Origin of the sequence: Segatella intestinalis, assembly GCF_029348455.1 — a bacterium.
GTDB lineage: Bacteria > Bacteroidota > Bacteroidia > Bacteroidales > Bacteroidaceae > Prevotella.
The window spans coordinates 57672-115342 of the sequence record NZ_JARJVV010000006.1; the positions used below are offsets into that span (position 1 = coordinate 57672).

Sequence of the window (57671 nt, forward strand, 5' to 3'; positions counted from 1 at the left end):
ATAGCTACTTTTGGTTTTGAAAATATAGAGATAAGGGAAGAGGCAAAAGCTAATGATCAAAAAGATATTATTTTAGGTACAGTGTTTGTACTTCGTTTGGTACTATCCCTTGTTACCATAGTTTTAATTTCTGTAGTCGCTTACATCAACGAGACAGATTTATACACCTTTGGAATCATCATGGTATATGCTATCACAGTCATACTCACACCATTTGACGTAATACGTAATTATTTTACCTCTCTCATTCAAAACGAATATATAGTAAAAGTAGGCATTTTCCGCACAATTCTATCAGGGACAATTAAGATTGTATTGTTGCTTGTACATGCCTCTCTTGTATGGTTTGTCATCTCCTTGGTATTTGATGCCTGCATCTTGGCACAAGGCTATTGCTATGTCTATAAAAAAAAAATTGGCAGCATGCGTTCTTGGCATTTTGACAAAGTTTGGGCACGCTATCTCTTACGTCAATCGTTTCCTTTACTGCTGTCAGGAGTAGCGGCAACGATATTCTTACAAATAGATCAAATCATGATTGGCAATATGATTGACAAAACATCGGTAGGCTATTTTTCTGTAGCATCCAAGTTTGTTGAAGTATTACTTTATGTACCTACCATCCTCATACAAACTGTCAGTCCGCTACTCGTTAAAGAGCGAAAGTGCGATCTCGACGCGTATCATAAAAAATCACAAATGTTTATGAACGTCACTGTGTGGTCGTGCGTATTATGCGCCATCTTTACATCCTTATGCTCCAAATACATTGTATTATGGACCTTTGGTTTAAAATATGCTGCCTCGATAGCAATCTTACAGATTTTATCATTTAAGATAATAGGTGTAGCTCTTAATATCGTTTCGGGGCAAATATTGATTATAGATGAGAAACAAAAATATTTTGTGTTGCGTAGTCTTAGCGGTTGTGTAGTATGTGTAGTACTAAACCTACTTGTCATAACACGCTTTGGTGTGTGTGGCGTTGCCTTTGTAGCCGTAGCCACACAGTTTGCAGCAGGTTTTTTCATACATCTATTCATTCCTACATACCGATACATGTTTTTCATACAAATGCGTTCTTTGCTTGTAGGTTGGAAAGACTTTTATAAAATAAAAATACTTTTAAGCCGTTAATAGTAAAAACGATTATGCTTAAAATAAGAAAGCATATCTATTTTAAAACTTTAAATTATATTTTTTGCATGAAGAAGTTATTGATTAAATTATTTAAGTATATCCCTTGTTCTGATTGGATTTACCATAAGTATCTTATATTTAAAGGACGTCAGCGTAAGATACGTCTTGGAAACAAAAATGCAGACAAGACCTTCTATGTAATAGGTTGGAACGATGAGGGAGGCGGACTTTTCTGGATTGTAAACAAAGTTTGCATGCATATAGCCTATGCTTTGGATCATGGATACATTCCAGTTGTTGATTTGAAAAACTACATCACCCAATACACATTAAAGAATGAGAACAAAAATGTTTGGGAGATATTCTTTGAACAACCTGCGGGGTATAGATTGGAAGATATTGAAAACAGTAAAAATGTGATAATCAACCGCATGACTCCAGCACCTGCAAAGAAGTATCTTATGGGGCAAACAGAGTTTTATGACAACACAGAAAGAATCGCCTATTTCCGTAACATCTTTAAGAAGTTTATCCATCCCAACAATAAGACATTAGATTATATTCGAAGCAAAGAGAAACAACTTTTTAAAGATAAAGGACGTGTACTTGGTATCTTATGCCGTGGTACCGACTATGTGGTGGCAAAACCAAAGAACCATCCTATTCAACCTGATATGAGAGAAATTATAAAGGATGCCCAAAAAGTAATGAAGGAAAAACGATGCAATTATGTATTTGTTGCAACAGAAGATAAAGACATACTCAATGTGTTAAAAGCGGAATTTGGCGATAAATTGTTATTTCTTGACCAGCGTAGGTATAGCAGTAAAGATATGCAATCAAACCAGCTACTCGCACAAATCAAAGAGAAAGATAAGGAACGCAATCCCATAAAAGATGCCTTAGATTATTATGCAGCCATATATCTGCTTACCCGTTGCTGCTGTTTCATTGGAGGCCGTACAGGAGGAACTAAGGGAGTGTTACTCATGAACAACGGCTTCGAATACCAAAAAATCTATGATTTAGGATTATACAAATAATAAAAATAACTTCGTAGCGTTTTTACTTATAAAGTATGATCAATAATTGAAAATGAAATAGTGATAATATGAAAATAGGTTTACTTGCATATCATGCAGTCTGCAATTTCGGGGCGATGCTTCAACTCCTTTCTACATATATGTTTCTTAAAAATCATGGACATGAACCAGTAATAATAAATTGGGTGGCGAAGGATTTAGAGAATTATTATGCCCAAAACACACCAATATCACAAATTGAAAATCAGTTGAAACTTCGTCTTCAACTATGGAAAGAAACCGCTCTGTGTCGTACAATAAAGGATGTTGCAAACATAATCTCTAACGAACAGATTGATGCTGTTATAATTGGAAGCGACGCTGTGGCACAGCACCATCCGCTGTTTGAACGAATCGTCTTCCCGTGTCGTAATATTATAGCCATTAATTCTGTGACCTCCGACGTTCTATTTCCAAACCCTTTTTGGGGTATATGGACTGACTATCTTGACAAGCCAGTCCCTGTAGCATTAATGTCTGCGGCAAGCCAAGATTCAAAATATAAATATATTTCTAAAAAACTTCGTAAGCAAATGAAAGAGCGTATCATGGCATTTAGTTATGTATCTGTGCGTGATGTGGACACCCAAAAGATGTTCTCTTTCATTACTGAAGGACAATGTTGTCCATCTGTTACACCAGACCCAGTATTTGCGTTCAATCAAAACGCAGCATCATTAGTACCTTCTAAAGAGGAACTGATGAAGAAATATGGTCTATCTGGCAAGTATATGCTCATAAGTTTCAAGAACGAAAAGCGCTGCAATGTATCCCAAACTTGGTTGAACAAATTTCAAGACATAGCAAAACATCATGGCATACAGTGTGTATCATTACCATTCTCGACAAGTCTATCTGCAGGAGAGTTGGAAAGTGAAATTGCACTCCCACTAAATCCTATTGACTGGTATGCTCTACTCAAATATTCTTGTGGTTATATTGGCAACAACATGCATCCTATCGTTGTGTGCATTCACAATACAGTGCCTTTTTTTAGCTTTGACAATTATGGAACTAAACATGCAAACGGCTTGTTTTGCGACTCTTCAACAAGCAAAATCCGTCACATATTAAAAGTTGCCAACCTACTCGACTGTCGAATAGCGAGCAATTCACTGTTTCGTCGCACGCCAAGTCCAGAACATGTATTTAATAAGTTACAGACGTTTGACAAAGCAAAATGCAAAAATTTTGCTCAAGGTTATCTCAATAAATATAATGAAATGATGACTAAAATTCTCGAACGTTTAAGAGGCGCATTGTAGGGTGCTATTAAATAATCAAAAGAATAACAATATGAAAGTTGCTTATATTTCAACACCGCATTTTGCCGACTGTGACATTCCTCTGATTGGTGAATTACAGAAAAAAATAGATTTATTCTATTTTCTTAAAGTATCAGAGTCAACAAAGCGACTCACACTTATAAAGATTGATTCCATTAAAAAAAAAGGAGGTGTATATCCTGCTTCTGATTTTCCAGAACTCACCTACTTGTCTGACGATATAGATTTATCGAAGACATATATAGTAAACCTTCCTGGCAAGCACGACTGGTCTATTTGCAACCTCCTTGCCATATTCAAGATGGTGTGTGACATTTTACATCTAAAGATTAACATAGTACATCTCACTTGGCCACCACGCTATGGCGAGTTCTTCACATATTTCTTGCGTAAGCGTATCGTTATAACCATGCATGACCCCCTACCTCATTCAAGCGAGGACACATGGCTCAATCGTTTCCATCGCGATGTGTGTTTCCGGCTACTTAACGATTTTATTTTGTTGAACGAGACGCAGAAAGAAGAATTTATTAAGACATACCATATGGGGGCAAAACGTGTGGCTTTATCGCATCTTAGCGCATATACAAACCTGCAAAATATTAAACCACAAAAGCCCGATGTAAGTAACTATATCTTATTCTTTGGCGGAATTAGTTCACATAAGGGCATCGAATATCTGTGTGAAGCAATGGATAAAGTTTGCAAGAAGCATCCCGATGTGAAGTTGGTTGTCGCAGGTAAAGGTAAGATTTATTTTGACTTAAACCAGTATGCCATCTATAATACTGGTCATTTAGTTCTTCTCAACCGATACCTTGACGATAACGAACTTGTTGGTCTGATACGTAACTCTTTGTTTGTGGTATGTCCTTATATCGATGCAACACAAAGTGGAGTGGTTATGTCAGCGTTTGCTTTAAACAAGCCTGTTGTTGCTACCAAAGTGGGTGCTCTACCTACCATGGTTAAGAATGGACAATATGGAACTATCGTTCCTCCAAAAGATGTCGCCACCTTGGCTTCTGCAATAAATACATTGATAGAAAATCCACAAAAAATAGAGGCAATGATGGCAAATATTGAGCACGACTATTCTGAGGGAAAATACTCATGGAAAGCCATCGCACAAGGCATAACTGATATTTATGCAAAAAAACTGTCAGACTCTAACAACCGAAATAATTAACAATTATAAAAGAACGAACAAATGAAAAAAGTCTCAATAATAATTGTAACCTACAACTCAGAGAAGGACATATACGAGTGCATTAATTCAATCATAGAAAATTCCGACATTCCACTGACGGAAATAGAATTGGTTGTTGTAGACAATAATAGCACAGGTTGCGACACAATGTTTGGGAAACTTAAAACATTGTGGGGAGAAGATATTATACTGATAAAAAACAGCAGCAACGGTGGCTACGGTCAAGGCAACAACTTGGGTATAAGACAATGTACCGCACCATTGGTGCTTATCATGAATCCCGACGTAAGACTTATATGCCCCGTATTTAAAAAAGCCATAAACCTCTTTTCTAAGGACAAGAATATGTGCATGCTCGGCATGAAACAGTGGCTCACTCTTGAAGAACCAAGCACCAATTCATTTACATGCACCTATAGAATGAACGGCTATCTCTCTACCATACTCTCTGCCTTGTGTACACGTCTTGATTTCTACATAGCAAAATATATGCATTTTTCAGGATCGTGTTTCTTTATAAACAAGGCCATGTTTGAAGCGGTCGGTCTTTTCGATGAAAACGTGTTCCTCTATGGTGAGGAAGATGACATTCATTATCGTCTATTGCATCGTTTCAAAGATTGTAAGATGAAATATGACAAGAGTCTAAAATACCTACACCTTACAAAAGAGCGTAAGCCCGACATAAGATATGAGAAGACACTTATCGATGTGGCAGTAATTCAAAACCAAAAGAAAGGTTACAATGAGCATAAAACTCTTAAAAATCGTCTACGTTGCATCAACTTACAGATTTTAAGAGAACGCCTGCGCATTATGCTTGGCAAGAAAGACCCAACTCTCCTTGATATGCTTGAAAAACTAAAGTTATATATTAAGGAGAAATTGGAACAGTAAGCAGCCAAACTGCCAAAGACAAAAAAAACAAAGATTATAGCCATTTATTTAACAAACAATATTTCAAGCGTATGAAAGACAAATTGGAAATATTATTATCATGTATGTATCAGACTGACGATATTATAAAACGATCAAACATTAAATGTAATGCCACAGTTGTTAATCAATGCGATAAAGATGAAAAACGCATAATTTCAAATGAAGGGATTGGCGGAACTTGTAAAATTAACTGGATTGACTCAACCAAGCGCGGACTATCACGAAGTCGAAACATGGCACTGTACTCTGCCTCATGCGACTATTGCCTGATCTCTGACGACGATGAGGTATTTGTGGATGGTGTTGACAAGATTATAGAGAAAGCTTTTAAAGACAACCCCAAAAGTGATGTTTTAATCTTCAAACTTAATAACTGGGAAACAAAATGTCCATCACATACAAAGAATGTAGGATACATTCAGGCCATGCGCACAGCTAGCTATCAGATAGCTTTTAGGCGTACAAAAATAAAAGAGAAGAACATATCTTTTGATGAAGAGATGGGTTCAGGAACTGGCCATGGAGCTGGAGAAGAATGTAAGTTCTTGTTCACTTGTCTACGCAAAGGGCTGCGACTTACTTTTGTACCAGAGACGATAGCCACACTACAGGTTGGCTCCGATTCACAATGGTTTTCTGGTTATGACTGCAAATATTTCTTTTGGCACGGATGGGCAACAAAGCGCATTCTTGGCACACCGCTGGCTATGGTTTATGCTTTATATACAGCTGTTACAAAGTATCGTGTTTATAGCGAGAACTTGTCTGCCATGTCTGCGACAAGACAGATGCTTAAAGGTATCTTCTATAAAAATAAGAAACAAGTTGTTTTTACTAAAAGCCTATTTTGAATAACAAAAAACATCAAACTCTTGGCTAAAGGTTAAAAACAAAGTCAAATTTTCTAAAAAACAGAATAAAATTTGGAAGTTATTACTATTTTTACTACTTTTGCATAAAGTTTAGCAAAAACTAAACAGCGTATCAAAAGTAAACATTTATATGGCTGAAAAATATGAAACAAGACCATTCGAATATGTAAACAACAAAGATTGCAGATTCTACGAAGCGTCAGTCAACGGGAAATATCTATATCAAGAATTTCTCCTAGGGTTGAAAGATAAGAAAAATGACCTTCGAAAATTGAATTCTATTTATGCTTATATGGATCAGTTTGGCGCATTACTCCTCCCTAAAACTAAATTTAGGTATATCGGAGACAAACAACATCCTGATTTATACGAGTTCAAGAAAAATGACATCAGAGTCTACGTCATCATGAGGAAGCCAAACGTATTTGTTGTTTTGGGTGGCTATAAAGGAGAACAAAACTCCGATATTAAAAGAATTAAGAAATTATTCAATGACTTTTAAAAGGTAATAATCATGGATAGAAAAGATGTATTGAATAGCCCAGAGTATTGGACTTCTAAAACTCAAATCGAGCTTTACAATCAAGCCCAAAAATTCATGGAAGCAACAGGTAAAGACAGGGCACACCTTGCAGAGTATTTGGGTGTGTCAAAAGGCTACGTGTCCCAACTACTCAATGGTGATTACGACCACCGCATGTCGAAGTTCTTCGAATTGGCATTAGCGTTTGGTGTTATACCTCAGATAGAATTTATTCCAATAGAACAATACATAAAGGAGGACGAACAACAGCACCATTTTCAAAAGGTTAAAGTTGACACCCCAAAGGTGGAAAAATGGGACAGCAAGCCAACACAAGAAACAATACATGTAACATGTACCTTATCAGATTTTTCCACACAATTAAATATACCTAAAAAAGTAGCATAATTATGATTAAATTTAGAATGTTTGGTATACATATAGACCAATTCGCAATTTTGTCTAAATCTGCACCATTAGAAGATCTTGGATTAGGAGTAAATCTTAATTATAAATATGCCAATAAAGGTAGAATAATATCATGCTCTACAGAGTTCAACTTTTTAAACTCAGCCCAAGAAAAAATAATGATTTTAGCTATCACATGCGAATTTGAAATAGAAGAGAATGACTACAAAAATATTCATACAAACGAAAAGACAATTATTCCAAAAGAGTTATTAGAATACTTTGCTGTACATACAATCGGAACAGCAAGAGGAATTCTCTTTTGCAAAACAGAAAGTACTCCATACAATAATATCATCATTCCACCTCTCAACGTATCTGAGATGATTAAAGATGACATGGTAATATTTTAAGGTAAAAGCGTTAGAGATTCTATTTTATCTCTAACGCTTTTACTTATAGATTAGACATTATAAAATAAAAATAAAATTAAAAATACATCTTTTAGTAGACATTCTGATTTAGCAAAAGTTTCTTATAAAGAATACAATATTTTTCAAACTGCCTACGTTATTTTGTTAATAGAAGAACAATAAAATATGCAAAATCTCTGCCATAGTTGTATCTTTTAATCAATTCACACATAAAATGATAATCAATCCCACCAAGGGTTACCATCAAAGAAGAAACTTACATGGGATATTGATTTTCAAAAATTTAAAACATATTTAGAATGAATTACGAAGTAGCCATAGCTATACCTACCCTCAACGAAGAACGTTTTATTTCGCGTTGCCTTGATTCTATTATTAAGCAAACATTTAAGTTCGAAAAAATGGATGTAATGATAATAGATGGAGGTAGTAACGATAAAACAAAAGATATTGTTGCCAAATATCAAAAATCACATCAGAATATTCGATTCATAGAAAACAAGAAAAAAATTCAATCAGTAGCATTTAATATAGGATTTAAAAAATCTACTGCACCATATATAATAAGATTAGATGCTCATGCTGAATATGATTCTAAATATATCTCTCTTTGCATTGAAAATCTTAAGCAAGATGAAAAACGCGGTAATGTAGGTGGCAGATGTAATATTTTACCATTCAATCAATCCTTATGGGCTCAAACCAATGCCATTCTGAATCATTCACGTTTTGGCATTGGAGGAGCAGCCTTCCGAGTTAGTAACGAAGCTCACAACACAGATTCTGTACCTTTCGGAGCTTTTCCTAGGAAAATCATCGAGGAAATAGGCGGTATGCGAGAAGACTTGCCAAGGGGTGAAGACAATGAATACAACTCCCGCATAAGAAAAGCTGGATATAAAATATTCTTTGATCCCAATATTATTAGTAGCTATTTTGCACGACCTACATTGGGAGCATCATGCAAACAAATGTATGCAAATGGAAACTCTATAGGATATCTATACTACATTGATAGGGAAGCTATTGGAATAAGACATCTCGTCCCTTTACTTTTCGTAGTAAGTGGTCTGTTTAGTATCATTATTTCGGTACTATGGAGTCCATTCTGCTATGTTTTTTGTGGTGGCCTTGCCCTATATATCATTGCTGATGCTATTGCTTCCATCATGGGTGCAAAGGATAATGTAAAATGTACATTACCTTTATTTATTCTTTTTTTCTGTGTACATGTTTCCTATGGTATGGGAACAATAGCAGGTCTCATTAAAGGCTTGAAAACTAAAGGATAGACCATGTGCAATGATTAAATATCAAACATTTTAGGCTCAAAATACAATAAAACAACTTTAAGAAACGTTTACTATATAGTAAACAACTTGCTATACACACAAAAAATATTATTATGAAAGTACCATTTTCACCACCATACATTGACGATAACGTCATTAACGAAGTAGTTGATTCTCTTAAATCAGGATGGATTACAACAGGCCCTAAAGTGAAAGCTTTAGAGGAAGAAATAGGTAAAATATCTGGCGTAAACAATGTACTATGCGTTAACTCTTGGACTTCTGGTGCAATTCTCATGCTCCGTTGGTTAGGTTTACAGCCTGGAGACGAAGTGATTGTTCCTGCATATACATATTCTGCCACTGCCATGGCTGTATTATGGGCTGGTGGTAAACCTGTCATGGTTGATTCTAATGAGGATTTCAACATTTCTGTTGAGGGCATCAAAAGGGCTATTACAGAAAAAACAAAAGCTATTATTCCTGTCGATATTGCAGGATTCCCATGTGACTATGATGCTATCATGGAATTGGTAAAATCGAAAGAAGCAAAAGCTTTGTTCCATGCAACTTCAGAAGTACAAGAGAAATTAGGCAGAATACTCGTCTTGAGTGATTCAGCCCACTCTATTGGTGCACATTATGGCGATAAGCGTACTGGTTCAGAAACTGATGTTGCTATTTTCTCTTTGCATGCAGTAAAGAATGTTACAACAGCAGAAGGTGGAGCCATCTGCCTTAACTTGCCAGAACCATTCAACAATGAAGAACTTTACAAAGAACTTCGCCTGAGAACTCTCAACTGCCAAACGAAAGATGCTTTCACGAAAACAAAAGCAGGCGGTTGGAGATATGATATTGTAGGACAAGGTATGAAGATTAATTTGGCAGATGTTAATGCTGCAATTGGTTTAGCACAGATTAGACAGTATGAGAATCTCCTACAAGAAAGAAAGAGAGTATTCAATACGTATGCCAATGCATTTGCCAATACGGACTGGGCGATTACACCACCTGCCACAATTGGCATCAAGGAGAGTTCATATCATGTATATGCCCTTCGTATCAAGGATATTACAGAAGCACAAAGAGATGCTATCATACAAGAAATCTCTAAAAATGAGGTAGCTGTTAATGTTCATTTCATTCCTATGCCAATGCTTACTCTCTTTAAGGATATGGGTTATGACATTAAAGACTATCCTCAAGCATATAAGAATTATTCACACGAAATCTCCTTACCTGTGTATCCACAACTTACAGAAGATCAAGTCAAGTTTGTAGCAAATACAGTCATCAAGGCATACGAGACCGTAATGAAGTAAAAACATATAAATATAGGACACCTTATATTATGATTCGATTCTTCGATATAGTTTTCTCTATGATAGGACTCATTTTGCTGTCACCACTATTTATGATTTTTTATCTGATGATTAGATTGGAAAGCAAGGGAGGTGGATTCTATACACAAGAAAGGATGGGAAAAGATGGTCTACCATTCAGACTTTACAAATTCAGGTCAATGCGAACAGGTTCAGACAAGAAAGGTCTCATTACTATTGGCGAAAAGGACAATCGTATAACTCGTACAGGTTATTTTCTTAGGAAATATAAATTGGACGAACTTCCTCAACTTTGGAACGTGTTTATAGGAGATATGAGTTTGGTTGGACCAAGACCAGAGGTAAAAAAATACACAGATCTCTATACGGATGAACAAAGGCAAGTTCTCAAGGTAAGACCTGGCATCACAGACTGGGCATCTATAAAATACGTAGACGAGAATAAAATATTGGGCGAAGCTAAAGACCCAGATGAAGCCTATGTAACCTTGATTATGCCGAATAAGATTAAACTTAACATGGTATATATAAATCATCAAACACTTGGAGAATACTTCAAGATTATATTTACCACCTTTAAAGAAATAGTAAGATAGGAAAAGATATGAAAAATTTCAGGAAGTTAACAGACTGGTATTTTTCCAAAAAATCACTACCCTATTGGTGTATTTTTTGGATAGATTGTGCTGTGATATATTTATCATACCTTTTTATATACCAGCAAATAAATAGCGGAGCACAAGCATTAGGAATTTTTGGACAACTCTCTGCTGTCTTTGCGATTTTCACGATGTTCCATGCCATAGGTTTTAGAATGTTCCATACATACGATGGCATTCTGAGATATTCTTCTTTTGTTGATTTGCAGAAAGTATTCTATGCAGTAACTGTCGGTGCAGTTTTATCTATACTGACTAAGAACATGCTGCTGAATACTCAATTATTTCCAAAAGTTGAGATTCAGTACCGCAACATTATCTTAGGTTCACTTATTTCTATACTCATCTTGTGGGCCATCAGAGTCATTACCAAAACTGTCTTTGATGTATCATTAGCCGATTATAACATTAAAAATGCTTTTATTTATGGCGTAAAGGAAGGTGGCATCGGTCTTGCGAAACAAATTAAGAATGATAAGCCTATGAAGTTCAAACTCATGGGATTTATTTCTGATGATGTAGAAATCAAGCACCACCACCTGATGGGAGCTAAGGTGTATGCACTCGACAAAAATACTATCAAGGTAATGAGAGACAATAAAATCACTACCCTGCTGGTATCTCCAGGTGCCATCAATAATTTACGTGCAGACAAGGAGTTCCAGGATGCTATACTTGCTGAAGGTATTCGTATTTATATGCCTACTACACAGGAATGGAATACAGAGCAACAGCAACAACTCAAAGAAGTTAGCATTGAGGATCTTTTACCACGAGATGAAATCAGCATCGATATGGAAAGCGTGGGTGCTATGCTTCATGGCAAACGCATATTGATTACAGGTTCTGCTGGAAGTATCGGAAGCGAAATGGTAAGACAAATCGCTAAGTACAGTCCTGCGGAATTAATTCTGATAGATAGTGCAGAGACCCCGCAGCACGACATACGCTTAATGATGGCGAAGCAATTCCCTGATATTAAAGCTGAAACCATCGTCACCACTATCTGTAGCAAGTCCAGAATGGAACATATCTTCAAGACTTACCTGCCTGACTATGTTTTCCATGCTGCTGCATATAAACATGTTCCTATGATGGAGAACAATCCATGTGAGAGCATTCAAAATAATGTTTATGGTACCAAAATCCTGGCAGATTTGGCTGTCAAGTATGGCGTAAAGAAATTTGTAATGATATCTACCGATAAGGCCGTGAATCCTACCAATGTAATGGGATGCTCAAAACGTATCTGTGAAATTTATGTTCAAAGCCTCAACAAAGCCGTGAAAGAAGGTGTCATCAAAGGTGAAACCCAGTTTGTTACCACACGATTTGGCAATGTTTTGGGTTCTAATGGTTCTGTCATTCCGCTGTTTAAGAAACAGATTAAGAATGGTGGTCCTGTTACAGTCACCGACCCTAATATCATCCGTTATTTCATGCTGATTCCTGAAGCTTGCGAACTCGTTTTGGAAGCAGGTACTAAGGGTAATGGTGGTGAGATTTTTGTCTTTGACATGGGTAAACCAGTCAAGATTGCTGACTTGGCACAGAGAATGATTAACCTCAGTGGAGCTAAGAATGTAGAAATCAAGTTTACAGGTCTGAGAGCGGGCGAAAAACTTTATGAAGAAGTTCTCAACGATAAAGAATCATCCATGCCCTCTTTCAACGACAAGATTAGAATTGCCAAGGTACGAGAGTACGACTATGCAAAGGTGAGTTTAAAGATTGACGAACTTATTGAAAAGAGTAAGTTGTACGACGAAATGCTTACCGTCATGAAAATGAAAGAAATCGTTCCTGAATACAAAAGCAATAATTCTATATACGAAAAACTGGACAAATAAAAAGTTTGTTTAGTATCACATTTACCTAAAGAAGTTAAATGATTAATAAACAATATAAGGACAGGATGAATAAGATAGAGCAAGGTTGCAAACGCTCCGTCGACTTTGTCATTGCAGCCTGTTGCCTTGTAGTCTTCTCTCCTTTAGCATTGGCCTGTGCTTTAGCAATCCGCAAGGAAGATGGTCTTCCTGTCATCTACAAGCAGGAAAGGATAGGCCTGCATGGCAAGCCTTTCTACATCTATAAGTTCCGATCGATGAGGATTGATGCAGAGAAGGACGGGCCCGACTTATTGGAAATAAAGGGCGACCCGAGACTTACGAAAGTGGGACGTTTCCTAAGGGCTCATCACCTCGACGAGCTTCCTCAGCTGTGGAATGTGTTCAAAGGGGATATGTCGTTCATCGGTCCGAGACCAGAAAGGAAGTTCTATATCGACCAGATCATGGAGCACGATTCACGATACCAGTATCTCTATCAGATTCGACCAGGCGTCACTTCCTATGCCACCCTCTATAATGGCTATACGGATACGATGGAGAAGATGCTGCGACGTCTGGAACTCGACCTTTACTATCTGGAGCATCGTTCTTGGTGGTTTGACGCCAAGATATTGCTAAAGACTTTCTGCAATATCGCTTTCGGAAAGAAGTTCTAAGAAAAGAAACCTTTAAGAAAAGAAGCTTGTAAGGAAAGATATTAATCATGAAGGGCAAGCTACGGATCTGCAGCCTGCCCATCATATTTTTTTGTATCTCTGTTTATTCGAAATATAAATTCAAATAAAAACAAAATTTCGCCTCAAGCAAATATCACAAGGCTACAACTATTTTTCTTACCTTTGCCAATCTTACCATAAAAGAAGAATCCTTTTTGGTTGATTGCAGACTATATCTCATTTGCATTTTTAACAAAGGCTCAGCATTTACTCCAAGAGCTGCCTCAAAGAGCAAAGCCGTCTTTTCTGTTACAGGACGGCGAGCATTCAATATTTTATTCAAGGCAGAATATGCTATACCCATCTCATCCTCCTGCTGACGTTGAGAAATACCACGATATTCTATTTCATCCTTCAGAATTTCACCAGGATGTGTAGGGAAAACTGAAATTATATCATTAGCCCGCATTTTCAAATCTGTTTTTTTGTCATTACTCATAGCTCTATTATTTATAATGATTTGACAACTCCTTAAATTACATATTGTTGCGATTGTTTGACCTTCTTCTATTACCTCTTGAAATTCTATTCGGTACTGTTCATAGACTCTTACTGAGGATAATCCTGTTTTATCACCAGATAGCCTTTCATAATTAAGAGAGTTCACTACTGTCCCGAAAAAGTGGACTAATCGCTCTTTGAAATAATTGAAATACAGTCTTTTTCAAGAGTTTCCAAGGGTGCGACGATTTGAATTTGTAATTTTGCAGTTATCAATGATACTGCACAATGAACAAAGACGAATACGTTTTCGCCCTATTGATAGAATTTCTCGACAATAACAAGTTTCGCCATTTGGTTGACAAGTATGATGGAAACCGTTATGTGAAGCATTTCACTTGTTGGAATCAATTGCTTGCAATGATGTTTGGTCAACTGAGTAATCGAGAGAGTTTACGAGATCTGATTGTTGCTTTTGAAGCACATCGAGCAAAACAATACCATCTTGGATTGGGGCGTAAGCCTATTGCGAAAACGACATTTGCTTCTGCCTATCAAAAACGTGACTACCGTATCTTTGAAGACTTTGCTTTCTATATGATGGAGCAAGTCAGAAAGAAACGGGTAACGGATATCTTCAAGTTGAAAGGCAATGTGTATGCCTTCGACTCAACGACCATTCCTTTGTGTTTGTCGGTCTTCTGGTGGGCAAAGTTCCGTAAGAAGAAGGGAGGAGTGAAAGCACATGTGCTATATGACCTCGAATCTCAGGTTTCAGCTTTCTTTCACATCTCTACAGCATCCGTTTGCGACTCAAAAGCAATGAAGGAAATTCCTTATGAATCAGGTTCTTACTATGTGTTTGACCGTGGATACAATGCATTCTAGGAACTTTTCAAAATACATCTGCATGAATCGTTCTTTGTTGTGCGAGCCAAGAAAAATCTGCAATACAAATGCTGTAAATGGAAGCGCAGGTTGTAAAAAAATATATTGACAGATGCAGAGTTTGAATTCACGGAATACAATTCATAACGGAAGTATCCGGAGATACTCAGACTCGTCAAATTCTATGATGAAGAACAAGGAAGGGAGTTTGCCTTCCTGACAAATGCTTTTCATCTAACAGCTCCTGAAATCGCCAACCTTTACAAGAATAGATGGCAGATAGAGCTGTTCTTCAAATGGCTAAAGCAGCACCTCAAGATCAAGAAGTTTTGGGGTACTACAGCGAATGCTGCGAGAATCCAAATCTCATCGGCAATCATAGCCTATTGCCCTGTTGCTATCGTACAACATGATTTGCAACTTAAGCGATCAACTTATGAAGCTCTTCAGATTCTAAGCATATCTCTTATGGATAAGACACCACTCGTTGATTTCTTCGAAAGGACTGATTTCAATAATACCAAAAAACTCGATTGTCCCCTCTTTCTGGGGCTATTTGATTAATATTTAATTAGTCCCGATTTTAACGGGACACTAATGCCACTATCTCGTTAACTTGTAATTTCAATTCCATAAAGGTACGATTAAAACTGTTGAGTACTGTCTGATTGTTCAGCGTAAACTGATTTCAATTCCATAAAGGTACGATTAGAACGCTACGTTGCTACTGGTAAGTTGCTTAATGCCCTATTTCAATTCCATAAAGGTACGATTAGAACAGCAAGGTAGGTTCATGCTGCACTTGCTCATAAACATTTCAATTCCATAAAGGTACGATTAGAACGGAAATTGTTCCTACTATCGCAGATGGTAAGTTAGCTATTTCAATTCCATAAAGGTACGATTAGAACGTGTGTAGGCTGGTGTATGTCGGTGTGCTGGGTTCCTAATTTCAATTCCATAAAGGTACGATTAGAACAAGGGAAATCAGATAAACGAGAAACCATCGTTCTCGGATTTCAATTCCATAAAGGTACGATTAGAACATTAGATTCTTTTAAATCTTATATTAATTATCATATTTCAATTCCATAAAGGTACGATTAGAACGTCGTGAACTCTATTTACATCCGCTGTGGTTACAATTTCAATTCCATAAAGGTACGATTAGAACGATTTTAAGATAGGTGAACAGACTTTGCAACAAAATTTCAATTCCATAAAGGTACGATTAGAACTTCCCAAACCGAGATATTTAAGCCTGCTTCCATCATTTCAATTCCATAAAGGTACGATTAGAACATCCTAAAGAACTTGCTATTAGGCAGACTTTTGCTCATTTCAATTCCATAAAGGTACGATTAGAACATTAGTGCTTATCTTGACCCGAAGAATGATTCTTTATTTCAATTCCATAAAGGTACGATTAGAACTCGCTAAATCTTTTAATTCCATTTCTTTGTTTTTTAAATTTCAATTCCATAAAGGTACGATTAGAACATCGTGGGCAAGAGCGAGGATGCTGCCTGCCGACTCTATTTCAATTCCATAAAGGTACGATTAGAACCGACAAACTTGCTTATACATTCATGACCATGCAAGCAATTTCAATTCCATAAAGGTACGATTAGAACTGATGACCAGGAGCGACCATAACAGGTGCGCCCCATTTCAATTCCATAAAGGTACGATTAGAACTTGGTAGAAAAATTAGACAAAACAGAGAAAAGCTCAATTTCAATTCCATAAAGGTACGATTAGAACCCTTAAACTCAAGATTAGTAAAAGAAGAAACACATTTCAATTCCATAAAGGTACGATTAGAACTTATTGGCCTACCTTTGTTTGCATTCTATAAGGCTATTTCAATTCCATAAAGGTACGATTAGAACGAGCCGCGTTTGTAGTGCAATACGGCGAGTGAACATTTCAATTCCATAAAGGTACGATTAGAACAAATCAGAATCGACAAACTGACTATTAATATCCAATTTCAATTCCATAAAGGTACGATTAGAACAGTAATATCGATTATTTGACTCCTTCCTCTTCAAATTTCAATTCCATAAAGGTACGATTAGAACTTTCCACGAAATGTCCAGCTAACTTGTTCATGTTATTTCAATTCCATAAAGGTACGATTAGAACTTGAGTGTTTTCGTTCTGTCGGTTCTGACACGACTATTTCAATTCCATAAAGGTACGATTAGAACGTTATGTTGCTGTTGGTAAACTTTTAAATTCTCTATTTCAATTCCATAAAGGTACGATTAGAACTGATTATTTTACTGGTGTTTTACCTCGAGCTCAGTAATTTCAATTCCATAAAGGTACGATTAGAACTGCTTTTCTCAGAAAAAAGCAGTAATTTTGCAATATTTCAATTCCATAAAGGTACGATTAGAACTGGAGTATAGTAATCTTCCTATTGATTATTTGACATTTCAATTCCATAAAGGTACGATTAGAACATGATTTACGTTCAGCTGGCCTTAATGCTAAGTTATTTCAATTCCATAAAGGTACGATTAGAACCGTGACCTCATCCTCAACGGCTCAGGACTTGCAAATTTCAATTCCATAAAGGTACGATTAGAACGCGAAGTCAACCAAAACGGCATGATATCTACGGAATTTCAATTCCATAAAGGTACGATTAGAACTCCGTTTCTCTCTGAAATCTATGATGGCGAAACCTGATTTCAATTCCATAAAGGTACGATTAGAACAATGGTGGCGGTCGCTAATGTTTAACTTGGGAGTTTATTTCAATTCCATAAAGGTACGATTAGAACGAAGGCATCCATGACCAGTTTGGGCATGAGAAAAAGATTTCAATTCCATAAAGGTACGATTAGAACGAAACACTCCAGTCCCAGGCACGTCTGCAACCGTCAAATTTCAATTCCATAAAGGTACGATTAGAACCTCGTCTTCTGCTATCAGTTCCTACGATTTGCCATGATTTCAATTCCATAAAGGTACGATTAGAACATGAATTCATGAAAACAATCGACAATTATCTAAAATTTCAATTCCATAAAGGTACGATTAGAACTCATTAAGATTAATGCTGTAATCAATTTATGGCTATTTCAATTCCATAAAGGTACGATTAGAACTTACAATCAAGCTCAGGTTTTTAAGGCTTTGGCCGATTTCAATTCCATAAAGGTACGATTAGAACTCAGATAGGTGAGCTTTTGCCCATTTTTTATCAGATTTCAATTCCATAAAGGTACGATTAGAACTCAGGTCTTTATAAGAGCCAAACGACCTACTATGATATTTCAATTCCATAAAGGTACGATTAGAACTCATTTTGCAATTTTGATACATGCTTTGTCGACGATTTCAATTCCATAAAGGTACGATTAGAACACTATCACGGTTCTTCGTGGCGGCATGATACCTTTTAATTTCAATTCCATAAAGGTACGATTAGAACTATTGATATTAATCCCCAGGTAAATCAATCTCTTGAATTTCAATTCCATAAAGGTACGATTAGAACCGATTATCTCACGGGCGTTCTACCTCGTGCTCAGTAATTTCAATTCCATAAAGGTACGATTAGAACGATGCTATCTTAATAGGTGGTGGTCTTTCTGCCCTATTTCAATTCCATAAAGGTACGATTAGAACTTTTAAAATTCTGTTGTATATTATTACAGCTATTGCATTTCAATTCCATAAAGGTACGATTAGAACAGCGTGATTGGCAACAACGAATGCAAGATATGTAATTTCAATTCCATAAAGGTACGATTAGAACTTAATATTAAATCGGCTAAACTTGTCGGTAAGTCATTTCAATTCCATAAAGGTACGATTAGAACTGTCTCTTGAGCACGTGCACTAATCATAGCAGCGGATTTCAATTCCATAAAGGTACGATTAGAACCACCTCATTTACATTGACATCATTATCTTTATAATTATTTCAATTCCATAAAGGTACGATTAGAACTCAGCCTGGTGAGCTTTTGCCTATATTTTCTCAGATTTCAATTCCATAAAGGTACGATTAGAACGAAACTTCACAACGATACTGCGTTTGCATACCAAATTTCAATTCCATAAAGGTACGATTAGAACGTTCGTCAACAATTTACGCAAGAACGCATTGCACTTATTTCAATTCCATAAAGGTACGATTAGAACCACCGCCCAACAACCGCCCATGCCCGATTATCTTATTTCAATTCCATAAAGGTACGATTAGAACTTCTGTGCAAAAGTCCAACCCTCTCGTTAAGGTTATTTCAATTCCATAAAGGTACGATTAGAACTCAGAAATCTTTCCCAAACCGAGGAATTGCGAGTGATATTTCAATTCCATAAAGGTACGATTAGAACATCTTCAGCTTAAAAATGGTTCTAACATTCTTAATACATTTCAATTCCATAAAGGTACGATTAGAACTCATGCTTCTTTGTCTTGCTGTCGTAGTAATCGTATTTCAATTCCATAAAGGTACGATTAGAACAGCTGCCATCACGTTGTTCTATACAAGATATGATATTTCAATTCCATAAAGGTACGATTAGAACAATATAGATTACTCATCTTCTATTAAACATCGTGATTTCAATTCCATAAAGGTACGATTAGAACACGTTTTCATCTCGTGTTCGTCAGCAATTCACTCATTTCAATTCCATAAAGGTACGATTAGAACTTTGAGCCATAGAAATATGTTTACGGCTCAGATATTTCAATTCCATAAAGGTACGATTAGAACATCTCAATTTCAAGGCAGATACGTATGGTATTATTATATTTCAATTCCATAAAGGTACGATTAGAACCATTATGAAAAAAATTTGTCTATTCGTCAGACGAATTTCAATTCCATAAAGGTACGATTAGAACTCCTTCTCCTTCCGATTTTTATGATTCTATTCATCGATTTCAATTCCATAAAGGTACGATTAGAACCCATCTAAAGCCTACCACTCGAACTTTCTCGGTTATTTCAATTCCATAAAGGTACGATTAGAACGTAGTTCCTACGTTGCTGGATATTTTAATCAGCAATTTCAATTCCATAAAGGTACGATTAGAACAGAAAGGTCCACTATGAAGGGCTTGCGTTTGACAGATTTCAATTCCATAAAGGTACGATTAGAACCTGAGCTTAAGACTAGTTATGACCGTTTTGACGGATTTCAATTCCATAAAGGTACGATTAGAACGGTAATGTTTTTGGTGTTGATGATGCCATTCTTATATTTCAATTCCATAAAGGTACGATTAGAACACGACACAATACCTTACTTCGCAGCTTCTCCCGAATTTCAATTCCATAAAGGTACGATTAGAACACACGCTCGACGAAGTTAAAAGTTACTACTTCAAGATTTCAATTCCATAAAGGTACGATTAGAACCTACAGTTGTCAAACGGAAATCCTGAATACGCAAATTTCAATTCCATAAAGGTACGATTAGAACAGATGAACGCTATATCCTACGAAGAGTATTGTTTGATTTCAATTCCATAAAGGTACGATTAGAACCCATTAGAACGAAGATTTAATTGTCTTTGTACACAATGGGATTTCGGGTGCAAAGATACAAAAAATACTCCTAAAATATGTCGATGCCTAATGATATTTTTTCTGCGGTCTTACGACAACCTGCCTATTTATGGTGGTTTCAATAAGCCAAAGAGCACTTTTTGGAGGTTTTGCCGAACCAAAAACGACAAAATAGAACCACATCGACAACTCTCTATAAGAAATTGTCTGTAGACATTCTTTCTTTTCCAAGAATCTGCTTGTTCATGTTATACCCCATTTTATTGGTGAAAACAATGACACTATCCTCGGATTCATCAATGATAGCTTTCATTTTCATTTGCAATTCACGAAGTTTGGCTTCAGATAATTCTCCCTCCAAAACTGAGTTCTGAATCCAACACAAATACTGGCGACAAAGCTTCAACATTTTACCAACTCGCTTCTCACCTACATCATAAACAATAATCACATACATATCACCAATACATTTTGAAAGGTTTATAATCTTCAATTCCCAAAATATCTTTCAGTAGCTTATAGCATTCAAGTTTTATAAGATGCTTATAGCTTACATTACGTCCTAAAGAACGATGACGGAAAGTCTCATCATAACGCTCTTCCATAGCCTTTACAAAAATCTTCTTTCCCTTTTCGTTCAAAAGACATTTGTTGAGTTTCTTATCAAAATGACAGGTACTTAAAGCATGCTTATTGAGTACCTTGAAGATGACTCTATCCACGATAATAGGCTTGAAGATCTCGGATATATCAAGACATAATGAAAAACGCCTTTCACCTGGAGTATGCAGAAAGCTTATCGTTGGATTGAGCTGAGTTTGATGAACAGCTCGAAGAGTTTCGGTATAGCACATCATATTGCCAAAAGATATGAGAGCATTCACCTCATTCTCTGGCGGTTGCTTGGTTCTTGATCCCATGTTGAAATCATCGAGAATGATATCGAATGCAGCATAATATGCCTGTCTGATATTTCCCTCAATTCCCATTATCTCATCTACAGCCTTAGCATCAGGCAAAGTATTACTCAATCTCTTAATGGTATCGATAATATCCTGCAGGTCTTTTCCTCTACGATTATAATAGTTGAGGTTCATAACCATATTCCAAGCTGCTCCCTGAATGAATTTTCGCGCCAATTCTACCCTTTTCTTCTTATTTTGGTACGCAGATGTTTGTGCCAACAACGCCTTGCCAGAAAGAAGACTTTCCCTTGGCATGAAGCTTCCGGTATAGTTCTCATAATAGTCGAAGAAGTGGACAGGAATACCTTTCTGCCCCAGAAAGTTGAACAAAACACTATTTGCCCGCAGACTTCCAAAGGCATACAGTTCCGCAACATCCTCAATAGGAATGTATCGAGGTTGCTGCTTGATTTCTTCATTATCTTCATTCACGATAACAGGCGTGAATTTCAGCGTATTGTCCCTTCTCTCCATAATGCCTGGATTGAACAGATAAAAACTTCTTTTCATTCTTCTTCCTCCAACTCGTTTATATAACAAAAATCGAAATAACTACAATTCTTACAGATGCCTTTCTTGACTTTAGTCGGACAAACATCTTGAGAGATTATCTTAATAATGTCTTTAGATATAACCTGAATGTCATCTCTATCGACATCAGTCAAGATTACTTCTTTTGTCTTACGTAAAAGAGGATATTCCAAGATGCCCTTCACGCCATCAATTCCATGTTGCTCGAAAACATACATGTAATATTTCAGTTGCCATTCATGAGCTTTATCCACCTTATTAGATTTCTTTATCTCGTGGATAACCTTGTTCTTGGCATCATAGTAATCTACTTTGATACCATCAACCTTCACTTCCTCATACTTTGATGTACGTTGCGGATAACTTGATTCATGCACCAGCTTTCCTTCATAGACCAAGTCTGATTCTTGTTCCATGTTGATACCATTGGCAAACAGCCATAGTTTGCGATGGCAAAGCTGGTAATAGTTGAAATGAGTACCTGTTACTATCATAAGAAATTGTCCTCCTCATTGTTGGTTAAATCAATACCTACGTCAAATGTATAAAAACCCTCACGTATAACATTTATAAAGATTGATTCGTTAGACCCGATAGTAATTTTGCAATTTGAATCAATCCGATGTTCTTTCCGTCCTTTATCCAGTAAATACACAGGTAAACTGATGGAATAGGACAGTACAAACTCCGCATATTCGGAATAATTGTAAAAATGCATACACTTAGGCTTTATTACAAAAGCTGTTCCTTGTGGTCCTATATCCCGGCTTTTCCAAGTGTTGGAGTGAGTATCATCATCATTCCATTTTTCAACTGGATTTATTAGCCAATTATTGATAAACATTTGTTCCAATGCCTTTACGTTAGTTTGGGCCTTTATGCTGAAATTTGTTTCTTCTGCATACACCTTGTTTAGAATATTAACTAAATCTTGTGCTGAATATATACCACGTTTAAGTATGTCCATAGTAGCCAATAAAGCTTTACATGGAATCCATGACTTATCGCTTTGAGAATATGAGCCATATGGAGCTGGGTATAGAGTGTTGTCTTTGTATGGTATCAATATATACATTTCTCCAACTGAATTATCAAAGCGACATAATCTTCCTGCTCTCTGCATAAGTCTGTCTATTGGACATACTTCACTAATCATTAGTTCGGAACTAATATTTATACTGATTTCTCCTATTTGTGTAAGAATAGCTATTCCTTTAGCGGTACCATTGTTCCATGCCTTTCTCCCCAAATTATCAAGCAACATATTTTCCTTACGTTGTTTGTCTTTTTCTGTAAACCTACTATGATACAGGATAACAGGGATGTTTTTGCCGCTTTTCAATACAAGATCTTTTACTTCCTTGTATACTTTTATGGCTTTATCCACTGTGTTAAGGTAGATAATAGCATTACCTCTATCTACACTGTATTCCAACAGATAGTTTATATCCTGTATATTGTCATACTCTATCTGTTTTCTTATATTGAAACTTTTTTTATATCTATCGCTATCTTTGTCTTCCAATATACTTTCAATGTTGAATCCTGCTTTTCTATATAGTTGTAAAGCTGATTTTGGCAAAGATGCACTCATTATCATAACCGGAACATTCCATTTGTGAAGCACTTTTAATAGGAAGAGTATATTGGCAAGGGTAAAATCATCATAGAAATCTGCTTCGTCTATAACTACACAAGAGTTGGCGAGATTGCTGCAAATCAGATGATGGTTTTCTTGAGTAAAGGTCAAAGACATCAACAAGTGATCAATGGTACATACTGTAATTGGTGTTGCAAGAAGTTTTGCCATTTTTTGTTGAGCCAATGCTTCCGTCATATTCATTTCTCCATTTTGCACTTTCGAATACTTTGAGTACCAAGCACTGGAATGATACAAACCTGTATCAGACAAGGTAGATGCTACGTTTACAGAGAGAGCATTTGCCGTAAATCGAGTTGGCATAGCTATTACAAGACGATCAGCTTTGTGAGCGGATATCTGGCGAGAGGCCCATAATAGAGAAGCGTCTGTTTTTCCAGCTCCTGTTGGAGCGCGTACAAGTAGAATCTCATTATTCCAATTATCCTCTACAAGTTTTTGAATTCCCCGTTTGTCATCAAAGGGAAAATGATAATCAAAGAACGATAATTGGGGTACAAATTCTCCGTCTTCTTTTGCACTTGCTCTATGGTCAGCAAACCTAAGCAACCCTCTAATAGTGTCAAATTCTAATAATTTGTCACATACTAAAGGCAAATTCTCTTTTTCTGATATATCATTGGATGTCTTGCGAAATACATTCCAGAATTGCTTAAAAGAAGGATTGCTCATCCATTTGTCCTCAAAGCCAAGTCCTAATTTTCCATGATGCGCTGCTATAGCCGCCAATATGGAAATAGGCATATTGGTGGTAACAGCTTTATCTAATGAATAGAATTCATGTCGTATACCGACATTTTTAAGATGGCATCCGGCTTCGTTACGTTTTTCAGAACTGTATTCTTTAAAAGAATGATCAGGGTGATTTTGTTTCCACAATAGATAATTATGGAAATCCTTCCTGCATGCTTCTTGCCATGTTTTGCATGCTTTGCCGTTATCATGCCATTTCGCAGAGACAGACAAACGCATTGCCAGATCTTTACCCGTCAACTTTTTGTATTTCTCGCAAGTGCCAATAAAAATCTGGCAAATATCGGACATTTCTGACATAACATCAGAACTATGCTGTTCTAATGTTATGCCTGAAGGTTTAGCCAATATATAGCTACGTTTATCTTTCTTCATTAGACAGAGATTTTTATAGTTGTTATGCGTATTAGTCAAATAGAGAAGGAGAATCGTCTGTCTTCTTTTCTTGCTTCTTTGACTTGGATGGTTTTACGTCATTTTGGTCGTTAACATACACATCACAGAAACTTCTAACTTCGCTGTCATCAGAATCGCATGTGTATAGTTCATTTGACTTCAAAAACTCGAGAGCTTCATTATAAGCTTTCAATACACTATTTTTTGTAGTGTCATCGCCAATAAAGTATTGAGCTTTTCTTTCATCCAATTCTTTCAGTATGTTAGCACGTTCAATTTCTCCAGCCTCAAAATAGCGAGCCGCTTTTCTGCTAAGAATAGTATCAAAAACGATTATCACCTGCTGAGGCTCACCACATACAGCATTACGTGCCTGATTTGCATAATCATTCATCAGGCGAGTTGCGTTAAGGTAAAGTTCTGCTCTACGCTTTCTTTCTGCCTCTGTTGCATGCTTATAATATACTGTAGCCACATTAAATGAATTCTCGTAGCGGTAGGCTTTAGATATACTAAGAGATGTAATATCAAGAAAGAAATTCATACGCATAATATCTCCTTGACTAAATTCACGTGTTGCAATAGCTTGCTCGTTAGCATTTTCTCCTTCTGTGTTAACTCGTAATCGCATAAGAAGGTCTCGTCCTACTTCGCTTTCTTTCATCGCTACTGCTGGAGTTACTGACAATGGAGCTGTTCGTCTGCCTGAATAATCACCTTTAGAAGGATGCATAAATCCTCCCATGTCTGCTCTTAAATCTGATTCTATCTTATCTGTTATGCCATCACCGTTTGAAACAAATGTGTCTCCTTTTGCCTCGTCAGCATTATTCAAACGGTCTATTGCAGAAAACAACACATGGCGTTGCATCTGACCAGAGATATAAACACGTCCATCAGGGCGACGCTTAATGGAAGAGGCGTTTCCCAATAATTTTTCACCTCCATTAGCTATATGATCCTCGAAAGGAGCCAATAGCGATACTAAAATTCCTTTAATTTCCATAATACTATTTTTATATGTTACTATAATCTTCTGTCATTTCTTCATTTTCATTCTCAATAGATTGATTGTCGTTTGAATATGCTTTGTCTGCTTCCTCTTTTTTCGACTTCAATCTTGAAAACGCAATGATTAAATTCTTTGCCTGTTCCAATGGAAGTTCTCCACTTGCAGCCTTTTCCATAAACAAAGAGGCTTCTGCAGGTGCATCAAATCCAGAAAGTCGACCAGCTCTTGTTATTGTGTAAGCAATAAGAGCATCACCCGATTTGGTTGAGAATACAGAACTTTCCAGTTCTACTAATACCTTAGCCTTGGCTTTTATTAAATCGTCCAATTTTGACGAAGTTCCTACCTCTTTTTTGGCAGAGCGATAAGCTACATAATTAAGCCATTTACCAAGTTCTTTGGCTGAGATTACAATTTCTTTATCTATTTTTTCCATATCACAAAAATATGTATTTAACAATAATTCTATATCATATGGATATTCTGCCCTGAAGGCGAGAAAATCCTTAAACGTAGGGCGATTGAACATCTGTAGGAAACGACTTGCAAACAAATCGAACTTTTGATATTCAAATGCATTATTTGTTGTTCTCCTGCCTTCCTTGTATAACACTACATAATATAGGCTATCAACAATTCTTCTCAATTTGCCTCTTTCTGCCAATCTTATTATGGAATGATTAAATGAGAACACACTGGCATCACCATATTTTATGGCGTAGAAATTACAATCCTTAAGACTTTCAAGAACCTTCTTAGCAACTTCTGAAACATCTATCTCTTTTGTCATCTCTCCAATAGATCCAAGAAGTGCAACACTCCCTAAAGCACAACTATGAGGAGCATTAGGAAAATTACCATTGAATATATTCGGTCTTTTGGGTATATATTTAAGGGCCTTTCCTTTTACACAATTTACTCTACCTACCATCAACGAACTGTCTAACTTTTGAATACGAATCCGTTTAAAGAGTCTGATAAAATCACGTAAATCCGAGATGTCTAAGTCTGGAATAAGGCAAGTGTTGTCTATCGACAATTTCCCTATCCCAGATTTATATTGTAAACAAGGTTTCAAAGCCGTTGTTGATGTTATTAAAGCTAAGCATTGATCGAATACTGTTGCAGAAGGCTTTCCACGACCTATGTTCCCATTATCGGAAAAGGCGTTGAATTCTCCTGATGTAGGCACTTCAGATTGTGATATTTTATATGGTTTAAGCAAATCAATATTTTCTTCAGAACAAGTTTTACAAACGGCATTATACAAATTAGAGGCTTTCATCTCTGATGCTATTGTGTTTGGAGCTAAAAAGATGTATTTTTTCGCATCATTCTTTTCCTTAGTAAACCCATATTGTACTTTAGTTTGTCCACAATAATCATCTATCGGCTTAACACTAAAAGTATTAAGTCCTTTCTCTAATTCCTCTTTAATCTCTTTGAATGTGATTTCTTGCTCTGTCTGCAAACCATATTCTTCCATCAAGAGAGCTAAAGCATACTTTAGATAAACATGTGTTGTCATTTCTCTACATATTTGATTTTAATGTTGACCCATCCTTCACTATTACCCAAATAACATATATTGGATATCTTCGCTTCTGCCAAAAGCAATTCTGCAAAATTCACATCTACCATTAAAGGTATTTCCATCACAGCATCCAAGCAGATATACTCACGAGGTGTTGGCGATGTGTAAAAACATGGGATTTTACCGATATTGTTTTTAAACCATTCGTCTTTCTTTGACTCTGATTCTTTACTTGGTAAATCTTTCCAATTAGTAAATAGATTATATCTTTCTGCTACTAATGATACATCTATATTTCTGCAACCATTCATGTGTTTATTTGAATCAGAACGTCTATACCCCTTGTTCCACAAGTCACTAAAATTAAACATACTTTTGAATTTCTTCAAGGAAATATTTCCTGAAATATCAAAGTAGTCAATCAATAAGGGCAAGTAGGTAGATCCTTGCATAAATTGTTCCTTTTTCAAATCAATCTTTTGCTTCTTGCGGGCCTTAACCATATCTTTGAATATCTTAAGTCGCAATTTGTTATCAAAATGCCATCCTAACATATTCTCAAATAATCCACAAAGCATCTTCTTACTAGGATATTTCATGGTCTTATAAAAAGAGCCAGGCAATTCGCTCACCATAGATAAAGGTGCTAAAGGTCTAATTTCCAAAACTGCTTGTGTTTGCAGCTCTGGCAACTTTTTCAAAATTGATAAGTCTATATTTTTTTCCATTTTAATCCTTCATTTTTATAAATCCAAAACCCTGTGAACATTGTTCTCCTACTCCTCCTTCACAAGCAATCTTCATCAACTCTAAAGGTGCTTTCATGCGAAAGGAACAGAGATATCCACGCACTCTTGATTCGTATGGAGTATTGGCTTTTATCGTTATCAACTTCGACTTGACCTTTTTATCTGTCAATTCGAATAAAAACTCCTTATTTTCTATATCAAATGACTGACCATGAATGCTCTCATATCTCGCCATCAATCCCTTTAATATACCCTCAGCAAACATGGGATTGTCAGGAGACAGATATTGAGTCTTGTTGTCTACATGCAGTTTGACACAAATAGGAGATACGGCTTGGAAAGTCATTTCTTCAGATAATTGCGGCATAGGTATAGCCTCTACTCCAACAACATCAAATGCGAGCCGATGTTCCTTATTGCCAATAGTGAAACTTTGATGAGCAAATATTCCTTGAATAAACTCTAGAGTGCTCTTTTCTGGTATAAAGCTAATGTACCAAACTGCTCTTTCTCCGATGATTTTCAAACAACCAGCTTCAGGCAAAGGCCTTACTTTTTCAAAGATAAAAGGCGAATAACAAAACAGTTTAAACCTCTTGCAGCCATTTACATCATAGCCATTTTCATGAAGCCATGACGAATATTGCGTATCAGCTTGCGCCAATATGCGATAAATGACTGCAGACTGCTCATACTGATAATTAAAGGGCAGCAAGTCACCATATTGTCTGTTTACTTGCAATGTTATTTTGAACTTCATGATTTTAAATTGTTTAGTTCTGCAAAGATAATGAAAAAATTATAGAGAGAAACTTTTCCATAGATTTTTTTTATGATTTATTAAATTCAGACAAGAGAAAGATTTAATGAGTAAGAAAATATACAGTTTTTTCCTCTTACAGGACGCCTTGCTGACTGCAAGTGCCCTCCCATGGCGCTGCCCTGGGAGGACACAGAAAGAGCCTCAATTTTAAGGACTAAAACGGAAAAATGTTACGATTTATAACTTCTCTTTCTATAAATCGCCTTAATAAGGCTGATGAAGGCTGTTTCGTTGGCATCGAAATAGGAAACCCGTTTTGCCCAAACTTTATCCAAACCTTTGGGCACTTTTACCCGAAGCACTGGGCAAGTTTCCTCACAGGTATGAGCAACTTTGCTCATCGTTATGGGCAAAAATGCTCATCGTTATGGGCTGAAAAGCTCATCGTTATGGCTAAAAATGCTCAACGTTAAGTCTATTGACCCGATAAGGTTTCAAGATTCGCATGATTGCTGTGGCATTTGCACGATGATTTGCATCCTGGTTTTCTTCAGAAATTAGTAATCGAGCTCCTCTGTATAACGGTCGAACATCATGTTCTCGTATCCTTGATCTTTACACCACTGCAAGATGTATTGTTGCTGTTCAGGATTGATACGAGTCTGCCCCAGTTTGTAGCGATAATACGAAGTTCGGCTTCCGAAATAGGAAATCATACTGCTTTTGAACACTTTCACATCCTTCTTTCTCAGTTCGTCGAGCATTTTTTCCAGACCGTATGCCATCTTGACAAGATGTATTTGCATGAAGTGTTCGCACTTGCCATTTTTGTATGCGTCAGGAAAAACGGCATAACCATCCGTCTTGTCAGCATTCTTGTAGACGACAGATAAATGACGTGCACATTCATTGGCAAGAGGACATTGTTCATTGAAACAATATTTCCAGGAGAATCCCTCATCGCCTTTTGCGAAAAGTAGTCTTACTAAATCAGCTTGTGTCATATTGTTGTTGATTATAAGTTAAAAGGTTTCGGTTTCAAATGGGTCTTTTTACTTCATTATGGAATCGGCAAGACTTTTTCTTGCTTCTGCAAAGTTAGCAAAAAAATAGGATTACATGCCACCTTTATCTCATTTTTTTGTTTTTTCTTCTTGTTTTTGGTGTTTTTCTCCATTAAAAGCCACAGGGGGGGGAAACGTGGTAACAGTATGGCATTTTGTGGCAACAACACCAAGTGTATTGCCACGCACAGGCCACTGTCATTCAAGCTATTACACTCAATGTGGCAATTGTGGCAATAAGATGGTGCTTAAAACAAATCATCAAGCACCACTTCGTTCTGGGCAATGCCCGAATACATGTTGCGCTGAAGACCATAACTGCTGATAAACGTCAGCTGTATGGACTTCCGAGTTTTCGTTTCTTCCATAAAACGGGCAATTTTGTTTCTCAAAATCTTATCATAATCCTTATTGATGGCAAACTCTCCTTCCGAGAATTTCATTTCGCATAGATTGATGGTGTTGTCGCCACGCTCTATCACCATATCTATCTGAGCGGCCCGCTCATCAGCCTCCCCACTACTCTTGCTCCGCCATGAATATAAATTGGTGGATACACCAGCTATACCCAACCGCTGCTTGACCTGAGAGATATGATTCATCGCCAATATCTCGAATGAAATTCCTGCCCAGGCATAGAAACGTGGTGTGCGCTGCAACTTGCTCCAATACAGAAGATTCCGGAACGAACTTTCTCGCAAGAAACGAAAATAAAACAAGGTGAAGAAATCCACCAACTGATAAAGAGATTTTCGGGTAGAACATCCGAAGTTGACATATTTTCTGATAAATCCGCACGATTCCAGATTGTCAAGAATCGTGGTCAATGTCTTGCCTGATTTCATCTGGGCTGCATTAGCTATTTCTGTGCGAGTCATTCCATATCCACGCTCGTTCAGACACTCTACCACCTTGACATATGCCTCAGAATCCTTGAACAGGGAGCGATAGAGTATCGAAAACTCATTATACAACTGACCGTTGGGATTGAACAGCATACGGTCTATATTCTGCGCTAAACTTAACCGCTCGTCCAAAAGATTAAGATAGTATGGGATGCCTCCCAATATCATGTAAAGCTCTGCCATCTCGTATCTTGACAGCATCATCCCCTTGGTCTTCAGAAACGCTTCCGATTCTCCAAGAGAAAAAGGTTGCAGGAATAGACGATGGGTAAGACGACCATAAAGTCCACCATGATTATTGATGAGTTTGTCCATCATCCAGGAAGTGGCAGAGCCACAGACTATCAGAACGATGTCGTGACGTGCCGAAGCCCATCCATTCCAGAAGTGCTCCAAGGCAGAGATAAAGTCAGAGCCCACAGTATCCATCCAAGGCAGTTCGTCGAGAAAAACCACCTTGCGTTCTACTTGGGACAGTGAATCGAGATAAGAAATCAGCATCTCAAAGGCATCGAGCCAATCATGGGGCACAGATGACACTTTCCTGTCATAACGACGAAGTGTATAAAAGAAGTTTTTCAACTGTTCCTGAGTGTTTCCTCCTGCCAGTCCGGATGCCTGAAAAACCATTTCCTGCTCAAAATATTCACGCACGAGAAACGTTTTCCCCACTCTGCGGCGTCCGCATATAGCCACAAATTCAGACTGCCTTGACTCATATATGCGAGCCAGTGTATCTTGTTCACTCTTTCTGCCTATTATATTGTTCTTCATTTCCTTTTCTCCTGCTTTAATTTCTTATCGCTTACAAAGATAGCAAGAAAAAGCAATTATTGGCTATATCTTACACAGTTTTAAGCCAATAATACATATTTTTAAACATTATTGGCTAAATTCTACATTCCTTTCAGCCAATAATGCATATTTTCCTGAAAGAGCAAAAGCATTAAAAGAATACCTTTCCAAACAAAAATTGAGGGGTGAAGGGTTTTGTCGGATACCCCAGTTCGGGATAAGGTATCAACTTTCACACATCCCATCAGAACAGCTGTGTCTTGATGCCTAACGACAAGCCGAAGACATCCCAGAAACCGGCAGAACCATTGCGATAGAAACGCATGAAATAAATATCGTTGGTGCTCAGCTCGTAGAAGAAGGTGACACTCTTCACAAACTTGCGGCGGTTCTCGGGCACATCCACCGTGAAACGCTCTCCCACAAAGATGTTGGGGCGGATGCGTGTGGAGAAAGGATAATAGCCACTGCCATACTTTGACGGCTGCTTCGTCCAGAAATCTGAGCCTAAGACGGTGTTGAAATACAAGCCACACTCCAAAGGCTCGAAGGCCCAGCCATGACCCATCGTCACCGACCAGGGTATATAATTTTGCTTCAGGGTTATCGTCATCTTGGCACTGTTGGAGTCATATTTCGGTATGTAGCCGAAGAGCAACTGCGTCTCCCACTGTTGATGCTTGCCATAATCCCAGCCCACTCCGAAGGAGAACAGTCCCATGTTGCCACAAGTCTGCAGGACGGTTTGCGTAGGGATGAGTGCTCCCCAATAGCGGCGATAACGGTGAATGCGGTTGTCATAGCGACTATGTTTCACCACCGTGTCGCGAGCAGCCAACGTTGTATCTGCCACGGCGTTCTGTTGCGCCTGAACACATGCAGGCATCAGAAACGAAAGAAGAAATATCCTAAAAATCAATAATCTCATAGCTGTAATCGTCGGGAGTAATGGTAAATATATAATACTTTCGCTCCTTGGCACTCGCTGTCATATAGAAGATAGTACCGTCATCATAGAGGTCCTGTATGCGAATGTGATGGCCATGACCGTCGAGACAGAACATCAGCTGGGGCAGCTTGTGGATGTAATCATTGAAGGGTTCTGCCACGTTATTGTTGAACTGCTCGGAGAAAGGAGGAGCATGCATACAAACGACTGAGCGGTCGAACTCATCTGCCCGATTGGTCCACTCGGCCTTGATAAAGTCGAAATTGGGAACTGGTTGCGAATAATCGTACTCGATGGCATTGGTATTGAGGCACACAAACTTCACTCTGCCTGCAATAAAAGCAAAGTCGGGATTGCCAAAAGTCACCTGGTAAGCCTTTGTCCCTGTACCGAGACAGTCATGATTGCCCAAGAGTGCCACAAAGGGTTTGTTGAGTTTCTTGAGCCGGTCGCGAGTCCAGAGAAATTCCTTTGTGCCACCAAAGTCGGTCATGTCGCCACCATGAATCACAAAGTCGATATCTGGCCTGCGGTTGATGTCGCTCACCTCGTCACTCAGGTCATTGAGCCACTGATGTGAGTCGCTGATAAAGGCGAAACGAAAGGTGGTTTTGTCCTTCGTCGCCTCCTCTATCTTCACTATCTGCTTGGCGTTGACATTCTTCTCTCCCTTGATATTCACATCATAAGGATGCACGTCGAACACCTTGTCACAACTGACGAGCGACAGCCCCAACAAGCCAACCATCGCCCAGAAAAATCTCATCTTTCTTTTTTTCATACGGCTGCAAAGATAATCAAAAAATCTGAATTACGAAATAGTTTTGCATTCGAAAAAAAATCAAAGAGTACATATATTCCTTATTTCGTGACATTTAGAACAGTCGTTCACCAGATTCAGCCCCCTTAAAAAATGATAAGCCCTGAGAGAGAAAAAACGGAACTCTTGGGGGGACGCACAAACAGCTGAAGGTTCGCAAGTTTTTGCCCCACACGCCCTGAAGGGGCAGAAGCTCTTAGCCCAGGGCAGCGCCCTGGGTTATCATGTTCGCAAACTTGTCGCCCTGTAAGGGCAAAAGCCTTATAAATTGTTAGGAGTTTTAAAGCTTTTGCCCTTACAGGGCGCATTGCCGATTGCCATTATACCCAGGGCGTTGCCCTGGGCTAAGAGCTTCTGCCCTTTCAGGGCGTGCTGCTTGTAATCGGCACAATATGTTGACTATGGAAAGATGAAACAGGTGGACGAGAACAATGTACAGATGGGCGAGTTCTCTGCCAAAGACATTGCTGTGGCTGGCTATCCATTGCTCTGGGCTAAGAGTTTTTGGGCCTTCAGCCCGTATTGCGAAACTTGAGCAAACAGTATGTTCGCTGGGCTCCTCAGAAAGCTATCCCTCCCAAATCTCAAAAGAGAACGGAAAAGCAAGGGCATCCGCCTGCATCTGAGAAGCATCCGCATTCCATACTGCCGAGGCGCAGCCCACCTTCAAGAAATGAACACGGGCGGAGAGCGCCTTGCGGAACACACGATAACTCTTGAGACTACGGTCGGCATCGGCTTGCTGGATGAAGAAAACATATCTGTTGAGAGGATGGGCAGCCATGACGGAAGCGATGCGTGTAGCCAACTTCTCGGCTGACTGGGGACCGATTTTCGCAAAGATGTACGAGAAATGGAAGAAGATGACCGTAGGAACACTGGACAAAGCATTCCAATCATCGTCATTCAACTCCTCAAAATGGCTCAGTTTGTGATAAACCACCCGGTCGGCGTAAGCGGCATGAAGCATCCGCTCGCCCATCTGATGCATGCTCTCCGAGATGTCGACTGCCTCGTACTCCAAACATCCTATCTTGTCGCCGAAAACCTGCATGAAAGCCAGGGCATTGGTGGCAGGTCCGCAACCCAGATGCACCGAGATGGTGCGCAGGGAGGTGGAGGAGAGCCTCTCCTCCACCCACTCCCGAACCGAGCCGTACATCAGCTTGGCGCAGGCATAGTGGGCAGGCATCATGTTGTGACAGTAAACGAGCACCTGATCGGCGGGCGTGAAGGTGCGCATCCGGTTTCTGTCCGAGGTGTCCTTGAGGTCGGTCTGAATGATTTTGGATTGCACGAAATGGCTCCTGCCATAGTCGATAAGCGCCTGGTTGGTGGCAAACTCGTTGCCCAGAACATACTGGGGCCAACGGGTCATCGCATCGCCCTTGACGGGCTCTTCGACGACCGTACGAAACGTACGGTCAAAGGTTTCATCAGAAGATAATTCCCCGACCGGGAAACCCGCATTTCTCTGTCCATCACAAGAATCGAGCGAGCCGAGCGAATCGAGCGACCCTGCTTCCCCAACGACAAAGTTTCCGCTCACATAGTCGCTGGGCGAGATGTCGAAATAGCTCTGCCTGTTACGGGCAAACTCCATGAGCTTGAAGAAGATGACATTCTCGCGCAGGAGTCTGGCGTTGCCGATCATGATGAGATGTTTCATGGCACGGGTCATCGCCACGTTGAGCTTGCGGTCGATGATTTCGCCCGACGCACGGTCCACATACTGGTTGCCGGTGAGGAATGCCAACTGATAGTATTTCCTGATGGTGAAGCCGTAGATGATGTTCTCGCACTGGCTTCCCTGATAGCGCTCCACGGTGTCGATCATGATGTCGTGGAGCGGTTCGATGTGGTAGCAGTCTATCTCGTTGCGTATGGTGGAGATCTGATTGCGATAGGGCACGATGATGCCCACCGTGCGGTCTTTGTCGAAGCCCTCTGGATCCATGAGGTAGATGCGATGCACCGTGGCGGCGATCATCCTGGCCTCGATGAGATTCACCTTGTCGGAGGTCTCCTGCTGCCATGGGTCGAGTCCTGTCTGTCGTGGCTCGGGATAGGTGACGAAGGCGATGCGGCGGGTGGTGAGCAATGCCTCCAGCCCGTCGTGGCTCTCAGAGATGAGCGGCGTGGGCTCCTCCTGATAAGGCAGGGGCACGGGGATGAGCTTGTTCTGATAGAAGGCATAGTTGGGGAAGATGGCTATCTCGCGGTGCATACGTCCCTGGCGGGTGAGCATGTAGCTGTACTCGTTGTTGACACCCTCGGAGCGATAAGCCTTGATGAGGCGCTCGAAGAGCGAGAGCCGGCAGTCGGTGAGGTGGATGGCCCGCAGGTTGGGTTCCTGCACCATGGATTCCGACTCCTGTTGCTGCACGACGGCTGGCAACTGTTTCTCGTCGCCTATGAGCACAAACTTGGCGATGGCGTGCTCGCCCGTGCGTGCATTCTTCGCCGAGAGCAGACCTACGATCTGGGGCTCGAGTATCTGGGAGGCCTCGTCGACAATAGCCAGGTCGAAATGCTTGATCGACAGGAGGGCTATCTGACTGTTGAAGGCTGTGGTGGTGCCGCAGAACACACGGCAACGCTCTATCATCTGCCTGATCTCATGGCCGTCGCGACACGCCTCTGACCGCTTGCCGAGCAGGTGGGAGCGGTAAGCCTCATGACAGCCCAGTTCGCTGCCCAAGCGCACGAAATCGATGCCCTCGCCTACCAGTTTGCTGCACATCTCGTCCACAGCCCTGTTGGTGAACGAGAGCAGCAGTACCGACGTGCCTTCCTCCATGAGCTGTTCCTTCAGCACGTTGACCATGCCGAAGGAGGTCTTACCCGTGCCGGGAGGTCCGATGATGAGGAAGAGGTCCCGGGCCTGCTTCACGCGCAGCACCAGGTCGTTGAACTCCGTGTTGCCCTGGCTGGCGTAGTCGCCCTGGAGTGTGAGCGTGGTGTCGACCCTCGGCTTGCGCTGCAACAGGAGCAAGTCCTTGCGTTCCTGACGGGCTTCGAGGAAGAGTTGAAGGCCCTGATAAAGAGCACGGTACGACGATTCCATAAAGTCATGCTCTATCGCCCACACCTCGCCATCGAACACCTCGCGCTGGGTCTGCGGATTGCAGAGCGACACCTCTACCCTCGTCTCATGAATGTCGACGATCGACCCACGGAACACATAGTGGCGCGTGGCGTTGGGCTCGCCCTCAAGGGTGGGATTGTAGGCATAGAAGAAGACGATATCGCCCTTGCGGAAGTTGGACACGTCCTTGTCCTGTCCGTCGGCAAAGGCGAACTCCACCCGCTCGATGGGCATTCCCTTGACCTGTCGGAGGGGCATCATGCGCAGGTCGCAATAGATGTTGCCGGCGTTGCGTCGCTCGTCGAGTGTGGAGTTCCATACCGAGGCGAATCCCGACTCCTCCTTGGTTCGGTTGCCCACCTTGGAGAGCATCTGCTCGTTCTCCACAAAGGTGAGGAAGCGGTAGTAATAGTCTTTCTCCAAGGGTGTGGCCGTGCGCACCCGGTCGAGCAGCGCCTGCAGCTGTGGCCGCTTGTAGCGTTCCCACAACGTTCCGCTCTCGCCCGGACATACGAGCTCGGGGGTGAGCGACTCGAGAATACGGAATCCGCCACGCGTGAGGAGCAGTTCGAGCCAGGCCACCTGGTTGCGCAACCTGAGCGCCTTGAAGAGCAGGTCGGGCGCCGAGGCGATGTCGAGCAGGCTGTTGGCGTACTTCGAGTAGAGCATGTAGGAATGGAAGTCCTTGTAGGCCACGCCGTAGTTATATCTGAAGATGGCACGATAGAGCAGCGCCTGCACATAGTGGTCGGGGCGAATGCGGGGTGTCTCGGGGCTCGACTTATAGGACGCCTTGCCCGATTTCTGCTCCACCATGAGCGTGAGGTCTTTCTGAATGAAGTCCATACGGGCCTGCAGTCCGAGTGTGGGCGAGAAGAAGGAAGGCTCCAGGATGGTGTTCTTGCCGTCGCGCCTGAAGGCTACCGACGAGGCCTCGGCCAAGGCTCCCTGCACGGCACGGCGAATGTGCTGGCGCTGCAGTTCGGCATCGGCACGGAAATGGTCTGAGAGGGGCGTCACGGCGAGGCTCACGGCATTGCGGGCGCAGAAGTCGGCCATGCTCTTCTCGTAGGGGCGGTCTACGTGGTAAACCTCCTCGTCGAGCAACTGTCCGGCAAAGTTACCCAGCATGATGGCCTCGTTGCTGAAGGCGGGCGCCAGCTTCCTGAGCATGTAGGCGTAGGGGGTGGCGGTCTCCTGCTCGGAGAAGCATCCTGCCAGCGAGGTGACGTCTATCAGATAGTCGGGGTTGTAGATGATGATGGCGGGATAGATGATGCCAGCCTCCTCGCGGGGCAGGATGAGGTTGAGCTGTTCGCCCTTGAGCAGGATGTCGGCCAGATAGGCTCGGTCGCCCAGCGCATACGGGTTGTCGGCCTTGCGATAGTAGATGCGGCACGACTCGCCCGTCTCGCTGTCGGTGGCTGTGATGAGGGTGTCGTCCCAGGTGTCGATGATGACCCGCATCTCGCTGCCCTTGCGATAAAGCGGACGGTAATAGGAAGCCACGACATAGGGGAAACGATGGTCGAGACTGGCGGGCACGGGAATGTCGTAAACGAGAGCGATAAACTTGCACAGGGCGGCTGTGTCGTGGGCGACAGACTGGCGCAGCTCTTCATCGGTCAGTACGGCTTCGGTTTCATCCTGAGCCCGTCTGGGCGCATTCTGAAGACGGCGCAAACGGATGCGGAAGGCGTTGACCGAAGCCGAGAGAGAGGCGTCGCGCATCTTGTCGCGGTTCTCGGTGAGCAGATAGTCCACCTTGGCGAAGAAGCCGGCAAACTTGGTCTTCGACTGTTGCAACTTTCCCTCCACGGCCTGATGGAAAACCTCGCTGAGCAGACGGTAGCGCAGACGGATGTCAATGTCGGCGGGTATCTGGTCGACCTGTTCGAAGAGGTCGGTCGCCACACTCTCCACGTGCAGCCCTGCCAGCCCCTCGCCTGCCGTCTGCACATCGTAGGCCTCTATCCTGAGTCGTCGGGGAATGTCGCGCATCTGCTCGGCCGTAAAGATCTGTGCACCTTGACTTCTGCTGCTGAGGGTTGAGCCCTGACTTCTGCTGCTTAGGACAGCTCCCAGGTGGCGGTTGTCGCACACGGAGAGCCACTTCCCTACACTCTCCGAGAGGCCCGAGGCGTCGATCTCCGCATCCCGGCTGAACACGACCACCACTCCCACTTCGAGGCGCTCACAGCCGAGATATTTGCGCAGTCCTGCGGCTGTTCGGCTTCGGTTGAGCCGTGCCTGTGCGAAGGGACTTTTGCCGTAGGCTCCACCTGCTATCGTCCTGCCGTCGCTGGTCCAGGGGCCGTTCTCGCCTGCCACGATGCTGCCGCCCCAGTTCTTGAACTCTATCACCAATGCCGCCTGCGGTGTGAAGAGCAGCGCATCGAGCTCCACGCCCTCGATGTTGTAGTTGCCCACGAGCACGTACTCCCCACCCGTCTGCGCCTCCAACTCGCCCAGGATTCGGCAAAGTGCATCAAACTGCCTGATCTCGGCCGCATGCTCATACTCAGAAATCTTGTATATTCTCACCCCCATGTGTCGTTTTTATTTTGCTCACAAAATTACAAAATATTTTCGATACCACCAAATTTTTGCCTGCGTCAACAGGCGAAAATGGACAGAAGCGCTGACACTGACAGTCCAAAATTCCGCAACTCCCCCCTTGAGGGAAAAGGGTGAAAGAGAAAGTTTATATTTATATATATATAAATATAAAAATATATTATTAACATTTCTTTACTTTTCCGTTCTCATTTCATCAAAGACAGGGTTCGGAAAATCGGACTGTCAGTGTCAGTGTCAGCAGAGGGATGGGTTGAAAGATAATTTTTGACAATGCGCTGACACTGACACTGACAGTCCAAAATTATGTCCCCTACAGGAGAAAACTTAGTTTTGATACACGCGAAACTAAGTTTATGCATGGCAAAACTTGAGTGAGGGTAAACTACTGAGGTACGAAACGTACCCTCAGTAGTTGCTAACCCTCGAAAAGTCATTAGAAATGATATTTCGAACCCACGCTGAGACGCAGTTCCACCTCGGCAGGATTGCACCAGTGGGGAGCCTCCAGGTTCTTGGTAGAAAGCGTGGCGGAAGGTTCAAGATACAGTTCCACACGAGGCGACACGCGCAGGCCAGCCTGCATGGCAGCATGAAGACCCGGAGCATAGTTGGGCGTGCGGTGCTCCTTGGTGCTTACTGCCACCTGGGCACCCAGCAGACCCGTGATCTGCACCAGTTCGTCGTCGGAAGGCTCGCCCGTAACGGCACTCTTCAGGTTCATCATGTAGTCGGCACGAAGGGCTGTGAGCGTCTTGCTGCCCAGGTTGGGCGAAGGCACGAGGGTGTTGCCCAAAGCCACCTGGATGCCGCTCAGAGAGCTGAACCAATGGCCGTAACCGATGTCGGTGGGAAGAGTGAGACGGCGACCGATGCTTCCTCCGTCGCCCATGTTGCCTGTATAGACACCCGTTCCGGCACTCAGGAAGACGTAATTTCTGCGGGATGGAGCCTCGTCGAGGTCCTTGTTGCGGGAGCTGCGCTGCACGTTGTACTCCACACCCAACTGCACCTGGGGCTGCAGACGATGCGAACGATAGCCCTTGTAGCGCGAGGTGAACTCATAGCCCAACTGGGCCTCGCCCAGCAGGTTGACGTGCGACGAGAGGCGCAGGGCAAGCTGTCCGCCGGCATGAAGGTCGGAGTTGAGACGGGTGTACTCGGAGTGGTCGGCACCAAGATTGAAGCCCAGCACGGAGCGCAGGGAGAGCACACGCGAGTTGTCGCAACCATAGCTGACGGCCGTGAGGTCGGTCATCCAGTCGAAACCGCCCGTTGCCGCACCGTAGTAGCGCTCGTTGATGGGGCGTCCGAACATGCCCTGGAAACTGTAGCGGAAGCCTGCCATCGGAGCCGACCAGTGGGTGTAGCTGATGCGTGCCACAGGCATGTAGCGCTTCCACTCGTCGTACTGAAAGAGGCGCACCGCCATACCTCCCGTGAGGGCGAAGCTGTTGCGTCGCATCTTCATGTTGTCCTCTGCCTGATGGGCCTTACGCGACATTTCCTCGTGATAGGTGTAGACGAATCCTGCCATGAGCGAGCTGGTCACATCGAGCTTGTCGACCGTATAGGCATTGGGCGCCCAACGGCTGTTGTAGAGGTCGAAACGTGGCTCGAGCACGAAGTCGATGTCGCGCGAGAGGCGGACATTGGCCTGCAGACCGGCTCCTACGTTCAGACTGTAGCGCGACTCGGTGTACCAGTCGCGCGAGTAGTTGAAGCCGATTCCCGCCAGGGCGTTGACCCAGAAGCGTCGCTCGGGCTTGAGTCCGCCGAAGGCATTGTGCAGGTTGAGCATATAGTCGAGACGGGCACCTATGGCACGCATACGAGTCGCGTCGTTCTGCATGAAGGTGGTGGTGTTGAGGTTCAGACGAAGTGCATTGCAGGGGTCGATCCACTTGCCGAGCGACACAGCCACGCTCATGCCCGTGTTGTCGTGCCAGTCGCTGACGTGGGCGCTGCCCATGAACAGGGGTCCTGCCTGCACGCCGGCAAAGAGTCCGTCGGCAAAGCTGTGGGGCGTGGAGAAATAGGAACGCATGTTGCCCCTGCGCACGTCGGGCATACGGACGCCCAGACCCATGGTGAGACTTGCCATAGGGCGAAGATTGCGCCAGGTCTGCACCTGCGACACGTTGTCCTGCGTCACGCCCACACGTGTCTCTGCATAGACGTAGGTGATGGGCGAGAAAGCATACTGTCCGCGCAGACCCATGTGAGCGCCGAAGCCGTGGTCGTTGTGCTTGTTCTCACGCGAATACGACAGGTCGATGCCGGCAATGCCGTACACCTCGAAGGGATGCTGGCTGTAGTGAGTGCCGGGCTGGGCGATGGCGGTGATGTTGAGCAGATAGTCGAGGCCCACAGAGGCGTATTTCGTCTCCTTGCCGCTGATCTTGTAGGCTCCGCCATAGAAGTTGAGCCTTACTCCGTGTTCGGGCGAGATCCAGTCGCCCAAGCCCATCTCGGCGATGGGACCCAGCTTGACGTTGTGGCGGCCCATGAGATTGCCTCCGAAACCGAAATCCATGAACAGATGGTCCATGAACTTCTTGTCCTTGTACGACTTGGTGACCTGTGGGCGCTGCAACATATAGTCGAGAGCGCTCTTCGAGAGCTGCGCCTTACCGGTGAGGGGTGCGCCCGCCATGATGAGGGCGCTTATGAGGATGAAATCTTTTCTTTTCATGATGATCTGTGTGTGTGTTTATTGTTGTTTATCCGTAGACAGAAGGTCGGTCACGTCGCCGTCGCTCTTGGCGATTTCCTTGAGCGAGGGGTCCATGGCGAAGGCTCGTTTTAGCTCCTCGTAGGCCTCGGTGGGGTCGTTGGTACGGTTCAGACAGATGGCACGGAGATAGTGGCTCACAGCCTCGTTGTCGGGCAGCTGACGGCTCATGCGCAGGGCTGCATCGTCGAGCTTCATGGCAAGGAGCATCACCACCTCGTTGCGCTTGCCGGTCTTGGCGATGGTGGCATAGTTTTTGGCATCGTAACGGCTGTTGAGAACGGCGTTGACGGCCAGTATGGTGTGGGTCGACTCGTTGTCGTTGACGAAATGGGCCACGGAGTCGGCAGAGGCATAAAGGCCCTCGTTGAGCAGGGTGATGAGCTGGTTGACGTTGACTTCCTGAGGGGCACCCGCTCCGGCGAAGGGGCGCAACAGGGAGGCGTCGTACTGACGATGGTTGATGAGCTGCACAGAGAGGTCGTTGGCTGCTGCCATGAACGAGGGGTACACCTCGAGTGCCTGGCGCATCATGGCGACGCGCTTCGCTGTGTCGGCCTCGGCACGGTAGAGCTTGAAGAACTCATACTTCGACAGCTGGCTGTAGTCCTGGGCGTAGAGCTGAGCAATCTCGTCGATGGTAAGGGTGCGGTAAACGTTGTAGTGCAGGGTGTAGTCCACACGGCGCAACTGGGGCAGACAGCGGGTGGCGATGATCTTGTGATAGAAAGGCAGGTGCTGGATGGCTCTGCCCTGAGCCTCGATATTGCCAGGATGAGCAGCCAGGATGGCCTCTACCCTGTCGGCCTCGCTGGCAAGGGTGTCCTTGCGGAGTATCTCGGCCACACGCGACCAGGGAGCCACCGTGGCGTCGGACGTGAAGGTCATTCCCTGGGTCATGTCGGCAGGAAGGGTGCGCTTCAGGAAGCCGAGGGCGTAGTCCATACGCATCTTGGCCAGACTCATGTTGCTAGAATAGCGTCCCTCAGGCGACGACTGACCTCGGAGCTCGAGCGAGCTGAGCGAGGCGCCCTTCGACTGGGAAATGGTCTCTATCTGCTGACGGAGCTTGTCGATCTCGGAGGCGTTCTGCGGGTCGTTGCTGTCGAAGACGGCCTTGCCCACGGGGAAACGGAGGTTCACCTTGCCCTGACTGTCGCGAAGCTGCACCTCCTTCTTGGGGAAGTAGGCTGAGTCGGTAAGTTCGTGGGCGGCAAAGCTGTAGTCGAGGAAGCGCAGGGGGTTGACGGTTCCACGGGCAATGATGGTGGTGTCGCGGTAGAGGATGCGGTTGTAGTTCTCGATGGCCATATAGACGTCGCAGGAGAAGTCGTCCTTCACGTGCTCCACGTAGATGGAGTCGTTGTAGCCTATGATGTCGTTGGGGCGGCCTTTCTCACGTGTCTGCTCGCTCTTCACGGTGATGTAGCGTGCCAGAGGGTCGCCGGCAAGCGAGTCGTTGAGGTCGAAGTTGTAGAGTCGGTCCTGCGTCTCGTTATACTCGCGTGCGTCGTACACCATCGGTTTCATGAGGGTCACCTGCTTGCGGGTGGCGTTGTTGAGCACGGGCTGAACCACGAGTCGGGTGTTGTGCGAGAACATCTCGCGGGGCACACGCACACGGGTCTTCACATGGAAATAGTTGCCTCTGACCTCGATGTCGGTTGGCTCGGGCAGAATCTTGTCGGTAATGCGCTTCTGCGAGATGGTCACCTCCTTGAGCGAGACACTCTCCTCTTCGAGCACCACGCGCAGTCGCGACTTGCCCTTCACGTCCACTTCCTTGGTCTTCATACCCACCATGGAGAAACGCAGACGGGCATTGGAACGCACGTTGACGGCAAAGGTTCCGTCGACATCGGTCATGGCAAGCACACGGCGTGTGGAGGCGTCGGAAACGTTGACACCGATACAGGGTGAGCCATCCGACTTGACAACTACCGTACCCAGCACTCGCATCACCTCCTGTGCGGAGACGTCCGACACGGTGAGCAAGAAGATGGCGACAAGAAAAGTAATGGAGCGAAGAGGCTTCATGAATAATAAGTTATGAGTAGTCATAAATTGCATTCTTATCTTATTTTTTGTATGTATATATAAGTATGTTCATGCATACGTTTTGCAAATACGTTTTTGTGAAATCTTATGCTGATAAAAAAGAGAACTATACACGTGAAAAGCCTTCGTATGTGTATGGCTTCCAGGGAATTGTGCTTTTTACTTGATCAGATACACGAAGGTTACACCAGCCTTGATGGGGATAGGTCGCCACCCTTTCACATTGGCCTCGCCGGGCTCATACTCGTCCTTGTCCCAACTCATCTCCTGTACGTGAGCCATTCCCACTCCAAGGGTCGTCTCAAGACTCCATCGTCGCGACAGCACGAAACTGTAACCGTAGGTAACGCCTCCACCATAGAGGTCGCCCTTATGGCAATTGCCCCCACGCACGTAGTTGTAGTGGCATCCTATGCCGGCAATTCCGACAAAATGACCTGTCTGAGGACGGGCGCTGAACCAGTAACGCACCTCTGGCGTGATCATGGCGCCACGGGTGTCGATGTTAAAGACCTTGATGCGGTTGTAAGCTGCCTCGAAATTGAAGGTGACGTGGCGATTGACCCTGAACTCTGCTCCGAGGTTGGGAGTAGAGGCCGCCCAGTAGAGGGCATTGGTCTTGACAGCCACTCGCTGGGCCTTCGTCTGCATGGGAGCCAGAAGGCTGGCTGAAAGGACAGCCAGCGTGCACCATGCTTTTGCTTTCTTTAAGTGATAAATAACCATATATATTTATAAATGTGATTCTTTTTTTAAGTTTTCTATAACTCCCCTACTTCTGCTTGTTGAGTCGCTTGATGACGGCGTAAGCATCGTAGAGTCCCAGCTCGCCAGCCTTGGAAAGATCCTGGATGGCGGCTTGCTTGTTGCCAGACTTCGAACGGGCAATGCCTCGGTTGTAGTAAGCCTCGGCAAGGTTGGAGTCAATGCGGATGGCAATGGAATAGTCGTCGATGGCCTTGGACAGCTCGTTGCGACCCGCATGCAGGTTGCCACGGTTGTAATACACATAGGCGTTGTTGCCGTTCTGACGGATGGCGTCGCTGAAGTCGGCCTCGGCAGAATGGAGATTGGTAATGCCCTTGCCCTCGGAGAGGTTGAACTCGTCGAGCTCGGTCTGACAGACGGCACGTTGCCAGTAGGCTATGGAGCTCTTGCCTCCACAACCCACGTACTCGGTAAAGTCGGCTATGGCCGCCTCGAAATCGCGCAACACGGAATGGGCCACGGCACGGAGCAACAGCAGGTGGGTTTTCTCGGCGTCGCTCTTTGCCACGCTGAGCTCGGCCGACAGGCGATCGATCATGGAGAAGAGCTCCATCGACTCAGCCTCGTTGAGCTGGTCCTTGCTGCACACGATGTAGAGCTTGTGCTTGGCTTTCTTGTCGAGGGTCATGTTGAAGGCGTCCACCTCCTTGTCGTAAGCCTGAATGGTGCTCAGACTCTTGTTGTTGGGGAAGTAAGACAGCTGATACATAGGCAGATAACCTGCCTCAACCACACGGTTCTGCACCTTTCCACGATACTCGCTCTTGTACTCATGCTCGTACTTGGGCGCATCTTCGACCACGAGCGAGGCGTACTTGTTGGGGTCTATCTCCGAACGCTTGCGCATGGCCTTCTTGGTCTTCGCGCTCCATCGGGGCTGAATGCCTAAGTGCTTGTTCATCTGAGCCTTGAAGATGCGGAACTCGTCGAGCTCGGCCTTGGCCGTCATTCCCAACCGACGGTAACAGCCTGCACGATACGACAGACCCGTCCAGAAGTTGGGGAACTGGTTGATGACCGTCGTGTAGTCGCGGATAGCCGCCTTCAGGTCGCCCACCTTATCGTGTAGCAAGGCTCGGTTGAAGATGGCCATGAAGTTCTTGGGCTCCATTTTGATGACGAAGTCGAAATCTTCGATGGCTCGGTTGTTGTCACCCAACTGCACGCGCATCAGTCCACGGTTGTAGTGGGCCAGGAAGTTGCTGGGGTCTATGTCGAGGGCGTTGTCGTAATCGCTCATCGCTCCTCGGAGGTTGTTGATGTTGATGCGTGCCAGGGCGCGGTTGATGTAACTGTTCACGTTGTTGGGCTTGAAGTGCAAAGACTTGGTAAGCGCCTCGTCGGCAGTCTTCCATTCCTTGCGCGCCAATGCCACATAGGCACGCGTAGTCCAGGCCTCGCCATCGTAAGGGTCGAGCACCAGACTCTTGTCGAGCCATTTCTCGGCGTTGAGCGTGTCCTTTTTCTGCAGATAGACCTCGGCTTTGAGCGAATAGGCCTTCGAGAACTTGTCCCATCGGGTGATGATGGAATCGAGCTGAGCAAGGGCGTCGTCATACTTGCCGTCCTCCATCTTGCAAAGGGCTCGGTTGAACCAATAGTTGCGGTTGCGGGGCTCTAAACGGATAGCTGCATCATAGTCGGAAATGGCCTCGTCGTAACGTCCCTGTCGGATGCGGGTAATCGCACGCAGGTCGTAAATATCATTAATGTAGGGATTGAGTTTCAAAGCCTCATTGGCGTCGCCCTCCGCCCCCACGAAATCGTCGAGGTTGAACTTCGCCACACTTCTGTAATACCAAGGCTCGTAGAGATAAGGTTTGGCGCCAATGGCAAGGTTGAAGTACTTGATGGAGAGTACATAGTCTTCATAATAAAGCGCACTTCGTCCGGCCGTAATGAGTCGGTCGACACGGTATTGTGCTGATGCCGTGCCAACAAAAAGCATAAAAACTAAACCAGTCAACAATCTCCTTATCATAAGAACGTCTGCCTATCTTGTATGTTTTGTACGATGAAAAATATGTACGATTAATGTAAGTTATTCAAGTTTCGCAAGTAAGTTAATTGAACTTTCAGGGCGTGTGGAGTGAGCTTGCGAAACTTGAATCTTAAGCTGCATTAATGTCTGATCTTTGTACGATAAGAGCAGCGGAACTTTCCCTTGAGGATGTTCTTCAGCTTGCCTGCAATCATGTTCTTGCGAAGAGGCGACAGGCGGTCGATAAACATGGTGCCCTCCAAGTGGTCGAACTCGTGCTGCATCACACGTGCCAGGTAACCTTCCACCCACTCGTCGTGCTCCTGCATCTCCTCGTCGAGATACTTCACATGGATGCGGGTAGGACGAGTCACCTTCTCAGAAATACCTGGGATGGAAAGACAACCCTCCTCTGAGGAAGCCTTCTCGCTCTCGTCGTCATACTCTAAGATATGTGCATTGATGAATGCCTTGCGGAAACCCTTGTACTCGGGGAATTCCTCGCTCAGCACGTCGAGGTCGATTACCACCACACGGATGGCTAAACCTATCTGAGGTGCTGCAAGACCTACACCATTGCTGGCATCGAGAGTCTCGAACATATTGGCAATAAGAGTCTTAAGCTCGGGATATTCTGGGGTGACATCTTCGGCAACCTTTCGTAAAACAGGCTGACCATAAATATAAATTGGTAAAATCATTTTCTTGACTGCAAATAATCTTGTAAAATAATGGTGGCGCTGATCTCGTCCACCAAACCTTTGTTCTCGCGCCTTGTCTTCTTCTTCACTCCGCCATCTATCATGGCACGATGGGCCAAGACCGACGTAAAGCGCTCGTCGTAATACTCTATGGGAATCTCAGGATGAGCCTTGCGCCAACGGTTGTAGAAATTCTCCACCCTTACCATGTTCTCGCTGGGCTGACCATTGGGCTGCATGGGCTTTCCTATCACGATGCGCTCCACCTGCTCACGCTGGATGTACGCCTCTATATACTCATAGAGCACAGAAGTCTCGACGGTACCCAACCCTCCAGCGATAATCTGAAGAGGGTCGGTTACCGCGAGCCCTGTGCGTTTTTTCCCGTAATCGATGGAAAGGATTCGCATTTATTTCTTGAAAAGCAACCAAGCATCTGGATACTTGCCAGCACGAAGCTCGTTGCGGCTCTTCACAGCGTTGGCCTTGTCGGCGAATGTGGTGGCAACAACACGGTACATATTGCGGTCACCCTGAACGATCTGAGCATCGTAACCTGCGCTCTTGAGGGTGTTGTACAAGCCCTCGGCATTGGCCTTGACACCGAAAGAGCCTACTACTACGCTGAAGTCCTGCAAACCAGAACCTGCAACCATAGAAACGCTCTCCTGGCGAACCACGGCATTATCTACGTCGGTAACTGTTGTCTGAGTGGCTGGAGCTGTCTCCAAAGGAGTTACGACAGGTTCGGTAGTGACAGGAGCCTGCTGTGCCTGCTGAGCCTCCTGAGCCTGCGCCTTCTCGAAAGCCTTGCGATAAGCGCTCTCCTTAGATGTTCCACAACTTGCGAGCGCCAAGGCTGCGCATAAGCCAACACTCATTATTGAAATTTTCTTCATGTGCTTTTGTTTATTTATGGTTTAACTTTTGAAATCATTTTTTTGTTCGGCGAAAATACAAAATATATCGCAAATAGGGAAAAAAGGGCGCATAAAGTTTGTTAAATCCATATAAAACAACATTTTTATGGAAAATTTAAGCCAAAAATACTTGTTTTGTCCCTAAAGTTTTGTATATTTGCAACATCAACTTTAGCAAGCGGAGAAATGAAAGAACAACAACTCCTCCACTTGACAAAGTGTAATTAATAACATGTTTAACATTTAATACATTAGAATTATGAAAGCATTAGGTTACATTGGCGCATTCCTCGGCGGTGCTCTTGCCGGCGGCGCTCTCGGTTTGATTTTTGCTCCTGAGAAAGGTGAAGATACTCGCAACAAGATTTCTGGCGCAATTGATGATTTCTGCAAGAAGCACGACATCAAGTTGAGCAAGAAAGATGTGGACGACCTGGTAGATGACATCAAGGATGCTGCTACTGAGGTTTAATTTCCCTGCCCTTTCATCTTTTAGCACATTTTCAACACAACCAGGATTGGTTGAACAATAAATTGAAGTTTCGCAAATGCGAAAGTTGAATTAATTCGAAAGTTAGTTTTATAATATGATGTTCTCTAACGATAAAAACGTTGAGACAATAGGACAACTCGTAGAAACTATCAAGCACTACATCGGGCTTCAGAAGGAATATTTGAAGCTCGATGTAGTTGACAAAGTTGTTCGCTTGCTCACAGCCTTCACCATCACTCTGGTGTTGCTCGGGCTCCTTACCATCGTCCTCATCTACCTGTCGTTTGCTGCGGCTTTCGCCCTGGGCAACTGGTTGGGAATGGTATGGGGATTTTGCATCGTGGCAGCTTTTTACATTCTCCTCTTGCTCTTATTCGTTGCCAACAGGCACCAATGGATCGAGAAACCTTTGGTCAGATTTCTTGCCAGCCTACTCCTGAAATAGCGCTTAGTTTAATGGTTAATTCTTAGTGTTTAATGTTTAATTGAGCTGGGTTCTGAACTTACTAATGTTTACTTGAACCAAGTTCAGTAAAATCATAACAAAAATGACAAAAAATAATCAAGAACAGGAATTAAGTTCGTTGGCAGAAATCATGTTGCGCAAGGAATTGGTGCAAAAGGATATTGATGCCGATGATGAAAAAATAAAAACTCTATGGAACTCGCTTTTCAAAAAGCCTGATGCCTTGTCGAAGTCGGCAAGCACAAGCAAACGAATAAGCAGTCTGATGTCCATGGGTGCTGGCGCACTCGATGGGGCTATCCTTGCATGGAAACTCTACCGCAAGTTCAAGAGAAAAAAGTAAACAAGACTAAGTTTGAAAAGTAAAAATAAAATTAAGTCGGAATAAGTCTAAAAGTAAAAATAATGGCAAAAAAAATGGGCCACCGCCGTGACCCCATGTTGTTAACCTTAAATCTAATACTATGAAAAACACATTGCAAATATAAAAATATAATATGTAATTTGCAAGTATCCATCCGTTTATTTAATTTCTTTTAACTATTTTCCTTGATTAAACGATCCAATTTTAACAACCCTTCAACGTCAAACTTTCAGAAGGTGGAGCGCTCTTTACCGAGCACCCCCTACCCTATAATGGTAAACTTGGCAAACTTGAGAAGAAGCTGCTTCGTCCCGGAATTGACAAACTGGACAGTGGCCTTGGCATTCTCGCCCGAGCCCTCCAGCTTAAGAACCGTTCCTACACCAAAACGCTGATGCTCTATCTTGGCTCCTTCTACCAGTCTGCCTGAACCTGCCGAAGAGGTAGAAGAACCAAAGGCTGAACCACCCGAAGAAGAGGAAGAACCCATTATACGACGTGCAGCTTCCAGTCCTCTTACCGACTTGAATCTACTGTCTAAACCGGAACCTGACCTACCCGATGTTCTGAAATCATCACGACTGGAACTTCTGAAATCATCACGACCAGAAGTCCGATAGCCACCCCTTCCGTTTGTTCTGAAATCATCCTCGCCGTCAGAATAATCCTTTCTGTCGGGCTTGAATTGCGAGGAGATGGAATGGTTGTCCCAGGGCATTCTTCCACCATAGCCGCCATTTCCATAACCGCCTCTTCCATAACCACTACTTCCGAAACCATTGTCGTCGTGAGGCATTTCAGAATCCTCCTGAATAAACGCAGAATCTATCTCCTTGATGAAACGGCTGGGATTGCCAAACTCCATCTTACCATAACGGAAACGGTTTTTCGCACTCGTGAGAACACAATGTTTCTCGGCTCGCGTAATGGCAACATAAAGCAGACGGCGCTCCTCCTCCAACTCACGGAGCGTGGAGACAATGGCACTTGGGAAGATGTTCTCCTCCAAACCTACCACAAAGACCGTAGGGAACTCAAGTCCCTTGGAGGCATGAACGGTCATGAGCGACACACGGGGCTCGTCGTCATCGCCCTTGCTGTCGAGATCGGTCAACAACGCAACGCCCTGCAGATAATCCGTAAGATAAGCCTCCTGCTCACGTCCCTCCTCGCGACATTCCTCCACAAAACTCTGCATTCCTCCCAACAGCTCTTCCAGGTTCTCCTGACGGGCCAAATCCTCAGGATCACGGCTTCCCGATTTATAAATATCGGCACTAATACCACTCTCCTTGACGATGGTGTCGCCCAGGTCGAAGGCATTCATGCTCGCCGACTTCTCCACAAAACCGCTGATCATCAACCGGAAACTCTCCAACTTGGCAAGCGTTCCCTTGTTGACTCCCAAACCATAATGCTCGGGCGAGGAAATAACCTGCCAGAAGCTCACATGATTGTCGAGCGCACAGGCAGCAATCTTTGCCACGGTCGTATTGCCAATTCCTCGTGAGGGATAGTTGATGATACGCTTGAAAGCCTCCTCGTCGTCGGGATTCGCCACGAGACGGAAGTAAGCAATGACATCCTTGATCTCCTTGCGCTGGAAGAAGCTGAGTCCACCATAGATGCGATAAGGAATGCCCTGTTTTCTGAACTCCTCCTCGAAGCTTCGGCTCTGGGCATTGGTACGGTAGAGGATGGCGAAATCGCTGTACTGGCAGTCGTCCTGACGCTTGATGCGCTTGATCTCGCGACACACGATCAGGGCCTCTTCCTTGTCGCTGTAGGCTGGTTTGTAGATCAGGCTCTCTCCCTTGTCGTTCTTGCTGTAAACATTCTTCGGAATCTGATTGCTGTTGTGCTTGATCAGGCTGTTTGCCGCCTCCACAATGCTCTGCGTGCTGCGATAGTTCTGCTCCAGCTTGAAGAGTCTGGCTTCCTTGAACCGGCTCTGAAAACTGAGAATATTGTCGATATTGGCGCCACGAAAACTATAGATGCTCTGCGAGTCGTCGCCCACGGCACAAACCCGCTCCTTCTCCTTGCACAACTGCATCACGATGCGCATCTGGGCGTGGTTGGTGTCCTGATACTCGTCAACCAAGAGGAAGTCGAACCTGTCGGCATATTTCTTCCTGATGTCCTCATGCTCCTGAAAGAGCTTGAAGGTAAGAGTCAGCAGATCGTCGAAATCCATGGCGTTGGCCTGTTGGCAACGCTGCACATAGGTAATGAAAATATCTCCCACACGTGGCATTTTGGCACGCTGGTCGGCTTGATACAATTCCTTGTCGCGGGCGTAGTTCTCCGCACTCATCAGGTTGTTCTTAGCCATAGAGATGCGGCTGTGGACGGAGGCAGGCTTGTAGACCTTCTCGTCGAGTCCCATCTCCTTGACGATGGTCTTGATGAGCGAGCGCGAGTCGCTCTCGTCGTAGATGGTAAAGTTGTTGGTGAAACCTATGTGCTGAGCCTCGGCTCTGAGAATGCGAGAGAAAATGCTGTGGAAAGTTCCCATATAGAGATGCTGCGCCAATTCCTGTCCCACGAGTTTGCCGATGCGTTCTTTCATCTCTCGTGCAGCCTTGTTGGTAAAGGTGAGCGCCATGATGCTCCAGGGTTTCACTCCCTGTTGCAAGAGGTAAGCGATCTTATAGGTAAGCACACGGGTCTTTCCCGAACCTGCACCGGCAATCACGAGCGAAGGTCCGTCAATATATTCCACAGCCTTGCGCTGCGATTCGTTCAGGTCGTTCAATAAATCCATTCTTTTAATGTTTACTACTCATTATTTATATCCTCCCACAGCAGTATTGGGGTCAAGGTCTTCTCCCTCCTTCGGAAAGGCGGGAATGAAGCGCATTTCGTGCTCTATCTGCCTCTGTCGCTTGCGCATGTAGCGGCTGGGATGCTCCGAGTTGAACTTGCGGGGATTGGGGAGAGTGGCGGCAATCAGGGCGCACTCACTACGGAAGAGGTCGTTCGCCTCCTTGTCGAAATGGTATTCAGCCACAGCGTCCACACCATAAATACCGTCGCCCATCTCGATGCTGTTGAGGTAAACCTCCATGATGCGCTGCTTGCTCCACATCATCTCTATGATGAAGGTGAAGTAAGCCTCGAATCCCTTTCGGGTCCACGAGCGACCGGGCCACAGGAAGACATTCTTTGCCGTCTGCTGACTGATGGTACTGGCTCCATGCACCTTTCCGCCACGGGCATTGTTGCGGGCTGCATTCTCTATGGCGTTGAAGTCGAAACCATGATGTTTCAGAAAACGGGAGTCCTCGCTTGCCATGACCGCCACGGGCATGTGGGGCGAAATCTTGTCCATCGAAACCCAATGATGATGCAGGGTAACACTCTCGCCCTCAGCCACTTGCTGAAAGCACCTTATCACCATCAGGGGCGTGATGTAGACCGGGATGAAACGATAGGCCACAACAGCAAGAATGGTGGTACTGAAAAACAGCACCACCACCCATTTCAATATTTTCTTTATTTTCTTTAGAATCATCGTAATGATTACTCATGTGGACCGGGGAGCACAAAGAATGCGTCCACGGCCCGTTGGATTCAGTTCATTAGTTCAAAGTACCGTTGTTGGCCTTGTCAACCATGGCCTGGCTTGCATAGAGGTAAACCTCCACACGGCGGTTGGCCTGCTGACCAGCCTTGGTGCTGTTGTCGCCTACAGGGTTGCTTGAGCCGTAACCAGCCACGTTCTTGAACTGGCTTGCCTTCACACCACAAGAGGTGAGATAATTGTAAACAGCCTTGGCACGGTTCTCACTCAGAGGCAGGTTGATTCCGTCGTTACCAGTTGAGTCAGTATAACCCTGGATGTCAACCTGGCAATCAGTATTGTTCTTCAATACCTGAGAGAACTTGGCAAGGTCGTTCTTGGCGTTGGCGTTGAGGTCGAACTTATTGATCTTGAAAAGGATTCCTGAATCAAAGGTCACCTTGACAGCAGCCAGTCCGTTGGCGTCGGTCACCTGCTCCACCTTGGCGTTCTCCACCTGCTTGGCCTGCTCAGCCACCTTGTCCATGTGTTTGCCAATCAGAGTTCCGGCTCCACCACCTACAGCAGCACCAATGGCAGCACCCACGAGGGCACCGGTTCCACGATGACTGTTGTTGAGCAGTCCACCAACGATAGCTCCCAGAGCCGCACCCGAACCAGCACCTATGGCTGCACCCGTGCCCGTCTTAGTCTGACAACTACCCAAAACCAGCAGCATAGAAAGGGCTGCTACCTGAAATTTCATCTTTTTCATACTCTTTTCTCCTATATATTTCGTTAATTTAAATGCAAAGATAACTCTTTTTTCTCCAACATGGAGTCTTTTCTAATATTTTTTTGTAATTTTGCATGCAAATTTAAGGCTATTTGCAAAAAGAGCCAAGGGAAAACTCCTACTATAGTGGGAGGGAATCCCTAAAACTCTTGTTTCTCGGGAGATTTTCTAAGGAGTTAAAGGAGTTAAGACAACAGCTTTTGTGGACTTGAAATTAAAACCTCATGGCATTTGTCTTAACTCCTCAGCGACCGAAGGGAGCGATAACTCTTTAACTCCCTTAACTCCTGAAAAAGATAACATTCGAAAATAAAATACATAAACTAAAAATAAATATGGCTAAAGAACTAAAGAATTTGACCAAGCGTGCTGAGAACTACAGCCAGTGGTATAACGACTTGGTAATGAAAGCCGACCTCGCTGAACTGTCTCCAGTACGCGGTTGTATGATCATCAAACCATACGGCTACGCCATCTGGGAGAAGATGCAGCAAGAGCTCGACAAGATGTTTAAGAAGACAGGTGTACAGAACGCATATTTCCCTATGCTCATCCCCAAGAGTTTCTTCTCGCGTGAGGCTGAGCACGTGGCAGGCTTCGCCAAGGAGTGCGCCGTGGTGACACACTATCGTCTCAAGGCTTCGGAAGACGGCAAGAGCGTTGACGTCGACCCAGCAGCCAAGCTCGACGAAGAGCTGATCATCCGTCCTACTTCCGAGACCATCATCTGGAACACCTACAAAAACTGGATCCATTCATGGCGCGACCTCCCTATCCTTTGCAACCAGTGGTGCAACGTGATGCGCTGGGAAATGCGTACCCGTCCTTTCCTCCGCACCTCAGAGTTCCTCTGGCAGGAAGGTCACACAGCCCACGCCACGAAGGAAGAGGCTGAGGCCAAGGCTCAGGAGATGCTGAAGGTCTACGCCGACTTCGCCGAGAACTACATGGGCGTCCCTGTTCTCCAGGGTGTGAAGAGCGAGACCGAGCGCTTCGCCGGTGCCCTCAACACTTACACCATCGAGGCAATGATGCAGGACGGCAAGGCCCTTCAGAGCGGTACTTCCCACTTCCTGGGTCAGAACTTCGCCAAGAGTTTCGACGTCACCTATCTTAATAAGGAGAACAAGCCCGAGTACGTATGGGCTACTTCATGGGGCGTCTCTACCCGTCTGATGGGTGCGCTCATCATGGTCCACAGCGACGACAACGGTCTCGTACTGCCTCCAAAGCTGGCTCCTGTACAGGTGGTCATCATTCCTATCAACAAGGGCGATGAGCAGTTGCAGCAGATCACAGCCAAGCTGCAGCCCGTCATCGACCAGCTGCGCGAGTTGGGCATCAGCGTGAAGTACGACGACTCCGACAACAAGCGTCCTGGCTTCAAGTTTGCCGACTACGAGCTCAAGGGTGTTCCTGTACGCCTCGTCATGGGTGGCCGCGACCTGGAGAACAACACCATCGAGATCATGCGTCGTGACACCTTGGAGAAAGAGTCTGTCAGCTTCGACGGTATCGTGGAGCGCGTGAAGGAAATGCTCGACGACATTCAGCACAACATCTTCGAGAAAGCACGCAGCTATCGCGACGCTCATGTCTACGAGTGCGACAACTACGAGGAGTTCAAGGAGCGTGTCAAGGACGGCGGCTTCTTCCTCTGCCATTGGGACGGTACTGCCGAGACCGAGGCTAAGATCAAGGAGGAGACTCAGGCCACTATCCGTTGCGTGCCTTTCGCCTACGAGCAGACTCCTGGTGTCGACATGGTAAGCGGCAAGCCTGCCGTGGCTCGTGTCATCATCGCTCGTAGCTACTAAACATAGTAGATTCGTAAAACGTTTTTTTAACCATACAGAAGTTAAAGAAGCTCTGCAATGCTTCTTTAACTTCTTTCATTTTTGTCAAGCTTATGAATATTGTTATCATGGATGGCTACGCCTCAAATCCAGGCGACCTCAACTGGGATGCACTCAAGCAACTGGGTGATGTGACTGTCTACCCCCGCACATCCGATGCCGAAAAGGTGGAACGTGCCAAAGACGCCGACATCATCCTCATCAACAAAGTACAGATGGATGCAGAGACCATCGCACAGTTGCCCCGACTCAAATACATCGGCGTACAGGCCACAGGCTTCAACGTGGTCGACATCCAGGCAGCCAAAGAACGCGGCATTGTCGTAACCAACATTCCTGCCTACAGCACCGACAGCGTGGCGCAGATGACCTTCGCCCTCATCCTCGCCATTACCAACCGTGTGGAACATTACACGCAGGAAAACCGCAACGACCGTTGGACCTACAACAAAGACTTCTGCTACTGGGACACTCCCCTCATGGAACTGGCAGGCAAGAAGATGGGCATCATGGGATTGGGCAACATTGGTATAAAGGTGGCCACCATCGCACGCGACATGGGAATGAACGTATGCGCCTGCACCAGCAAGAACGCCACCGACCTACCCGAATGGATTACCAAGGTAAGCCGTGACGGACTGCTGGCTACTTCCGACATTCTCTCGCTCCACTGCCCTCTCAACGACGACACTTATCATCTCATCAACGATGAGAGCATCAAGAAGATGAAGCCATCTGCCATCCTCATCAATACCGGCCGCGGTCCGCTGGTCGACGAGGAGGCTGTGGCAAAGGCGCTTCACGAGGGAAGGCTTGCCGCCTATGGTGCCGACGTGATGAGTCAGGAGCCACCCCGTCAGGACAATCCCCTGTTCCGTGAGCCCAACGCCTTCATCACTCCCCACATCGCATGGGCAACGCTCGAAGCCCGCACCCGTCTCAACAAGCAAGTGGCTGCCAACGTCAAGGCATTCATCGAAGGACACCCCATCAACGTGGTGAACAAATAAGACTCAGGAGGAATAGGCTTCAACTGCTTACGAAGCCGCTTTCATTGCTCTATGAAATAGGCTTCATTGACTATCGAAGCCGCTTTCATTTAGAGCCTTTACTATTCAAAGTTTTCAATAGGGTGCTGAGTAGTTATGGGAGTTAAGTTCAATATAAACAAAAAAAGTGGAACTGTCCTCACGGATAGCTCCACTTTTTTGTTTATACTGAGTCAGAAATGGAGTAGTCAGGGTATTCTAAAAGACAAATATTCTGTATGCTAAACAAAATATTTTGAATCTACAAAATCCTTATACAGCTTTAGTTCTATCCTTCAAAATCGCAACCATATTGTCGCTCGCCCATCCTATCAGATCATTCATGATAGGAATCAGAGATTCTGCTCGAGAGGTAAGTGAATACTCCACTCTTGGGGGAACCTCGGCATACACTTTTCTGTTTACATAGCCATCCGTCTCCAGGGCCTTCAAGGTGCTGGTGAGCATCTTTTGCGAAATATCGGGGATGAGCTTGCGGAGGGCGTTGAAGCGAAGCGGCTCCTCCTTGTGGACATTCAGCGTGTAAATAACGAGCAATGACCATTTGTCACTAATGCGAGCCAGTACATTGCGAATCGGACAATCCTGGAAGACCATTTCCTTTATCATTCTTGACATAATCTCTATTCTTACCTAATAATATACTTTTTCTTTTCAGTCGCAGTAACTACCTTATTATCTGCAATAGGCTACAAAAGTAACCAATATTCCAATAGTAACCAAATATCCAAAGTTAATCTGAGTTAACGCCTGATTTTTCTTCCTCCCATTCCATCGCAATAGTTAC

General features: G+C 43.9%; 47 protein-coding genes, 1 pseudogene and 1 CRISPR repeat array (1 of these 49 only partly in view). Of the genes and pseudogenes, 23 read left to right on the forward strand and 25 right to left on the reverse strand.

All coding sequences use genetic code 11. The annotated features are described in order from the left end of the window. The 14 genes from P3T48_RS05340 to P3T48_RS05405 form a co-directional block, all read left to right on the forward strand. Nucleotides 1–1137: the 3' portion of a flippase gene (locus tag P3T48_RS05340; RefSeq protein WP_276505906.1), read on the forward strand. Its footprint begins 177 nt before the window's first position; the window shows 1137 of its 1314 coding nt (coding positions 178–1314); its start codon lies beyond the left edge, outside the window; its stop codon occupies nucleotides 1135–1137. A 14-nt stretch (nucleotides 1138–1151) separates the two neighbouring features. Further along, nucleotides 1152–2183, forward strand: a complete 1032-nt coding sequence (locus P3T48_RS05345; RefSeq protein ID WP_276505907.1) for an O-fucosyltransferase family protein — start codon at nucleotides 1152–1154, stop codon at nucleotides 2181–2183. A 68-nt stretch (nucleotides 2184–2251) separates the two neighbouring features. After that, nucleotides 2252–3487 carry a polysaccharide pyruvyl transferase family protein gene (locus P3T48_RS05350; RefSeq protein WP_276505908.1) on the forward strand — a complete coding sequence of 412 codons (1236 nt, stop codon included), beginning with the start codon at nucleotides 2252–2254 and terminating at the stop codon, nucleotides 3485–3487. A 31-nt stretch (nucleotides 3488–3518) separates the two neighbouring features. Further along, entirely contained in the window at nucleotides 3519–4697 is a 1179-nt protein-coding gene (locus tag P3T48_RS05355) for a glycosyltransferase family 4 protein (RefSeq protein ID WP_276505909.1), read from the forward strand. 21 nt (nucleotides 4698–4718) lie between these two features. Beyond that, nucleotides 4719–5615, forward strand: a complete 897-nt coding sequence (locus P3T48_RS05360) for a glycosyltransferase family 2 protein (RefSeq protein ID WP_276505910.1) — start codon at nucleotides 4719–4721, stop codon at nucleotides 5613–5615. A gap of 71 nt (nucleotides 5616–5686) precedes the next feature. Next, complete coding sequence (locus tag P3T48_RS05365) at nucleotides 5687–6508, forward strand: glycosyltransferase family A protein (protein WP_276505911.1); 822 nt, start codon at nucleotides 5687–5689, stop codon at nucleotides 6506–6508. Nucleotides 6509–6659: 151 nt separating this feature from the next. Continuing rightward, the gene (locus P3T48_RS05370; protein WP_276505912.1) at nucleotides 6660–7031 is read left to right on the forward strand and encodes a hypothetical protein; all 372 of its coding nucleotides are present in this window, start codon (nucleotides 6660–6662) and stop codon (nucleotides 7029–7031) included. Between the two features lie 12 nt (nucleotides 7032–7043). Then, nucleotides 7044–7460 (forward strand): helix-turn-helix domain-containing protein, encoded by a 417-nt coding sequence (locus P3T48_RS05375; protein WP_134844095.1) that lies wholly within the window; start codon nucleotides 7044–7046, stop codon nucleotides 7458–7460. 2 nt (nucleotides 7461–7462) lie between these two features. Then, on the forward strand, nucleotides 7463–7873 hold the full coding sequence (locus tag P3T48_RS05380; RefSeq protein WP_276505913.1) for a hypothetical protein: 411 nt from the start codon (nucleotides 7463–7465) through the stop codon (nucleotides 7871–7873). 320 nt (nucleotides 7874–8193) lie between these two features. Then, entirely contained in the window at nucleotides 8194–9186 is a 993-nt protein-coding gene (locus P3T48_RS05385; protein ID WP_276505915.1) for a glycosyltransferase family 2 protein, read from the forward strand. Nucleotides 9187–9299: 113 nt separating this feature from the next. After that, nucleotides 9300–10511, forward strand: coding sequence for a DegT/DnrJ/EryC1/StrS family aminotransferase (locus P3T48_RS05390; protein ID WP_276505916.1), 1212 nt, complete (start codon nucleotides 9300–9302; stop codon nucleotides 10509–10511). 29 nt (nucleotides 10512–10540) lie between these two features. Continuing rightward, complete coding sequence (locus tag P3T48_RS05395; RefSeq protein ID WP_276505917.1) at nucleotides 10541–11128, forward strand: sugar transferase; 588 nt, start codon at nucleotides 10541–10543, stop codon at nucleotides 11126–11128. Nucleotides 11129–11136: 8 nt separating this feature from the next. Next, the gene (locus P3T48_RS05400) at nucleotides 11137–13041 is read left to right on the forward strand and encodes a polysaccharide biosynthesis protein (protein ID WP_276505918.1); all 1905 of its coding nucleotides are present in this window, start codon (nucleotides 11137–11139) and stop codon (nucleotides 13039–13041) included. Nucleotides 13042–13106: 65 nt separating this feature from the next. After that, complete coding sequence (locus tag P3T48_RS05405; protein WP_443217170.1) at nucleotides 13107–13700, forward strand: sugar transferase; 594 nt, start codon at nucleotides 13107–13109, stop codon at nucleotides 13698–13700. Between the two features lie 154 nt (nucleotides 13701–13854). Here the strand turns inward: P3T48_RS05405 and P3T48_RS05410 are convergent, their stop codons facing one another. Next, nucleotides 13855–14199: a HigA family addiction module antitoxin gene (locus tag P3T48_RS05410; RefSeq protein ID WP_276505920.1), complete on the reverse strand. Its 345-nt coding sequence runs from the start codon at nucleotides 14197–14199 to the stop codon at nucleotides 13855–13857. Nucleotides 14200–14489: 290 nt separating this feature from the next. Between P3T48_RS05410 and P3T48_RS14375 the strand changes: the two genes are divergently transcribed. Both P3T48_RS14375 and P3T48_RS14380 read left to right on the forward strand, forming a co-directional pair. Further along, nucleotides 14490–15089: an IS4 family transposase gene (locus P3T48_RS14375; protein WP_276505921.1), complete on the forward strand. Its 600-nt coding sequence runs from the start codon at nucleotides 14490–14492 to the stop codon at nucleotides 15087–15089. 162 nt (nucleotides 15090–15251) lie between these two features. Then, nucleotides 15252–15653 (forward strand): transposase, encoded by a 402-nt coding sequence (locus P3T48_RS14380; protein WP_443217171.1) that lies wholly within the window; start codon nucleotides 15252–15254, stop codon nucleotides 15651–15653. A gap of 57 nt (nucleotides 15654–15710) precedes the next feature. Continuing rightward, nucleotides 15711–20611: direct repeats of the CRISPR family, unit length 30 nt; unit sequence ATTTCAATTCCATAAAGGTACGATTAGAAC. A 214-nt stretch (nucleotides 20612–20825) separates the two neighbouring features. Here P3T48_RS14380 and cas2 read toward each other — a convergent pair. Genes cas2 through cas6 form a run of 8 tightly spaced genes read right to left on the reverse strand, consistent with a single transcriptional unit; the run spans nucleotide 20826 to nucleotide 28992 of the window. Further along, entirely contained in the window at nucleotides 20826–21089 is a 264-nt protein-coding gene (gene cas2 / locus P3T48_RS05425) for a CRISPR-associated endonuclease Cas2 (RefSeq protein ID WP_118255157.1), read from the reverse strand. 1 nt (nucleotide 21090) lies between these two features. Beyond that, entirely contained in the window at nucleotides 21091–22107 is a 1017-nt protein-coding gene (gene cas1b, locus P3T48_RS05430; protein ID WP_276505922.1) for a type I-B CRISPR-associated endonuclease Cas1b, read from the reverse strand. Further along, entirely contained in the window at nucleotides 22104–22622 is a 519-nt protein-coding gene (gene cas4, locus P3T48_RS05435) for a CRISPR-associated protein Cas4 (RefSeq protein WP_276505924.1), read from the reverse strand. The genes cas1b and cas4 overlap by 4 nt, the downstream gene beginning before the upstream one ends. Continuing rightward, the gene (gene cas3 / locus P3T48_RS05440) at nucleotides 22619–24916 is read right to left on the reverse strand and encodes a CRISPR-associated helicase Cas3' (protein WP_276505925.1); all 2298 of its coding nucleotides are present in this window, start codon (nucleotides 24914–24916) and stop codon (nucleotides 22619–22621) included. The genes cas4 and cas3 overlap by 4 nt, the downstream gene beginning before the upstream one ends. Before the next feature lie 31 nt (nucleotides 24917–24947). Beyond that, a complete protein-coding gene (cas7p, locus tag P3T48_RS05445; protein ID WP_276505926.1) occupies nucleotides 24948–25943 on the reverse strand; it encodes a type I-PGING CRISPR-associated protein Cas7/Csp1 in 996 nt (331 codons plus the stop codon). 10 nt (nucleotides 25944–25953) lie between these two features. Beyond that, nucleotides 25954–27477: a type I-PGING CRISPR-associated protein Cas8c/Csp2 gene (gene cas8c / locus P3T48_RS05450; RefSeq protein ID WP_276505927.1), complete on the reverse strand. Its 1524-nt coding sequence runs from the start codon at nucleotides 27475–27477 to the stop codon at nucleotides 25954–25956. Next, nucleotides 27474–28211, reverse strand: a complete 738-nt coding sequence (cas5p, locus tag P3T48_RS05455; RefSeq protein ID WP_276505928.1) for a type I-PGING CRISPR-associated protein Cas5p — start codon at nucleotides 28209–28211, stop codon at nucleotides 27474–27476. The genes cas8c and cas5p overlap by 4 nt, the downstream gene beginning before the upstream one ends. Nucleotide 28212: 1 nt before the next feature. Further along, nucleotides 28213–28992 carry a CRISPR-associated endoribonuclease Cas6 gene (gene cas6 / locus P3T48_RS05460; protein WP_276505929.1) on the reverse strand — a complete coding sequence of 260 codons (780 nt, stop codon included), beginning with the start codon at nucleotides 28990–28992 and terminating at the stop codon, nucleotides 28213–28215. Between the two features lie 230 nt (nucleotides 28993–29222). On the opposite strand from cas6, the gene P3T48_RS05465 reads away from it, so the two are divergent. After that, on the forward strand, nucleotides 29223–29468 hold the full coding sequence (locus P3T48_RS05465; protein ID WP_276505930.1) for a hypothetical protein: 246 nt from the start codon (nucleotides 29223–29225) through the stop codon (nucleotides 29466–29468). 84 nt (nucleotides 29469–29552) lie between these two features. Here the strand turns inward: P3T48_RS05465 and P3T48_RS05470 are convergent, their stop codons facing one another. From P3T48_RS05470 to P3T48_RS05485, 4 genes are all read right to left on the reverse strand, one after another. After that, nucleotides 29553–29999 (reverse strand): DUF6078 family protein, encoded by a 447-nt coding sequence (locus P3T48_RS05470; protein ID WP_276505931.1) that lies wholly within the window; start codon nucleotides 29997–29999, stop codon nucleotides 29553–29555. Between the two features lie 308 nt (nucleotides 30000–30307). Next, nucleotides 30308–31738, reverse strand: coding sequence for an AAA family ATPase (locus P3T48_RS05475; RefSeq protein WP_276505932.1), 1431 nt, complete (start codon nucleotides 31736–31738; stop codon nucleotides 30308–30310). Between the two features lie 265 nt (nucleotides 31739–32003). After that, nucleotides 32004–32687 (reverse strand): hypothetical protein, encoded by a 684-nt coding sequence (locus P3T48_RS05480; RefSeq protein WP_276505933.1) that lies wholly within the window; start codon nucleotides 32685–32687, stop codon nucleotides 32004–32006. Continuing rightward, entirely contained in the window at nucleotides 32668–33474 is an 807-nt protein-coding gene (locus tag P3T48_RS05485; RefSeq protein WP_276505934.1) for a metallophosphoesterase family protein, read from the reverse strand. Before P3T48_RS05485 ends, P3T48_RS05480 begins: the two co-directional genes overlap by 20 nt. Nucleotides 33475–33910: 436 nt before the next feature. Here P3T48_RS05485 and P3T48_RS05490 point away from each other — a divergent pair. Beyond that, nucleotides 33911–34009, forward strand: a pseudogene (locus P3T48_RS05490) (type IX secretion system protein PorQ); the annotation flags it as partial. Nucleotides 34010–34096: 87 nt separating this feature from the next. Here P3T48_RS05490 and P3T48_RS05495 read toward each other — a convergent pair. From P3T48_RS05495 to P3T48_RS05530, 8 genes are all read right to left on the reverse strand, one after another. Next, complete coding sequence (locus P3T48_RS05495; RefSeq protein ID WP_276505935.1) at nucleotides 34097–39166, reverse strand: AAA domain-containing protein; 5070 nt, start codon at nucleotides 39164–39166, stop codon at nucleotides 34097–34099. A 463-nt stretch (nucleotides 39167–39629) separates the two neighbouring features. After that, a complete protein-coding gene (locus P3T48_RS05500; protein ID WP_276505936.1) occupies nucleotides 39630–41888 on the reverse strand; it encodes a hypothetical protein in 2259 nt (752 codons plus the stop codon). A gap of 18 nt (nucleotides 41889–41906) precedes the next feature. Beyond that, on the reverse strand, nucleotides 41907–43988 hold the full coding sequence (locus P3T48_RS05505) for a carboxypeptidase-like regulatory domain-containing protein (RefSeq protein WP_276505937.1): 2082 nt from the start codon (nucleotides 43986–43988) through the stop codon (nucleotides 41907–41909). A gap of 156 nt (nucleotides 43989–44144) precedes the next feature. Further along, nucleotides 44145–44711, reverse strand: a complete 567-nt coding sequence (locus P3T48_RS05510; RefSeq protein WP_276505938.1) for a DUF3575 domain-containing protein — start codon at nucleotides 44709–44711, stop codon at nucleotides 44145–44147. Between the two features lie 46 nt (nucleotides 44712–44757). Next, the gene (locus tag P3T48_RS05515; RefSeq protein ID WP_276505939.1) at nucleotides 44758–46734 is read right to left on the reverse strand and encodes a tetratricopeptide repeat protein; all 1977 of its coding nucleotides are present in this window, start codon (nucleotides 46732–46734) and stop codon (nucleotides 44758–44760) included. 140 nt (nucleotides 46735–46874) lie between these two features. Further along, entirely contained in the window at nucleotides 46875–47435 is a 561-nt protein-coding gene (gene def, locus P3T48_RS05520; protein WP_022252266.1) for a peptide deformylase, read from the reverse strand. Continuing rightward, complete coding sequence (ruvX, locus tag P3T48_RS05525; RefSeq protein WP_022252265.1) at nucleotides 47432–47845, reverse strand: Holliday junction resolvase RuvX; 414 nt, start codon at nucleotides 47843–47845, stop codon at nucleotides 47432–47434. The genes def and ruvX overlap by 4 nt, the downstream gene beginning before the upstream one ends. After that, entirely contained in the window at nucleotides 47846–48334 is a 489-nt protein-coding gene (locus tag P3T48_RS05530; protein WP_276505940.1) for an SPOR domain-containing protein, read from the reverse strand. Nucleotides 48335–48614: 280 nt separating this feature from the next. Between P3T48_RS05530 and P3T48_RS05535 the strand changes: the two genes are divergently transcribed. The 3 genes from P3T48_RS05535 to P3T48_RS05545 all read left to right on the forward strand — a co-directional run bounded on the left by P3T48_RS05535 (nucleotide 48615) and on the right by P3T48_RS05545 (nucleotide 49657). Further along, a complete protein-coding gene (locus P3T48_RS05535) occupies nucleotides 48615–48827 on the forward strand; it encodes a YtxH domain-containing protein (RefSeq protein ID WP_158464067.1) in 213 nt (70 codons plus the stop codon). A 118-nt stretch (nucleotides 48828–48945) separates the two neighbouring features. Further along, complete coding sequence (locus P3T48_RS05540; protein WP_276505996.1) at nucleotides 48946–49293, forward strand: phage holin family protein; 348 nt, start codon at nucleotides 48946–48948, stop codon at nucleotides 49291–49293. 103 nt (nucleotides 49294–49396) lie between these two features. Beyond that, nucleotides 49397–49657 (forward strand): hypothetical protein, encoded by a 261-nt coding sequence (locus P3T48_RS05545; RefSeq protein ID WP_022252260.1) that lies wholly within the window; start codon nucleotides 49397–49399, stop codon nucleotides 49655–49657. A 283-nt stretch (nucleotides 49658–49940) separates the two neighbouring features. Here the strand turns inward: P3T48_RS05545 and P3T48_RS05550 are convergent, their stop codons facing one another. From P3T48_RS05550 to P3T48_RS05560, 3 genes are all read right to left on the reverse strand, one after another. Further along, nucleotides 49941–52445: an ATP-dependent helicase gene (locus P3T48_RS05550; protein WP_276505941.1), complete on the reverse strand. Its 2505-nt coding sequence runs from the start codon at nucleotides 52443–52445 to the stop codon at nucleotides 49941–49943. A gap of 21 nt (nucleotides 52446–52466) precedes the next feature. Then, entirely contained in the window at nucleotides 52467–53195 is a 729-nt protein-coding gene (gene mtgA / locus P3T48_RS05555) for a monofunctional biosynthetic peptidoglycan transglycosylase (protein ID WP_276505942.1), read from the reverse strand. Between the two features lie 67 nt (nucleotides 53196–53262). Continuing rightward, on the reverse strand, nucleotides 53263–53958 hold the full coding sequence (locus tag P3T48_RS05560; RefSeq protein WP_276505943.1) for a YiaD family glycine zipper/OmpA-like lipoprotein: 696 nt from the start codon (nucleotides 53956–53958) through the stop codon (nucleotides 53263–53265). A 356-nt stretch (nucleotides 53959–54314) separates the two neighbouring features. Here P3T48_RS05560 and proS point away from each other — a divergent pair, with 356 nt between their 5' ends. Both proS and P3T48_RS05570 read left to right on the forward strand, forming a co-directional pair. Then, the gene (proS, locus tag P3T48_RS05565) at nucleotides 54315–55796 is read left to right on the forward strand and encodes a proline--tRNA ligase (RefSeq protein WP_158464071.1); all 1482 of its coding nucleotides are present in this window, start codon (nucleotides 54315–54317) and stop codon (nucleotides 55794–55796) included. 92 nt (nucleotides 55797–55888) lie between these two features. Next, nucleotides 55889–56845 (forward strand): D-2-hydroxyacid dehydrogenase, encoded by a 957-nt coding sequence (locus P3T48_RS05570; protein ID WP_276505944.1) that lies wholly within the window; start codon nucleotides 55889–55891, stop codon nucleotides 56843–56845. 291 nt (nucleotides 56846–57136) lie between these two features. Here P3T48_RS05570 and P3T48_RS05575 read toward each other — a convergent pair whose 3' ends face one another. Further along, nucleotides 57137–57502 (reverse strand): winged helix-turn-helix transcriptional regulator, encoded by a 366-nt coding sequence (locus tag P3T48_RS05575; RefSeq protein WP_276505945.1) that lies wholly within the window; start codon nucleotides 57500–57502, stop codon nucleotides 57137–57139. Nucleotides 57503–57671: the final 169 nt, after the last annotated feature.

Excerpts from the sequence above, each read along its gene's own strand:
- P3T48_RS05345 (WP_276505907.1), top strand. The coding sequence starts at position 1,152 with ATGCTTAAAATAAGAAAGCATATCTATTTTAAAACTTTAAATTATATT.
- P3T48_RS05350 (WP_276505908.1), top strand. The coding sequence starts at position 2,252 with ATGAAAATAGGTTTACTTGCATATCATGCAGTCTGCAATTTCGGGGCG.
- P3T48_RS05355 (WP_276505909.1), top strand. The coding sequence starts at position 3,519 with ATGAAAGTTGCTTATATTTCAACACCGCATTTTGCCGACTGTGACATT.
- P3T48_RS05360 (WP_276505910.1), top strand. The coding sequence starts at position 4,719 with ATGAAAAAAGTCTCAATAATAATTGTAACCTACAACTCAGAGAAGGAC.
- P3T48_RS05365 (WP_276505911.1), top strand. The coding sequence starts at position 5,687 with ATGAAAGACAAATTGGAAATATTATTATCATGTATGTATCAGACTGAC.
- P3T48_RS05370 (WP_276505912.1), top strand. The coding sequence starts at position 6,660 with ATGGCTGAAAAATATGAAACAAGACCATTCGAATATGTAAACAACAAA.
- P3T48_RS05375 (WP_134844095.1), top strand. The coding sequence starts at position 7,044 with ATGGATAGAAAAGATGTATTGAATAGCCCAGAGTATTGGACTTCTAAA.
- P3T48_RS05380 (WP_276505913.1), top strand. The coding sequence starts at position 7,463 with ATGATTAAATTTAGAATGTTTGGTATACATATAGACCAATTCGCAATT.
- P3T48_RS05385 (WP_276505915.1), top strand. The coding sequence starts at position 8,194 with ATGAATTACGAAGTAGCCATAGCTATACCTACCCTCAACGAAGAACGT.
- P3T48_RS05390 (WP_276505916.1), top strand. The coding sequence starts at position 9,300 with ATGAAAGTACCATTTTCACCACCATACATTGACGATAACGTCATTAAC.
- P3T48_RS05395 (WP_276505917.1), top strand. The coding sequence starts at position 10,541 with ATGATTCGATTCTTCGATATAGTTTTCTCTATGATAGGACTCATTTTG.
- P3T48_RS05400 (WP_276505918.1), top strand. The coding sequence starts at position 11,137 with ATGAAAAATTTCAGGAAGTTAACAGACTGGTATTTTTCCAAAAAATCA.
- P3T48_RS05405 (WP_443217170.1), top strand. The coding sequence starts at position 13,107 with ATGAATAAGATAGAGCAAGGTTGCAAACGCTCCGTCGACTTTGTCATT.
- P3T48_RS05410 (WP_276505920.1), bottom strand. The coding sequence starts at position 14,199 with ATGAGTAATGACAAAAAAACAGATTTGAAAATGCGGGCTAATGATATA.
- P3T48_RS14375 (WP_276505921.1), top strand. The coding sequence starts at position 14,490 with ATGAACAAAGACGAATACGTTTTCGCCCTATTGATAGAATTTCTCGAC.
- cas2 (WP_118255157.1), bottom strand. The coding sequence starts at position 21,089 with ATGTATGTGATTATTGTTTATGATGTAGGTGAGAAGCGAGTTGGTAAA.
- cas1b (WP_276505922.1), bottom strand. The coding sequence starts at position 22,107 with ATGAAAAGAAGTTTTTATCTGTTCAATCCAGGCATTATGGAGAGAAGG.
- cas4 (WP_276505924.1), bottom strand. The coding sequence starts at position 22,622 with ATGATAGTAACAGGTACTCATTTCAACTATTACCAGCTTTGCCATCGC.
- cas3 (WP_276505925.1), bottom strand. The coding sequence starts at position 24,916 with ATGAAGAAAGATAAACGTAGCTATATATTGGCTAAACCTTCAGGCATA.
- cas7p (WP_276505926.1), bottom strand. The coding sequence starts at position 25,943 with ATGGAAATTAAAGGAATTTTAGTATCGCTATTGGCTCCTTTCGAGGAT.
- cas8c (WP_276505927.1), bottom strand. The coding sequence starts at position 27,477 with ATGACAACACATGTTTATCTAAAGTATGCTTTAGCTCTCTTGATGGAA.
- cas5p (WP_276505928.1), bottom strand. The coding sequence starts at position 28,211 with ATGGAAAAAAATATAGACTTATCAATTTTGAAAAAGTTGCCAGAGCTG.
- cas6 (WP_276505929.1), bottom strand. The coding sequence starts at position 28,992 with ATGAAGTTCAAAATAACATTGCAAGTAAACAGACAATATGGTGACTTG.
- P3T48_RS05465 (WP_276505930.1), top strand. The coding sequence starts at position 29,223 with ATGTTACGATTTATAACTTCTCTTTCTATAAATCGCCTTAATAAGGCT.
- P3T48_RS05470 (WP_276505931.1), bottom strand. The coding sequence starts at position 29,999 with ATGACACAAGCTGATTTAGTAAGACTACTTTTCGCAAAAGGCGATGAG.
- P3T48_RS05475 (WP_276505932.1), bottom strand. The coding sequence starts at position 31,738 with ATGAAGAACAATATAATAGGCAGAAAGAGTGAACAAGATACACTGGCT.
- P3T48_RS05480 (WP_276505933.1), bottom strand. The coding sequence starts at position 32,687 with ATGAGATTATTGATTTTTAGGATATTTCTTCTTTCGTTTCTGATGCCT.
- P3T48_RS05485 (WP_276505934.1), bottom strand. The coding sequence starts at position 33,474 with ATGAGATTTTTCTGGGCGATGGTTGGCTTGTTGGGGCTGTCGCTCGTC.
- P3T48_RS05495 (WP_276505935.1), bottom strand. The coding sequence starts at position 39,166 with ATGGGGGTGAGAATATACAAGATTTCTGAGTATGAGCATGCGGCCGAG.
- P3T48_RS05500 (WP_276505936.1), bottom strand. The coding sequence starts at position 41,888 with ATGAAAAGAAAAGATTTCATCCTCATAAGCGCCCTCATCATGGCGGGC.
- P3T48_RS05505 (WP_276505937.1), bottom strand. The coding sequence starts at position 43,988 with ATGACTACTCATAACTTATTATTCATGAAGCCTCTTCGCTCCATTACT.
- P3T48_RS05510 (WP_276505938.1), bottom strand. The coding sequence starts at position 44,711 with ATGGTTATTTATCACTTAAAGAAAGCAAAAGCATGGTGCACGCTGGCT.
- P3T48_RS05515 (WP_276505939.1), bottom strand. The coding sequence starts at position 46,734 with ATGATAAGGAGATTGTTGACTGGTTTAGTTTTTATGCTTTTTGTTGGC.
- def (WP_022252266.1), bottom strand. The coding sequence starts at position 47,435 with ATGATTTTACCAATTTATATTTATGGTCAGCCTGTTTTACGAAAGGTT.
- ruvX (WP_022252265.1), bottom strand. The coding sequence starts at position 47,845 with ATGCGAATCCTTTCCATCGATTACGGGAAAAAACGCACAGGGCTCGCG.
- P3T48_RS05530 (WP_276505940.1), bottom strand. The coding sequence starts at position 48,334 with ATGAAGAAAATTTCAATAATGAGTGTTGGCTTATGCGCAGCCTTGGCG.
- P3T48_RS05535 (WP_158464067.1), top strand. The coding sequence starts at position 48,615 with ATGAAAGCATTAGGTTACATTGGCGCATTCCTCGGCGGTGCTCTTGCC.
- P3T48_RS05540 (WP_276505996.1), top strand. The coding sequence starts at position 48,946 with ATGTTCTCTAACGATAAAAACGTTGAGACAATAGGACAACTCGTAGAA.
- P3T48_RS05545 (WP_022252260.1), top strand. The coding sequence starts at position 49,397 with ATGACAAAAAATAATCAAGAACAGGAATTAAGTTCGTTGGCAGAAATC.
- P3T48_RS05550 (WP_276505941.1), bottom strand. The coding sequence starts at position 52,445 with ATGGATTTATTGAACGACCTGAACGAATCGCAGCGCAAGGCTGTGGAA.
- mtgA (WP_276505942.1), bottom strand. The coding sequence starts at position 53,195 with ATGATTCTAAAGAAAATAAAGAAAATATTGAAATGGGTGGTGGTGCTG.
- P3T48_RS05560 (WP_276505943.1), bottom strand. The coding sequence starts at position 53,958 with ATGAAAAAGATGAAATTTCAGGTAGCAGCCCTTTCTATGCTGCTGGTT.
- proS (WP_158464071.1), top strand. The coding sequence starts at position 54,315 with ATGGCTAAAGAACTAAAGAATTTGACCAAGCGTGCTGAGAACTACAGC.
- P3T48_RS05570 (WP_276505944.1), top strand. The coding sequence starts at position 55,889 with ATGAATATTGTTATCATGGATGGCTACGCCTCAAATCCAGGCGACCTC.
- P3T48_RS05575 (WP_276505945.1), bottom strand. The coding sequence starts at position 57,502 with ATGTCAAGAATGATAAAGGAAATGGTCTTCCAGGATTGTCCGATTCGC.